This is a genomic window from Streptomyces sp. NPDC111520, assembly GCF_055635295.1.
The window spans coordinates 112,747-154,596 of sequence record NZ_JBVKBW010000002.1 but is presented as its reverse complement, the minus strand read 5'-3'; the positions used below and the strand labels follow the sequence as shown (position 1 = coordinate 154,596).

Below are 41,850 nucleotides of genomic sequence, written 5' to 3'. Positions count from 1 at the left end.
CGCCGGAACGCGGTCACGGGCGGCCAGCACGAAGCCCCAGTCCTCGTCCCCGTCGCCCGTGCCGATCCAGTAGTCGGCGGTGCGCAGCCCGGCCGCCCGTACCGTCGCGTCGACCGTCCAGAAGCCGCGCCGGGCGGCGCAGGGTGCGCCCGCGTGCACCGCGAGCCGGCCGCCCGGGGCGAGCACCCGCCGGACCAGCCCGTAGAACTCCTGCGAGTACAGCTTCGCGCTGCGCGAGACCGCCGGGTCGGGGAGGTCGGCGAGCACGACGTCGTACCCGCCGGGCGGCCGCGGGGAGTGCTCCTGCCGCAGCCAGTCGAAGACGTCCGCGGCGGTCACCCGGACCCGGGGGTCGCGGTAGGCGTGCCGGTTGAGCCGGGCCAGCGCGGGGTCGTCCCGCGCCAGGGCGACCAGTTCGGCGTCGGGGTCGACGAGGGTCACCGAGCCGACCCCGCGGTGGCGCAGCACCTCGCGGAGCGCGAGCCCGTCGCCGCCGCCGAGGATCAGCACCCGGCCGTGCGGGCCCGCCATGGCGGGGTGCACCAGCGCCTCGTGGTAGCGGTACTCGTCCCGGCCGCGCACCCGCAGCCGCCCGTCGAGGAAGAGCTGCAGCGGCGCCGAGGTGAGCACGACCTCCTGGACGGCGGTCTGCTCGGCCAGCCGTACGTCACCGCCGTACACCGCCTGCCGGGCGGCCCGCTCGAAGGGCCCGGCGGCCCAGGCCGCGCCCGCGAGCACCGCGAGGACCACGACGTTGGCCGCGAGCAGCCGGGCGCGGGCGCGGGGCGTGACGTCACTGCGGAAGAGCCAGAGCACGATGGCCCCGCCCGCCACGGCGTTGACGGCGCCGGTGACCAGCGCGCCGGTCAGCTGGCCGTAGCAGGGGAGCAGGAGGAAGGGGAAGGCGAGGCCGCCGACCAGCGCGCCCACGTAGTCCGCGGCGAAGAGGTCGGCGACGGCGCCGCCCGCGTCCTGCCGCCGGATCCGCTGGATCAGCGTCATCAGCAGCGGGATCTCGGCGCCGATGAGCACGCCGATGGCGAAGGCGAAGACCGCCATCGCGGGCCGGGACTGGCCCCACCAGGCGAAGCTGGCGTACAGCGCCATCACCGAGAGGCCGCCGACCAGCGCCAGCGCGATCTCGACGGCGGCGAAACCGATGGCCGGCGCGCAGCTGAGCCGCTTGGCCAGCAGCGAGCCGACGCCCATGGCGAAGACCATCACGGACAGCACGATCGACGCCTGGGTCACGGAGTCGCCGACCAGGTACGAGGCGAGGGCGACCAGTTCGAGCTCGTACACCAGGCCGCAGGCGGCGCAGACGAAGACCGCGGCCAGGACCAGTGCCCTGGCCGCGGCCACCGGGACGGGCAGCCGGGCCCTGCGGACGCGCGGGGCGGCCCGGGCCGTACGGGAGGTGGACTGGTCGATCATGCCTGCACGCTATGTCAGGTATATGGCGGTCCACGTCACCCGCAGGGGTGCAATTCGTGGCACTTGGCGGCGCGTTGACGCCGTTCCGGCCACGCCCGTACCACCGGGCTCACGGTTGCGTGCTGAGCGTCGAACGCGTCGCCACCAGCCGCCCTTCCTGCGGGTACGCGTGCCAGGTGCGCCACAGGACGCTGCCGCCGCGGTACTGCACCAGCATCGCGGTGAAGGCGAGCGGATCACCCGGGAAGGTCCCCGCCAGCCCGTTGGGGTGATCGGCCACCAGGGCGAGCAGCTCCTGCGCCCGCCCGGCGAAGCAGCCCCGGGAGAGCGTCTCGATCCGCGCCGCGAACTCGTAGTCCCAGCCGGCGATCCGCCGCGCCACCCCGAACGGCAGCGGCGCGCTGCTGCCCGGCATGCACGCGACGGTCTCCGAGCAGCGGCCGCGCGGCGAGTCCAGAACGACCTGGTGGGAGGCACCGAGCAGCCGCAGCTGCACCCGCACGCGGGGCGCCGCGGGCACGACGCCGCCGGCGGCGTTGCCCGGCAGCTCGCGGTCGAGCACGGCGAGCGCCGGCAGTTCGTCCATCCCCAGACACCAGGCCAGGTCGCCGGCGCGGGTGTCGGTGTAGGCGGTCTGAAGCGTGGTGAGCATGAAGTCGGCTCCGCAGGCACATCGCGAGCAAGCGAGGGGAGGTCACGGGCATGGGGGAGAGGACGCGCCGACCCGCGCCTGTGGGGGAGGACGTCCGTCTGCTCGTGCCCACGAGGGGTCGGTGAATACGCAATCATGAATGGCGCGTCGCCTTCAGCGTTTTTACCCATCTCCACCCGCTTTACATCCCCAAGGGCCCGGACGGGTTCAGGTGTTCACTACAAATGCGCCCGACGGGTGAACAACCCACCGGGCGCATATGCGATTCGGCACGGGCAATACGCAATTTCGTATCGTCAGCTTCCGCCGCCGCAGCCACCGCCCCCGCCGCACGAGCTGCCGCCCCCGCTGTCGGAGCTCCCGCCCCCGCCGCAGGAGTGGTGGCCTCCCCCGTGGTGGCCACCGCCTCCCCCGTCGGAGGAGCCCGAGTCCCCCGCCCACCAGCTCATCCCGCCGCCGCCGTCGGTGGCGACGGAACCGTGCGAGCGCCGCCGGCGGTGTCCGCGACCGCTGTTCCGCGCCACCAGGACGAGCGTCACTATCGCGGCGAAGACCAGCAGAATGATGAAGACCCCCATCGTTCCCACCCCCGTTTTCCGTACTTTCCGTTGTGCGACGGTGATGCCCCCGCCGTCCGCGACCGAAAGCAGAGTTGAGGAAGTCCAGAGGTTTCCGGGTGCGCGAGGCCCCTGGGCTGCATCGGAAGCAGAACCAGGGGCCAAGGGTGGACGGCTGGGCCGCCTAGGGGCCGTGATCTTCAACGTCAGGCGGCCCAAGGACACGATCAACGGCTCGCCGGGATCGCTCGCGGCTGTTGGGCATCAGGTGCGCGTACACGCGAAGGATCATCGCCGGGTCAGCGTGTCCCATGTACTCGCTCACGGCCTTCACGCTCTCCCCGGAGTCGAGGAGTACCGAGGCGTAGAAGTGCCGGAGGGCGTGCATGCCGTGTTCACGGGCGGAGACGTAGCGCTTCCCTTCCTCGGCCTTCGGGATCAGGCCAATCGAGGCGAGAGCCGGCTTCCAGTCGTGGGCGTTGAAGTCGCTCCGCCACACGATGCCCTTGCCGGGGTTGGTGAACAGCAGGCGGGCGGTCACCTTCGGGCCCTCCGGAGAGCCCCACGGCAAGGTCACCTCAACCGGCTTGCAGAGGTCCATGTGCGCCTTCAGGGCGTACGCCACGGAGTCGGGCAGCGGTACATCGCGCTCCTTCTCGCACTTCGGCAGGGCAAACACAGGCTTGCCCTCCACGTGCTTGATCTGCCGCACCACGTGCAGGGTCCGGCCCTCGAAGTCCAGCGCGCCCTCAGCGAGCCCGAACACTTCTCCCTGGCGTAGTCCTCACCCAGCCGCGACATCGACTACGGCGCGGTAGCGCTCCTCAAGAGCAGTCCTGACGCCTCGCACCTGATCAGGGGTCCACGGCACCACCCGGGAAGCATCAGCCCTGGGTGCCCGCACCGATTTCGCACCGCATGGGTTCCGGATCAGCAGCGTGTCGTCAACGGCCGCCGACAACACCGCCCGCACATCGGCGTAGATCGAACGTGCGTACGAGGAACTGATCCCGGGCTTCGCCTCCAACACGGACAGCGGGTGTCGGATGTGCTCCGGCCGAAACGTCCCGACCGAGCGAGGGCCGATCACCGGGTACGCGTGGAGGCGGAGACGACGGCCCAGCTCTGTCCGCGTGGTCGGGTCAGGTAGCGCTCAGGCAGGGGGCGCCTCACGCCCACTCCCCCGTGTCGTCGGTGGGCAGGTCGGCGAGGGCTTCGCGGGCGGTGTCGCGGTTGGTGCGGATGTCGCGGGCGATGCTGGCGGCGAGCCAGGACTCTCCCGGCGTGTGGCCGTGTCCGGCATAGGTCCAGTGGGCGAGCACGAGCGTGGAGCCCTCCAAGGTGTCGTTGGGATCGGGGAGGCCGCGCTGCGAACGCGCCGGCCAACCGCTGGAGGTCGTCGCAGGCCTCTTCCGCCTGGCCCACGCCTTCATAAGGCAGCAGCGCACCGGCCAGACCCAGCAAGCCGCCATGTCGGCGATCACCGTCCTGACGCCTCGCTGCCAGGCAGACGCCAGCCCCCCGGAGGAAGGTCGCTCCTGGGCGCCATGCACTTGGTCATGGCCGTGATCAACGCCCGCGAGGGAGCCCGCTCCGCCACCCACGCCCACATCGCAGAGGCCCGGCGCATCGCCGCCACGAACGGGACCGACCGCAACGACTTCGACACCGAGTTCGGCCCCACCAACGTCGAGATCCACGCCGTCAGCACCGCGGTCGACCTCGGCGACGCCGGAATGGCTCTGGACGTAGCCGAACGAGTCGACCCCTCAGGACTGTCCCCGGAGCGCCAGGCACGTTTCCTGGTTGATGTGGCGCGAGCGCACGCGCAGCGGCGACACGTCGGCGAGGCCACAGCCGCACTCCTCGAAGCCGAAACCCTGGCCCCGAACAAGTCCACTCCCACCACCTGGCCCGCGAAGCAGTCCGCGACCTCATCCAGTTCTCCGGCCACCGAGTCCCCGAACCCTTGGCAGGATTGGCCGACCGCATGGCGATCGCCTAACGCTAGGAACTCCGCGCCACGGCTGGTGATACCCGTAACGGAGAAGCAAATGATCAACTACTTGGAACGGCTGGCCTTGCTGCTGCCTCCACCCCCGGTGCAGGTTGCCGGGCCGCCGTGGGAGCGTTCGCAGTCAGAGGTGGGCTTCAGCTTTCCTTCGGACTACCGGGCGTTCGTAGACAGGTATGGCGGCGGCTACGTCGGCACCCCGCATTCGCTGAGTTCCTACGTGCATGCGCCATCCTCTGTTCCCTTTGGGCCGGGTGAGACAGCTGGTTTCAAGGGTTTCGTCGACTGGCACGTTTCTGAGTTCGCCTCAGACATGGAAGGGTGGGACGAGGAACACTGGGGCGGTGCTGCTTACAGCATGTATCCGGAGCCCGGAGGTTTGCTTACGTGGGGTGACAACGAACAAGGCGATCTGTTTTTTTGGCTGACCGAGGGGGATGACCCGGATGCATGGCCGGTCATCATGTGGGCACGCGGACCAGCTACCACCTATCGGTTCGACTTCGGCATGGTCAGGCTCCTCCATTCCATGGCCAGCGGCAACTACCCCACTCCCGGATGGATGCACGCTCCCCAGACCCGCTGGACATTGACGGCAGACTGGCTACACCGGGGCCTGAATACCTCTGCTGGCCCCGCTTAGCGGCCTGACCAGGCCGGTTACAGGTTTCTCTACCTCATCAAGGCGCTCCCGCCGCGCAGAGCGCGGCGGCGCGCGGCTCGGCGCCTCGGGCCGCCGCTCCTGTCCTCGCCCCGCTCCGGCACGGCCGCCGGCCGCCCGCCAGACGGCGAAGGGGGTGCTGACGGGGAAACCCGCCGTGGCTGGGGCCGTCGGCTCCGCGGCTTTACGCAGCCACCATGGGGCGAGCCTCGAAGATCGGGGCCCGCATCGGGCCATTGCGGGCAGGTCCACAGACCGCCCGAGTCGCCGCAAGCTTAAGGGCCCCGATCTCTCGCCCCGTGGCAGCTCCAGCCCAAAGCCGCCACGCCCACCTTGATCCGCACGAGGGAGAGCGTGGCAAACTCATCCGTGCCGGACCTGATCGGTTTCAGCACGCACAAGACAAGGGGGAGTGGGCAGTGCCGGAGACCGTGCAAGAAGCAGTGTCAACTTGGAAGAGCGTCCAAAGGTTCGTACTGAAGGAGGTGGCCGGCATTGCCGCCGCTCTGGTCCTTCCGGCCTGGTTCCTGGTGGCGTTCTCTTCCGGCTGTATCGTCCCCGGCGAAGTACCAGAAACCTCACAGGCAAGCTTCGACCCTGTCGTGCCGATCTCCTGCATGGCCCTGGGCATCGTCGGCGTGATCTCCCTTATGCTTGCCTATCGGATGTCGACAGCGAAACCACCAGTAAGGCAACAGTTGTCTGCGGCACTTAAGGCTCAGGGGTGGCTGGTTCTCCTCACTATCGCGACGTCCGTTGCCCTCCACGATCCGCACCGTCTGTACGACTGCTGACGCATGGCGAAATCAGCGGACGGTCGCGCCCATAGTTTGCATCGAGGGATCTGGCGTGCCACAGCCGTGCCACGTGAGGCGGTGTCGAACGGGGAGCCGCGGGTAACAGCAGTGCCGAACCGCCGTTGTCGCAGTTCAGCGTCTGCCCAGGTGCGACATGGTCCGCAGCCTCAGTCTTCCAAACTGGCGCTCCACGATCCGAGTGCGATGGCTGACGCGTCCATGAGCTTCCCGGAGGGGCGAGGCCATAGACGGGACGCCTAGGTATCATCCACCCCGCATGCATCTAATTGATGCAGAGTGTCATCAATGGTCACTTTGTCGCCACGGCCGCCGTGTGGCAATTTGCAGGAGATCATGCTTAGAGAACTGAGACCGCTGGAACTCGCCGAAGCCCATTGGGTCATCGGGGACCCGGCGGGGGAGCACATGAAGTTGATACCGGAAGGGCTCGCCCATTGGGCCGACGGCATCGAGCAGCAAATCATCCCTTGGCCGCGGCTTATGAACTTCGATTTGGAGACTCAGCCTGGAAAATTTGCAAGCTCAAAGGGGCTCGACCGATGGGCCCGAATCATGGCAAATCTGTCAGGAGTTGGATACATGGCCGGCGGTGGTTCCAGGGTCGGTGCGACGTTGCGTCATCCGTACGTGGACTGGACCGCCGATTTTGATCACCACTCGCGAAAGTATTCTCGCCATCACATCAACCTGGTGGCTGAGTTCCTGAGACAGGCCGTCGAACGGAAAATGGCAAGTCGTCTCGGCGACCCCGAGTGGATGTCCGCGGCTGTCGACAAGTTGAGCCAGATGCCCGCATCCGGATCTCGACGTCGATCTCGTAAGACCTTCGTCGAGGGGCTTCTCGCTGACTGCGGTTGAGTCCGACATGGAATAGTTGGAAGTTGAAGTCCGCATAGAAGCGGTCCCAGACGTGCCGGTACTCGGCCTCTGACAGTGCAGTAACGGGTTCGTCCATCACCGGTCGATCCCAAAGCGGGAGTCGCCCTGCAAAGATGGCACCATTGCGGGGCCGTCTCTGGGCCGTCCGACGGTAGCCAACGACGACAGATGACAACAGCCGCCGACGCTCCTTCCCCTGCTCAAGGGCGGTGCTCCGAACACCGTCGCAGGTGCCATCCCCCGGACGGAAGTAGAGGAAGTCCAGAGGTTCGGCGGAGGATGGCGGGCATGACCTCCTCGCGACCCCCGCTCAACCGCGCACTCGCCGAGTTCGGGACCACGATCTTCGCCGAGATGTCCGCCCTCGCCGCCCGGACCGGCGCCATCAACCTGGGTCAGGGCTTCCCGGACACCGACGGCCCCGAGGAGGTGCGCGAGGCCGCCGTGCGCGCGCTGCGCGACGGCCGCGGCAACCAGTACCCGCCCGGGCCGGGCGTGCCCGAACTGCGTCTGGCGGTCGCCGAGCACCAGCTGCGCTTCCACGGGCTCGGCTTCGACCCCGACACCGAGGTGCTGGTCACCGCGGGCGCCACCGAGGCCATCGCGGCCGCCATGCTGGGGCTGCTGGAACCCGGCGACGAGGTGATCGCCTTCGAGCCCTTCTACGACTCCTACGCCGCCTGCATCGCCATGGCCGGCGCCCGGCGCGTCCCGCTCACCCTGCGCGCGCCGTCCTTCCGCCCGGACCTGGATGCCCTGCGCGCGGCGGTCACCCCGCGGACCCGGCTGCTGCTGCTGAACAGCCCGCACAACCCGACCGGCACCGTCCTCACCCGCGAGGAGCTGGCGGCCATCGCGGAGCTGGCCGTCGAGCGCGACCTGCTCGTGGTCACCGACGAGGTGTACGAGCACCTGACGTACGGGACGGAGCACGTCCCGCTCGCGTCCTTCCCGGGGATGCGCGACCGCACGGTCACCATCTCCAGCGCGGGCAAGACCTTCTCGTTCACCGGGTGGAAGGTCGGCTGGGTGACGGCCGTCCCCGCCCTGGTCAGCGCGGTGCGCGCGGCCAAGCAGTACCTGACGTACGTGAGCGCGGGACCGTTCCAGTACGCCGTGGCCGAGGCGCTCCGGCTGCCCGACGCCTACTACCGGGACTTCCGCGAGGACCTGCGGCGCAAGCGGGACCTGCTCTCGGACGGCCTGGAGGAGGCCGGGTTCCGGGTCTTCCGCCCGGAGGGCACGTACTTCGTGACCACTGACATCCGGTCGCTCGACGAGAAGGACGGCCTGGCGTTCTGCCGGGCGCTGCCGGAGCGCTGCGGGGTCGTGGCGGTGCCCAACGTGATCTTCTACGACGACGCGGAGGAGGGCCGCAGCCTGGTGCGCTTCGCCTTCTGCAAGCGCGAGGAGGTGCTGCGGGAGAGCGTGGAGCGGCTGCGCCGGCTCTGAGGCGCGTCGGACCCCCCGCGCGGAACACGGCAGCCCGCCCGCGCACGCCCGCTCACCGGCGGTCGCGTGGCGGACGGGCTGCTCCCGTGCGGTCCGTGTGCGCCCGTGCGGGCGGGCTCAGTCCTCGCCGTCGCCGTCGTCGTCCGTGGACTCCGCGTCCTTCTCCAGTCCGAGGGCCTCGAGGATCCACTTCTCGAACTCGATGGAGGCCCGGACCCAGCTGACGGTGCTGGAGACGAAGTGCTCCAGGCCGACGCCGAGGCCGATCAGCATCTGGGCCTCACCGATCAGACGGACGGTGCCGTCGTCGTGGGTGTGGGTGTAGACCTTCGGCCACAGGGTGCGGCGGTTCCAGTCGTCGAGCGCCTCGTGCAGCTGAGGCTTGTCCTCGATGCTGTACGGACGGTCGTAGAAGGTGCGGACCGCGAAGATCTGCTGGTCCTCCTCACCCCGGAACATGAAGTAGGTGCGGAACTCCTCCCACGGCGCGGCGAGGTCGCCCTCCTCGTCGACGACGTACTTGAGCTCCATCTGCTCCAGCAGCTGCTTGACCAGATCCTGGTCAGGAATGACCACGTTCCCGGCAGAGCCGGGCTGGGGGTCCGGCTGGCCCCCGAAATTCGGAATCGAGGACGGGTCGATGCTCACCTTGGAGTTCCCTTCGTGCGGATACACCCATCCTCCCTCACGGCGGGCCGCTCCGTGCAAGCGCGGCCCGCCGTGCCCCTTTCGCGTGGGATTCCCGCGGGGGACCTCAGAGGGTCTTGCCGGTGACGGCGCCGACCAGCAGCCGGTCGCCGACCCGGTCGACCCGCACCGTGTCGCCGTCGCGGACCTCTCCGGCCAGGATCTCCCTGGCCAGCTGGTCGCCGATGGCGGTCTGCACCAGGCGGCGCAGCGGGCGGGCGCCGTACGCGGGGTCGTTGCCCTCCTCGGCGAGCCAGTCCAGCGCCTCGTCGGTGACGTCGAGGGCGATCCGCCGGTCGCGCAGCCGGACCGCGAGGCGGTCGGTCTGCAGCCGGGCGATGCGGCGCAGCTCGTCCTTGTTCAGGGCGCTGAAGACCACGATGTCGTCGAGCCGGTTGAGGAACTCGGGCTTGAAGGACGCCCGCACCGTCTCCAGCACGCTCTCCTTCTTCTCCTCGGCACTGAGCACCGGGTCGACCAGGTACTGGCTGCCGAGGTTGGAGGTGAGGACGAGGATGGCGTTGCGGAAGTCGACCGTGCGGCCCTGGCCGTCGGTGAGCCGGCCGTCGTCCAGCACCTGCAGCAGGACGTCGAAGACCTCGGGGTGCGCCTTCTCCACCTCGTCCAGCAGCACCACGGAGTACGGGCGGCGGCGCACCGCCTCGGTCAACTGGCCGCCCTCCTCGTAGCCGACGTACCCGGGCGGGGCACCGACCAGGCGGGCGACGGAGTGCTTCTCGCCGTACTCGCTCATGTCGATGCGGACCATGGCCCGCTCGTCGTCGAAGAGGAAGTCCGCCAGCGCCTTGGCCAGCTCGGTCTTGCCGACGCCGGTCGGGCCGAGGAAGAGGAAGGAACCCGTGGGGCGGTCGGGGTCGGCGATGCCGGAGCGCGAGCGGCGCACCGCGTCGGCCACCGAGCGCACGGCCTCGGTCTGGCCGATCAGGCGCTTGCCGAGCTCCTCCTCCATGCGCAGGAGCTTCTGGGTCTCGCCCTCCATCAGGCGGCCGGCCGGGATGCCCGTCCAGGCGGCGACCACGTCGGCCACGTCGTCCGGGCCGACCTCCTCCTTGACCATGGTGCCCCGCTTGGCCACCTCCTCGGCCTCGGTGGCCTCGGCGAGCTCCGCCTCCAGCTTCGGCTTCTCGCCGTACAGCAGCTTGGACGCGGCCTCGAAGTCGCCGTCTCGCTGGGCGCGCTCGATCCGGGTGGTCAGGTCGTCCAGGCGCTCCTTGAGCTCGCCGACCCGGTTCAGGCCCTCCTTCTCCTTCTGCCAGCGGGCGGTCAGGCCGCGCAGTTCCTCGTCCTTGTCGGCGAGGTCCTTGCGCAGCTTCTCCAGGCGCTGCTTGGAGGCCTCGTCGGTCTCCTTCTCCAGAGCCATCTCCTCCATGCGCAGGCGGTCGACCGAGCGCTGCAGCTCGTCGATCTCGACCGGCGAGGAGTCGATCTCCATGCGCAGCCGCGAGGCGGCCTCGTCGACCAGGTCAATGGCCTTGTCCGGCAGGAAACGGGCGGTGATGTAGCGGTCGGAGAGGGTCGCGGCCGCGACCAGGGCGGCGTCGGAGATCTGCACCTTGTGGTGCGCCTCGTAGCGTCCCTTCAGACCGCGCAGGATCGCGATGCTGTCCTCGACGCTGGGCTCGGCCACCAGCACCTGCTGGAAGCGGCGCTCCAGGGCCGGGTCCTTCTCGATCCGCTCGCGGTACTCGTCGAGCGTGGTCGCGCCGACCATGCGCAGCTCGCCGCGGGCCAGCATCGGCTTGAGCATGTTGCCGGCGTCCATGGCGGAGTCGCCCCCGGCGCCCGCGCCGACGACGGTGTGCAGCTCGTCGATGAAGGTGATGATCCGGCCGTCGCTGGCCTTGATCTCCGCCAGCACGGCCTTCAGCCGCTCCTCGAACTCACCGCGGTACTTCGCGCCCGCGACCATCGCGCCCAGGTCCAGGGCGACCAGCCGCTTGTTGCGCAGGCTCTCGGGCACGTCGCCCTTGACGATGCGCTGCGCCAGGCCCTCGACGACGGCGGTCTTGCCGACGCCGGGCTCACCGATGAGCACCGGGTTGTTCTTCGTGCGCCGCGAGAGCACCTGCACCACGCGCCGGATCTCGTTGTCCCGGCCGATCACCGGGTCGAGCTTGCCCTCGCGGGCCGCCGCGGTGAAGTCCGTGCCGTACTTCTCCAGCGCCTTGTACGTGCCCTCGGGGTCGGGTGTCGTCACGCGCTGACCTCCCCTGATCTGCTCGAAGGCGTCCTGCAGTCCACTGCCGGTCGCACCGGACCGCTCCAGCAGCTCACCGGCCGCACCGCCCTTGAGGGCGATGCCGATGAGCAGGTGTTCGGTGGACACGTACGCGTCCCCGAGTTCCTCGGCCCGCCGTGCCGCGTCGGCGATCACGGCGAGCAGTTCACGGTTCGCCTGCGGCGGCGCCACCGTACTGCCCTGCACGCTGGGCAGCCCTGCCAGCAGCCGCTCGGCGCCCGAGCGCACCGCGGCGGCGTCCGCGCCGGTGGCCGCGAGGACGTCCAGCACGCTGTCGTTCCCGGGCTGCTCCAGCAGCGCCAGCAGCAGGTGCGCGGGGGTCAGGTCCGCATGCCCGGCCGAGACCGCCACGGTGTTGGCGGCGTTCAGGGCCTCCCGGCTCTTGTTGGTCAGCTCGGCGTCCACGTCCGCGTGCTCCTCCTTGTCGGCCCACCATCGAAGCTGCTTTTTCCAGCGTAAGACAAGTTGAGTCTATTCCACTCAAGGTTGGTTTCCAAGGAGAAGGCCGGACGTGACGCGCGTCGCCCCCGGGTACGGCCCCGCCGGGCCCCCCGCTCAGCCGGGTACGGTCGGTCCATGGCCATCGACCCCCGCAGCCCCGGACCCGGCTACCTCGCCTTCTGGCGGGAGTACCTCATGAGCACCCTCACCACCCACCGCCCCGACGGCACCCCGCACGTCGTGCCGGTCGGCGTGACGTACGACCCGGAGGCCGGGCTGGCCCGGGTGATCACCAACAAGGCGAGCCGCAAGGTCGCCCACGTACTGGCGGCCGGGGCGGAGGGCGCCCGGGTCGCGGTGTGCCAGGTCGACAAGGGGCGGTGGGCGACGCTGGAGGGCGTGGCCCGGATCAACACCGACCCGGACGCCGTCGCCGACGCGGTACGGCGCTACGCCGAACGGTACGGCCGCACCCCCGCCCCCAACCCGGACCGGGTCGTCGTCGAGATCGCGCTGACCCGCGCCATGGGCCGCGCCTGACGCACCGCCCCCGCCCCGCCGCCGGCCGGACACCTCCCCGCCCGTCGCCGCCCCTGCCCGCCCGGGCCCCCGCGGCCCTGTCGATCCCGTCCCGCAAACACCCCTGCGTGCTGCATGATTGACGCTCCGGCAGATTCGGACGAGGTACGGCTACGGGGAGGTGCCCGGCTGTGGCACGGGTTGTGGGAATCGATCTGGGCACGACGTACTCCGCGGTCGCGGTGGCGGACCGGACCGGCACCGCGTCCATCGTCCGCAACCGCGAGGGCGAGAACATCACCCCGTCCGTGGTGATGTTCCAGGGCGACGTCGTCGTCGTCGGCTCGCAGGCCAAACGCTCCGCGGCCACCGCCCCGGACCACGTGGTGCAGTTCGTCAAGCGCTACATGGGCGAGCCCACCCCGGTCTACACCTCGGAGTCCGGCACCCCCTTCCGCCCCGAGGAGATCTCCGCGCTGATCCTCAAGCGGCTCAAGGAGGACGCCGAGATGATGCTCGGCGAGCCCGTCGAGCGCGCCGTGATCACCGTCCCCGCCTACTTCGACGACGCCCGCCGCAGGGCCACCCAGGACGCCGGCCGGATCGCCGGACTGGAGGTGCTGCGGATCGTCAACGAGCCGACCGCGGCCGCCCTGGCGTACGGCCTCGACCAGGACGAGGACGAGCGGGTCGGCACCGTCCTCGTCTACGACCTGGGCGGCGGCACCTTCGACGTCACCGTGATGAGGGTCGAGGACGGCGAGTACGACGTCGTCGCCACCGACGGCGACCGCAACCTCGGCGGCTTCGACTGGGACGGGGCGCTGATGGAGCACCTCAACGGCGCCTTCATGGCGGCCGGCGGCCCCGACCTCACCGACGACACCGCCACCCTCGCCGAACTGCGCGACAAGGCCGAGATCGCCAAGCGGACCCTGTCCAACGCCCCGCAGGCGGTCGTCATGCTCTCGGCCGGCGGCCGGCACGAGCAGATCCGCGTCACCCGCGAGAAGTTCGACGAGCTCACCGCCGAACTGCTGGACCGCACCCGCATCCTCACCGAGGGCGTGCTGGAGGAGTCCGGGCTGGGCTGGGGCGCCATCGACAGGGTGCTGCTCGTCGGCGGCTCCACGCGCATGCCGCAGGTACCGGCGCTGGTCGAGCGGCTGTCGGGGAAGACCGCGGAACGCGGCGTCAACCAGGACGAGGTGGTCGCCCTGGGGGCCGCGCTGATTGCCCTGGACGCCGAGGTCCGCGCCGAACAGGCCGCCGAGCGCAAGAAGTACATCGGCAGCGGCGCCCACGTGGAGTCCGCCCCGGGCGACGGCCTCGCCCGGCTCACCAAGGGCCGCGTGAAGTCCATCAAGGACGTCACCTCGCAGTCCCTCGGCATGGTCGCCGTCCGCGACGACGCCCCCCGCTCGCCGGAGTACAACGCGGTGATCATCCCGCACAACACCACGGTCCCCGCGAAGGAGAGCGACACCTTCCACACGATCCGGGAACGCCAGACCGCGCTGCGGGTGCAGGTCACCGAGGGCGAGGGCGAGGACCTGGACTACGTGAAGGTCGTCGGCGAGAGCACCCTGAAGATCCCGCCGTACCCCAAGGGCGCGCCCTTCGAGGTGTTCTACGCCTACGACGTGGACGGCATCATCCACGTCGAGGTCAAGGACCTCACCTCGGGGGAGTGGCTCGGCGAGTTCGAGGTCGAGCGCCCGGACAACCTGGGTGGCGAGGAACTGGAGGAACTCAGCGACCGCGTGGCCCGCACCGCGGCCCTCTGAACGGAGCGGGAGCCGACACGCCATGACCACGACGGACGTGCCCGACTACTACGCCGAGTTCGGCCTCGGCACCGGCGACAGCGCCGAGGAGATCGGCAGGAAGCTCGACCGCGAGCACCGCAGCTGGGCGGGGAAGGCGAGCAAGGCCCCCACCGCGGACAAGCGCCGCGAGGCCGAGGACAAGGTGCGCCGCGTACTGGAGGCCCGCAGGGCGCTCACCGACCCCTCCGCGCGCGCCCTTTACGACCAGCGGCTGGCCCGCTCGCGGAAGAAGGGACCGGAGCCCCGGGAGCCGAGGGTCCCACGGCCCGCGCCCGGCCCCGCCGTACGCGACTGGGTGGGCATCGCCGAGCGGAACATCGAGGAGGGCGACCTCCAGGCCGCCGAGTACGAGCTGCGCCAGGCCGTGCACCACGACGACCGCAACGCCTACGCCTGGCGGCTGCTGGGCGCCGTCCACCAGGACCTCGGCGCGTACCAGGACGCCCTCCAGGAGCACCGCAGGGCGCTCCAGCTGGCCCCGGACGACGCCGCGAACCACCTGATGATCGGCAACGTCCACACCGCCCTCGGCGACCACCACACGGCGCTGACCTGGTACATGAAGGCCGACGAACTCGCCCCGGGCGACCTGGCGACCGAACTCGCCGTCGGCGACGGCCTCTACGCCTCCTCGCGCTTCGACGATGCGCTGACCTGGTACGAGAAGGCCCTCGCGCACAGCCCGGGCCACACCGGGCTGCGCGACCAGATCAGCCGCATCTGGTCGCTGCGCGCCGAGGGCGCGATGGTCACGCACCCGGTCAGCCGCCGGCTGGTCGTCGCCTCGGAGGAGTGCGCCCGGCGCATCCTGCACTGCGTCGACCAGGGCCTGGCCGTACGTCCCGTCGACCCGGACCTGGTGGGGCGGCTGGAGTTCTACCGGGGCCTGGCGGCCGAGTCCCTGGGCAAGACGTGGCGGTGGCACCGGCGCATGCTCTGGATCGTGGTCCCGGCCGTCGTGCTGCTGCTCACCCCGGTCAAGGCGTACGCCGTGTTCGTGGTGGTCGCCGCCCTCGCGCTCATCGCGTGGATCGGCTTCAGGCCGCGCTGGTGGCACACCCGCGCGTCCCTCCCCCGGCACCTCCTCACCCCGCCGCCGCAGTCCTGGAGCCGCGCATGAGCACGCCGCCGCCGCTGCCACCGCAGCCTCCGCAGGTTCCGCCCGTGCCGGTGGTGCCCGTGGTGCCGCCGCCACCCCTGCCGGTGGTGCCCCCGCAGCCCCCCGCGCCGCCGCAGGTGCCGCCGGAGGGCCCCGCCCCGCAGACCGCGGAGGAGCCCGCGCCCGACCCCCTGGCCGTGGTGGCCGACGCCGTCGACGGTCTGCGCGAGGAGATGGCCGCGCTCGGCGACCAGTTCCGCCGCCGGCTGCTCAACGACCGCGAGGGACGGCGCGGTCTGGACGAACTGCGCGCCGAGCTCGACCACAGCCGCAAGGCCGCCGAGGGCCGGCTGGTGCAGCCGCTCCTCTACGACCTCGTCCTCCTGCTGGACCGCGCCGACCGTCACCCCGGCGACGACGGCGGCTTCGCCGCATCGGTCGGCGCCGAGTTGCTGACCCTCCTGGAGAAGTACGGCATGACCCGCATCCCGGTCACCGCGGGGCGCTTCGACCCCGCCCTGCAGGAGGCCGTGGGCACCGTCCCCGCGCCCAGCCCGGAACTCGCCGGCGACGTCGCCGAGGTCGTACGCCACGGCTACCGCATGGCGGACCGCGTCGTCCGCCCCCAGCAGGTCCGCGTGCACGCCGTCACCTGAACCGAGGAGCCCCGGATTGCCCAGGACCACCCAACTGCGGACCTACACCATCAAGCCGGAGATGCTCGACGCCTGGCTCCGCCTGTGGCACACGGAGATCGTGCCGCTGCGCCGCGCCCACGGCTTCGAGGTCGGCCTGGCCTGGGTGGACCGCGAGCGCGGCCAGTTCGTCTGGCTGATCGCCTACGACGGCGAGGACGGCTTCGCCGCCGCCAACGCCCGCTACTGGAACAGCCCCGAACGCGAGCGGATGCCACTGCAGCCCGAGGACTACCTCGTCGGCAGCGAGGTCCGCGACGTCGAACCCGCCTGAGCCGCCGCCCACACCGCGGCCGCCACCCACACCGGCAGCCACACGGCCGCCACCAGGGCGCCCGCCCCGGCCGCCGCACCCGCCACGCCCATCTCCCGGCGCCGGGCCCACACCGACCCGGCGCCGCCCACCACGAGCAGCGCCGCCACCACCGGGACCGGGACCAGCCCCGCGTACCGCGGCACGTCCACGTCCCCGTACGCCGCCACGCCCACGCTGACCAGGGCCAGCGCCATCAGCCCGGCGATCCACCACGGCCCCTCGCGCCGCGCGGCCAGCCGCAGCCCGGCCCACATCGCCACGGTCGCCAGGCCCACGTCCACGCCCTCCGCGCCCCAGTTCGTCCCGAGCGGCACCGCGCCGGCCACCATTCCCACGGCCAGCCCCACCACGATCCCCGCTCCGACGCCCCTGTGCGGCATACGGACCGCCTTCCCCACCACGCGCCCCACATGCCCGCCCCGCCCCCGCGGACCACCCCTTCGGCGGGGCCGCGGCCCGCGAACGGCACAGCATGATCACGGGGTCCCGCAACGACTTGGCACAACCGTTCGACGCCTGTCAAGCTCCTCCCCAGGGAGGGATCTTTGACCACGTCCACACGCGCCCGCGCCATCGCGCTCGCGTTCGCCACGACCGCCGCGGGCCTCGCCCTGCCGGCCGGCGCCGCACACGCGGCCACCACCTGCTCCACCGGGGTGTGGGTCGCGTCGTACTACGGCAACACCACCTTCAAGGGCACTCCGAAGAAGACCGCCTGCGACACCTCGATCAACGAGAACTACGGCACCGGCGACCCCGCCGGCGTCACCTTGCCGAAGGACAACTTCGGCGTCCGCTGGAACCTCACCCGGGACTTCGGCTCCGGCGGCCCCTTCACGTTCACCGCCGCCGCGCGCGACGGCATCCGCGTCTACCTCGACGGCAGCCGCAAGATCGACCTGTGGAAGGACGTCTCCACCACCCGGACCAAGACGCTCAACCTCACGATCCCCAAGGGCAGGCACAGCCTCCGCGTCGACTTCGCCGCGTTCAAGGGCAGCGCCAACGTCAAGTTCACGTACGCGCCCCGCACGTCGGCGTCGGTGGACAAGACCAAGCCGTTGACGCCGACCGGGCTGAAGGCCCCGGCCAGCGGGCACGCGTTCGTCCTCGCGTGGACCAAGGGCGCGGAGATGGACCTCGCCGGGTACCGGGTCTACCGGCGCACCGGCACCGGCGCCTGGGCCCGGATCGGCGGCACCGCGCTCGTGACCTCGACGTCCTTCCGCGACCTGCCGTCCGCCACCGGGGCGAAGTACGGGTACGCGGTCACCTCCGTCGACAAGGCCGGCAACGCCTCCGCGATGTCGTCCGCGGTGACGGTCACCTCGATCGACGAGCAGGCCCCGTCCGTGCCGACCGGCCTGAAGGCCGCGGTCACCGCCGACGGCAAGGGCTACGCCCTGACCTGGAACGCGGTATCGGACGCCAAGCAGTACCGGGTCTACCGGTCGACGTCGGCGGCGGGCCCGTGGACACAGATCGGCACGCCGACGACCGCGTCGTACACGGACACCACGGCAGCCGCCAAGACGACGTACGTCTACGCCGTCACGGCGCAGGACGCCGCGGGCAACGCTTCCGCCAGGTCGGCGAACGCGAGCGCCGCCCCGCTGGTGATCCGGCCGGACACACCCCGTGACGTGGCGGCGACGCCCCTCAAGGACCTCCTCGGCGTCGAGTTGACGTGGAGCCTCCCCAGGGCGCAGGCCGTCGGAACGTACACGGTGTACCGCTCGACCACCTCGCCGGTGAACCCGGCCACCGCGACCCCCGTCGGCTGCACGGTCCACCGCGAGGGCAACCTCGGCTCGGACCCGGCCCGGTACAGCTGTACCGACAACGGCATGTTCCTGCACCGCGGCGTGACGTACCACTACGCCGTCACCCAGACCGCCGACGGCGTCGCTTCGCTCCCCTCCAACGAGGTGACCTTCACCGTCCCCGGCGACGAGGAACCCCCGGCCGCGGTCACCGGACTCACCGCCGAGGCGACCGAGTACGGGGTGCGGCTCGACTGGAACCCCAACACCGAGCCGGACCTGGCCCGGTACATCGTCTACCGCGGTGAACTGCTCGAGGACCTGGAGGAGCCGGTCTGCTACGGCGTCGAGTCGACCGAGCTGGAACCGGACGCCACCGAGTACCTCGGCGCCCGGCTGCCCGACGGCGAAACGGCCTGCTACTTCGTCGACGTCGTGGACACGTGGGGCAACTCCCGCTTCAAGTCCACCCATGAGGCCGATGTGGTGACCTTCACCGAACTCGACCTCACCCCGTCCGTCGCCACCCCGGACGACTCGCCCGTCACCGTGCAGGCCAAGGGCACGGACGGCGGGGTCGATCTGTCGTGGGAGCCCGTGACGGCGGCCGTCGGTTACCGCGTCGAGCGCTGGAACCGGGAGGCCGGCGAGTACCAGGCGCTCACCGCGGAGGCCGTGACCGGCACCTCCTGGACCGACACCACCGCCACCCGCGGTACCACCCACTTCTACCGGGTGACCGCGCTCTACGCGGACGGCACGGAGTCGCAGCCGGGCGGCGACCACGTCATCCTGCTGCCGTAGCACCTCGACACCACCGGGCGGGCCTTGCGATTATCGCAAGGCCCGCCTACCCTTTTTCCATGGACCCGCATGTCATCGAACGTGTACGCACCGTGATGGACGCGGCCGCGATGACCAAGGCCGCGTTCGCCCGACAGGTCGGGCTCACGCCCGACAAGCTGTCGAAGTCCCTGAGCGGCGTGCGCCGCCTCACCTCGCTCGACCTGGCGCTGATCGCGGAGGCGGGCGGCACGACCGTGGACTGGCTGCTGACCGGCAACGAGCCGCTGCGCCCCGCGCTCGCGGCCCGTACCCGGGGCGACGCCGCCGCCGACCCCGCCGGGGCGCAGGAGGTCGCGGCGCGGTTCGCCGACGCCTACGAGGTGCTGGAGCTGCTGGGCCGCGCGAGGGAGCTGCCCGCCGTGCCGGAGGTGGACGCGGCGGCGGAGCGGTACGCGGCGCAGGGCGAGCGGCTGGCCGCGCAGGTGCTGGAGCGGCTGCCGGCCGCGGAACTGGCCACGGACGAGCTGATCGCGGCGATGGAGGACCTCTTCGGGGTGGACGTCGCCATCACCGGTCTTCCCCGGGGTGTGGACGGACTCGCGTGGCAGGCCGACTCCTTCCGCCTCGTCCTCCTCGCACCCACCGACCTGTGGACGCGGCAGCGCTTCACCCTGGCCCACGAGCTCTGCCACATCCTCGCCAGGGACGCCCGCAGTGTCGTGGTCGAGTCCCGTGTCGCCCCGGGCCGGCAGAAGGACCTGGCCGAGGTACGGGCCAACGTCTTCGCCTCGCACCTGCTGATGCCCGCGCGGGAGTTGACCGAGGCCGCCGCCGCGGAGGGCGAGCTGACGGACCCCTCCTTCGAGCGGCTGGTCGTCCGCTTCCGCGTGTCACCGAGCGCGCTCGCCGCGCGGCTGCACCAACTCGGCCTGGTCGACGCCGCACGCCGCAAGCAACTGCGCGCCCTCACCACGGAGTCCTGCCACCTGCTCGCGGGCGCCGGCGACGCGTACCAGAAGCAGGCCTCGCGGGCCTCGGCGGAACGCTTCCCGCCCCGTGTCGCCTCGGAGTTGTACAAGGCCTACCTGGCGGGGGAGACGACCCTGCGCCCGTTGGCCGCGCTGCTGGACACCGACGTGGAGCGGCTGCACGGACTCCTCGCGCCCGAACCGCCGCCGGGCAACGGCGTCGAGCACCAGGACGCGGAAGAAGGGGACCTGGTCTTCCAGCCATGACCACGTGGTGGTTCCCCGACAACACCGTGCTGTGCAACTTCGCCGCCGTCGACCGGCTGCTCCTGCTGGAGAAGGTGCTGGACGGCCGCGGACGCTGGACCCAGGCCGTGGCCTGGGAGGCCGCCCGCTCCGCGCGCTTCCTGCCGCGGCTGGCCGGGCTGGCGGAGGCCGGGTGGCTCGGCGAGCCCGTGGAGATCACCGAGGGCGCCGAACTGCGGGAGGTGGACCGGCTGCGCCGGGCGGTCTTCGGCGGCTCGTCCCACTTGCCGACCAAGCACCTCGGCGAGGCCGAGACCTGTGTGCTGATCACCCGGCGGCGCGAGTTCCGGGGCTCGGTCTGGATCACCGACGACCGCTCGGCCCGCGACTTCGCGCGGCGGCGCGGGATCACCACCAAGGAGACCTTCGACCTGATGCGTCAGGCCTGCGCCGAGAGGCTCGTCCCCGCGGCGGAGGGCCACCGGCTGCTGGAGGCGATGGTCGCCTCCGGGCGCCGTCTGCACCGCGTCTCGCGGGGTCCCGAGGACCTGACGGGGACCTAGACCCGGCTCATTCCGGCCGCTTGGGCCGCCACACCACCAGCGCGGAGGTCTGCTGGACGTCCTGGTAGGGCACCAGGTCACGCCGGTAGGAGGCGTGGACGGCGGCCTCGCGCTGCTGCATGGCCGCCGCCGCGCCCTCGAGGGCCGCGGAGAGCTCGGCGACCCGCGACTGCAGGGCCGCCACCTGGTTCTCCAGTTCGATGATGCGCTTGATGCCCGCCAGGTTGATGCCCTCGTCCTGGGAGAGCCGCTGAACCTCGCGCAGGAGTTCGATGTCACGAGCCGAATAACGACGGCCGCGCCCGGCCGTGCGGTCGGGCGAGACCAGGCCGAGGCGGTCGTACTGGCGCAGCGTCTGGGGGTGCAGCCCGGAGAGCTGGGCCGCCACCGAGATGACGTAGACGGGTGATTCGTCGGTCAGCTCGTACGGGTTGCGGCCCCGTCCGCCACGCATGCCGCCGCTCGTGTTCATCGGCTCAGACTCCCTTCGCGGCCTTGAACAGCTCTTCCCGCGGGTCGGTGTCCGCGGTCGCCTCCCGGTACGCCTCCAAGGCGTCCAGCGCCTTGCCCTCGGTGGCCTCCGGGACGGCGACCTCGATCGAGACCAGCAGGTCCCCGCGGGTGCCGTCCTTGCGGACCGCGCCCTTGCCGCGGGCCCGCAGCGTGCGCCCGTTGGGCGTGCCCGGGGGCAGCTTCAGGGTCACGGGGGGACCGCCGAGCGTCGGGACCTTGATCTCCCCGCCCAGCGCCGCCTCCACGAAGGTGACGGGCACGGTGACGGTGAGGTTGTCGGCCTTGCGCCCGAACACCGGGTGCGCGTCGACGTGCACGGTGACGTACAGGTCGCCGCCCGGGCCGCCGCGCTCGCCCGGCGCGCCCTTGCCGCGCAGCCGGATGCGCTGCCCGTCGGTGACGCCGGCCGGGATGCGCACCTGCATGGTGCGCGCCGACCGGGCCCGGCCGCTGCCGCCGCAGACCTCGCAGGGGTCCTGCGCGATCAGGCCGCGGCCCTTGCAGTCCGTGCACGGGTCGGTGAGCGAGAAGCTGCCGCTGCCGCCGCGCGAGACCTGGCCGGTGCCGACGCAGGTCGGGCACACCCGCGGCGTGCCGTTCTTGTCACCGGTGCCGGAGCAGGCCTTGCAGGGGGCCTGGCTGGTCATCTTGAGCGGCACCGTGGCGCCGTCGACGGCCTCGGTGAACTTGAGCGTCACCTCGGTCTCGATGTCCTGGCCGCGCCGCGGCTGCGTACGGGTCGTGCCTCCCGCACCGCGGTTGAACAGCCCGCCGAACACGTCGCCGAGGCCGCCGCCGAAGCCGCCGCCCTGGGGGGCGGTGCCGCCGGGGCCACCGCCGAAGAGGTCACCGAGGTCGAAGCCGAACCCGCCCGCGCCGGCCGGGCCGGGACGGAAGCCGCCGTTGCCGAAGAGGGCGCGGCCCTCGTCGTACTCCTTGCGGCGCTTGGGGTCCGACAGGACGTCATTGGCCTCGGAGATCTCCTTGAAGCGCTCCTCGGCCTTGGCGTCGCCCTTGTTGGCGTCCGGGTGGAACTCGCGGGCGAGCTTCCGGTACGCCTTCTTGATCTCCGCCTCGGTGGCGTCCTTCGGGACGCCGAGGACCTTGTAGAGGTCCTTCTCGAACAGGTCCCTGCTGATGCTCATCCCCGGCGTCCCTCCTTCCGTCCGCCACCCACGTCAGCCCTGCTCCGGGCCACCGTTCTCCTCGTCCGCCGTGTCGTCGTTCTTCTGCGTGCCCTGCGAGCCCGGCTGGGGCTCGGCGACGGCCACCCGCGCGGGGCGGATGGTGCGTTCACCGATGCGATACCCGGGCTGCAGGATCTGCACGCAGGTCGTCTGAGTGACGTCCGGCGAGTAACTGTGCATCAGGGCCTCGTGCACCAGCGGGTCGAAGGGCTCGCCCTCCTTGCCGAACTGCTGCAGGCCCATCTTGGCCGCGACCGTCTCCAGGGACTCGCCGACCGACTTGAACCCGCCGACCAGCTCCTTGTGGTCCCGGGCCCGGCCGATGTCGTCGAGCACCGGGAGCAGCTCGGTGAGCAGGTTCGCGATCGCGATCTCGCGGACCGCGATCCGGTCCCGCTCCACCCGGCGGCGGTAGTTCTGGTACTCCGCCTGGAGCCGCTGGAGGTCCGCCGTGCGCTCACCGAGCGCCGTACGCACCTGGTCCAGCTGCGCCTGCAGAGCGACGCCTGTGTTCGCGTCCCCGGCCGGGGCCGCCGGGCCCGCCTGGTCGGCGGACCCGGCGCCGGGCCCCGCCTCGCCGGGGGACTCCCCCGGCGAGGTGGAACCGGCCTCGGCAGAGGGGACGACAGGCTCCTCTTCGAAGCCCGGGGTCTCCTCCGTCACGCGGCACCGTCCTTCTTGTCCTCGTCGACGATCTCGGCGTCGACGACGTCGTCGTCGGCCTGGGCCCCGCCCGCGGCACCGGCGGCACCGGCCGCGCCGCCCTCGGCCTGGGCGTTGGCGTACAGCGCCTGGCCCAGCTTCTGCGAGGTGGCGGCGACCTTCTCGGTGGCCTCGCGGATGGCGGCGGAGTCCTCGCCCTTCAGCTTCTCCTTGAGGTCCTCGACAGCCGCCTCGACCTCGGTCTTGACGTCACCGGGGACCTTGTCCTCGTTGTCCTTGAGGAACTTCTCGGTCTGGTAGACGAGCCCCTCGGCCTGGTTGCGGGTCTCGGCGGACTCGCGGCGCTTGTGGTCCTCGTCCGCGTACTGCTCGGCCTCGCGCATCATGCGGTCGATGTCGTCCTTCGGCAGCGCGGAGCCACCGGTGACGGTCATGCGCTGCTCCTTGCCGGTACCGAGGTCCTTGGCGGAGACGTGCATGATGCCGTTGGCGTCGATGTCGAAGGCGACCTCGATCTGCGGGATGCCGCGCGGGGCCGGCGGCAGGCCGGTCAGCTCGAACATGCCGAGCTTCTTGTTGTACGCCGCGATCTCGCGCTCACCCTGGTAGACCTGGATCTGCACCGACGGCTGGTTGTCCTCGGCCGTGGTGAAGATCTCCGAACGCTTGGTCGGGATCGTGGTGTTGCGCTCGATCAGCTTGGTCATGATGCCGCCCTTGGTCTCGATGCCGAGGGACAGCGGGGTGACGTCGAGGAGCAGGACGTCCTTGACCTCGCCCTTGAGGACACCGGCCTGGAGCGCGGCGCCGATGGCGACGACCTCGTCCGGGTTGACGCCCTTGTTGGCGTCCTGACCGCCGGTCAGCTCCTTGACGAGCTCGGCGACGGCCGGCATGCGGGTCGAGCCGCCGACGAGGACGACGTGGTCGATCTCGGAGAGCTGGATGCCCGCGTCCTTGATCACGTTGTGGAACGGGATCTTGCAGCGCTCCAGCAGGTCCGAGGAGAGCTGCTGGAACTGGGCGCGGGTGAGCTTCTCGTCCAGGTGCAGCGGGCCCTCGGCGGACGCCGTGATGTAGGGCAGGTTGATCGAGGTCTCGGTGGACGAGGACAGCTCGATCTTCGCCTTCTCGGCGGCCTCGCGCAGACGCTGCAGCGCCATCTTGTCCTTGGACAGGTCCACGCCGTGACCCGAGGCGAACTGCTTCACCAGGTAGTCGACGATGCGCTGGTCCCAGTCGTCACCACCGAGGTGGTTGTCGCCGTTGGTGGCCTTCACCTCGACGACGCCGTCGCCGATCTCCAGCAGCGAGACGTCGAAGGTGCCGCCACCGAGGTCGAAGACGAGGATGGTCTGGTCGTCCTTGTCCAGGCCGTACGCCAGGGCGGCGGCCGTGGGCTCGTTGACGATGCGCAGGACGTTCAGGCCCGCGATCTCGCCGGCCTCCTTGGTGGCCTGGCGCTCCGAGTCGTTGAAGTACGCCGGGACGGTGATGACCGCGTCGGTCACCTTCTCGCCCAGGTAGGCCTCGGCGTCACGCTTCAGCTTCTGCAGGATGAAGGCGCTCATCTGCTGCGGGTTGAAGTCCTTGCCGTCCAGGTTGATCTTCCAGTCGGTGCCCATGTGGCGCTTGACCGACCGGACGGTCCTGTCGACGTTGGTGACGGCCTGGCGCTTGGCGACCTCGCCGACGAGCACCTCGCCGTTCTTGGCGAAGGCGACGACGGACGGCGTGGTCCTGGCACCCTCGGCGTTGGTGATGACGGTGGGCTCGCCGCCTTCGAGAACGCTGACGACGGAGTTAGTCGTGCCCAGGTCGATGCCGACCGCACGTGCCATGGTGGATTCCTCCAGCTGCCTACTTGAGTGGAACTGGCTCAAGGGTGCCGCACAGCTCCCACTCTGTCAACAGACCTGAGTCGTGGCGACTCAACTTATGCGCCAGCCCTCCGCGCACGGGCGGCCACGGCGAGCGACCGCGGCGGCTCCCGGGCGTCCCGCGGCCTCCGGGGGCCGCGGGACGCCCGGGGAAGGCACCCCTCAGCGACACAGATCACCGGCGGCGCGGCTGCGCACGTACGCCGATACTGGGTAGTCTCAGGAGAACCGAATAAGTTACTGCTTAGTATTCAGCCGGGCATCAGCCCCGAGCCTCCGCTCTCGCAGGTCCGAGGAGCCCCGAAATGCAACTCGCCGCGATCATCGTGTCGCTGGTACTCGCCGTGGTCGGCGTTGCGCTGTTCAGCCGCGCCATCGCCCAGATCTACCGGTTCGTACGACTCGGCCAGGACGTCCCCGCGGGCACCCGCACGGACGACTGGCGCGCACGCACCGTCACGGTCGTCCGGGAGTTCCTCGGCCACACCCGCATGAACCGCTGGGGCGTGGTCGGCGTCGCCCACTGGTTCGTCGCCATCGGCTTCTTCTCGCTCGTGCTCACCCTGGTGAACGCCTTCGGCCAGCTGTTCGTCGCCGACTGGGCGCTGCCGGTCATCGGCCACTGGCTGCCGTACGAGGTGTTCGTCGAGTTCATCGGCCTGATGACCACGCTCGGCATCCTCACCCTGATCACGATCCGCCAGCTGTCCCGGCCGGGCCGGGCCGGCCGCAAGTCCCGCTTCGCGGGCTCCAACACCGGCCAGGCCTACTTCGTCGAGTCCGTCATCCTCATCATCGGCCTCGCCATCATGACGCTGCGCGGCCTGGAGGGCGCCCTCGCGGAGGTGCACGGCTACGAGGCCGCCTACTTCGCCTCGTACCCGCTGGTCGCGGCCTTCAGGGGGCTGGGCGTCGGCACGCTGCAGAACCTGGTCTACCTGACCGCGATGATCAAGATCGGGACCTCGTTCATCTGGATGATCACGGTCGGCCTCAGGACCGACATGGGCGTCGCCTGGCACCGCTTCCTGGCCTTCCCGAACATCTGGTTCAAGCGGAACGCCGACGGCGCCGTGGCGCTCGGCGCCCTGCTGCCGATGGCCTCCGGCGGCAAGCCGATCGACTTCGAGGACCCGGGCGAGGACGACGTCTTCGGCGTCAGCCAGGTGGAGCAGTTCTCCTGGAAGGGCATCCTCGACTTCTCCACCTGCACCGAGTGCGGCCGCTGCCAGTCGCAGTGCCCCGCCTGGAACACCGGCAAGCCGCTCTCCCCCAAGCTGCTGATCATGTCGCTGCGCGACCACGCGCACGCCAAGGCGCCCTACCTGCTGGCCGGCGGCGGCAAGACCATGGAGGGCGAGGAGAAGGCCTCCGAGGAGCAGCTCGCAGCCGTCCCCGCGGCGGCCCTCGCCGAGGCCGAGCGCCCGCTGGTCGGCACCGCCGAGGAGAACGGCGTCATCGACCCGGACGTCCTGTGGTCCTGCACCACCTGCGGCGCCTGCGTCGAGCAGTGCCCGGTGGACATCGAGCACATCGACCACATCGTCGACATGCGCCGCTACCAGGTGATGATCGAGTCCGCGTTCCCGTCCGAGGCGGGCACGATGCTCAAGAACCTGGAGAAGAAGGGCAACCCCTGGGGCCTGCCCAAGAAGCAGCGCCTGGCGTGGGTCAAGGAGGTCGACTTCGAGGTCCCCGTCGTGGGCGAGGACATCGAGGACCTCACCGAGGTCGAGTACCTCTACTGGGTCGGCTGCGCCGGTTCCCTGGAGGACCGCGCCAAGAAGACCACCAAGGCCTTCGCCGAACTGCTGAACATCGCGGGCGTCAAGTTCGCGATCATGGGCGGCGAGGAGAACTGCACCGGTGACTCCGCCCGCCGCCTGGGCAACGAGTTCCTGTTCCAGCAGCTCGGCGCCGAGAACGTCGCCATGCTGAACATGGCCTTCGGCGAGGACGACGAGGACGAGTCGACCCGCAGGCCCAAGGCGCAGAAGAAGATCGTCGCCACCTGCCCGCACTGCTTCAACACCCTGGCGAACGAGTACCCGCAGCTCGGCGGCGAGTACGAGGTCATCCACCACACCCAGCTGCTGCAGCACCTGGTCGACGAGGGCAAGCTCGTCCCCGTCACCCCGGTCGAGGGCATCATCACCTACCACGACCCCTGCTACCTGGGCCGCCACAACAAGGTCTACACGCCGCCGCGCGAGATCATCGCCAAGGTGCCGGGTCTGCGGAACGAGGAGATGCACCGCCACAAGGAGCGCGGCTTCTGCTGCGGCGCCGGCGGCGCGCGCATGTGGATGGAGGAGCGGATCGGCAAGCGCATCAACAACGAGCGCGTGGACGAGGCGCTGTCCCTGAACCCGGACATCGTCTCCACCGCCTGCCCGTTCTGCCTGGTGATGCTCTCCGACTCCGTCAACGGCAGGAAGAACGAGGGCAAGGCCAAGGAGACGCTGCAGGTCGTCGACGTCTCCCAGCTGCTGCTGGACTCGGTCAAGACCCCGCTCGACCCCGACGGCGAGCCGGAGGCGGCCGGCGAGCCGCAGCCGGAGCCCGCGAAGTAGCCCGCCCGGTACGGTCCGGGTGCCCTGCCCGGACCGGCCGCGGACGGACGCCCGAACACCGGTGGGCGCGTACGGATCCCGTACGCGCCCACCGGCGTTCCGTGCGGCTCCCGGCGCCCTCAGCCGCCGATGCCGGACTGCCGCAGCAGCGCCGCGAAGGAGACGGGGTCGAACAGCTTCTGCAGGTCCGCCTGGGACACCGCCGTGCCGTCGATCTTCACGTACGGCGTGCCCGTGGCGCCGCTCTTGACGAAGGCATCCTCGGAGGCGGTCACGAAGTCCGCGTACGACTGCTTCCGCACCGCCGAGTCGAAGGCCGCCCCGCGCAGGCCCTTCACCTTGCCGGCGAGTTCCAGCAGGTACGCGTCCGTGAACCCGTCCACCTGCTCCTGCGGCTGGTTGGCGTAGAGCAGCTCGTGGTAGGTCGCGAAGGCGCCCGGGCCCGCCTCCACGGACGCGCGCAGGGCGCCCGCGGCCCGCTTCGAACCGCTGCCCTTGAGGTTCCCGTCCAGGAACGAGGCCAGGGTGTACTGCACCTTCACGTCACCGGACTTCGCCAGCGCCGCCAGCTGCGGCCCGGCGGCCGCCTCGAACGCCTTGCAGATCGGGCAGCGCGGGTCCTCGTAGACGTGGACGGTCTTCGGCGCCGCCGGGTCGCCCACCGTGATCGTCGTCCCGTCCGCCTCCAGACGCGCGGGCAGCGCCGCCAGCACCGCGGGGTCCGGCTGGACCGGCACGTCGCCCACGGCGGCGGAGGACGCGGCGGGCGAGCTCGCGGCGGCCGGCGCGTCCGGGGAACCGGAGTCGGTGGTCAGCAGCCCGCACCCGGTCACCGCGAGGCTCAGCAACCCCGCGGCGGCCGCGGCCGCCGCCGCACGCGCTGAGGTGCGCGCGGTCCCGCGCGCGGCATTCCGTACGGCCCTGACAACCATCGGCACTTCCCGTCCCTTCGGATCCGTTCCGCCCCGAACGGTAGGGCTTCGCGGGCCCCCGTGCCCAACCGCGCGCCCGGCCCGGGGTCCGGCCGCGTACCCTGCCCCGCACCACCGGTGAGGACACGGGCAGCGGCCGCGACGGCAGCCTCCGGTTCGGCGCCGAGCGCGGCAACGGAACGCCCGCGGCCCGCCTCCCCACCAGGGCGACCGGCCGCCCGCGCGGGTGTGGAATCTGTCACAGCTTGGCAGCAAACCCCCTCCGGGGGCGGGGGGCACCGTCCTCCGCCCCCGGGACCGGGTACGTTCGAACCGTGGCTGGATTCAGGAACGGACGCGGACGGGACGGGGACGTGCAGCACCCGCATCAGCAGTACGGCGGCTACCCGCAGCAGAACACCTCGCCGGGCGGGCAGCAGCCCCAGCACGGCTTCGCGCCGGCCGCCGAGGGTGAGCCCGAGTACTTCGGCTCCGCGGCGTCGACGCCGACGTACGACGACAACCCCGGGCACACCCGCGCCTTCTCCATCGGCGACGCGCCCGACACCTACGACCCCTACGAGCAGCAGTCCCCGCAGCCGGACCAGGTGTCCACCTACCGCGCGGGCCACACCACGGCGCCCCCGGCCGGCCCCCGGCTCGGCTGGAAGCAGCTGCTGAGCGGTGTCGTCATGCGCCCGTCCGCCACCTTCTGGCAGATGCGCGACTACCAGGTGTGGGTCCCCGCCCTCATCGTCACCTTCCTCTACGGGCTGCTCGCCGTCTTCGGCTTCGACACCGCCCGTGAGGACGTGCTCGACGCCACCCTCTCCAACAGCGTCCCCTGGGTGGTGTGCACGGCCATCGCCGTCATCCTGTGCGGCCTGATGCTCGGTGCCGTCACCAACGCCCTCGCCCGCCAGCTCGGCGGCGACGGCGCCTGGGCGCCCACCGTCGGCATGGCGATGCTCATCACCTCGCTGACGGACGCCCCCCGACTGGCCTTCGCCGTCTTCCTGGGCAGCGCCAACAGCTTCGTCCAGTTCCTCGGCTGGGCCACCTGGATCGGCTGCGCCGCCCTGCTGACCTCCATGGTCTCCAAGTCCCACGACCTTCCGTGGCCCAAGGCCCTGGGCGCGGCGTCGATCCAGCTGATCGCGCTGCTGGTGCTCTTCAAGCTGCCGGTGATCTGAGGCCCGCGGCACGCACGCGTAAGGGGCGCCCCTCCTGAAGGGGCGCCCCTTACATATGTGGTGCGGTGCCCGCGGCCGGCTGCGGCGTCAGCCGCGTGCCATGACTCAGAGCGCGTCCTTGGACGGCGTGACGGGCTCCCCCGCCTTGCGCACCGGCGGCAGCACGCTCCAGGGGAAGTTGATCCACTCGTCAGTGCGCTTCCAGACGTAGTCGCACTTCACGAGCGACTGCGACTTCTCGTAGATCACCGCGCTGCGCACCTCCGCGACGTGGTCGGCGCAGAAGTCCCGGACGAGCTTGAGCGTCTTGCCCGTGTCGGCGACGTCGTCCGCGATCAGGACCTTCTTGTCGGAGAAGTCGATCACATTCGGCACCGGGGCAAGCATCACCGGCATCTCGAGCGTAGTCCCCACACCGGTGTAGAACTCGACGTTCACCAGGTGGATGTTCTTGCAGTCCAGTGCGTACGCCAGCCCGCCCGCCACGAACACCCCGCCGCGGGCGATGGACAGCACCACGTCCGGCTCGAAGCCGTCGTCGGCGACCGCCTGGGCCAGGTCCCGCACCGCCTGCCCGAAGGCCTCGTACGTCAGGTTCTCCCGCGCCGGCCCGGCCATGCGCTCAGACCTGCGTCCGGTGGAAGTTGAGGTAGGAACGCGACGGCGTCGGCCCCCGCTGTCCCTGGTACCGCGAGCCGTACTTGTCCGAGCCGTACGGGAACTCCGCCGCCGAGGTCAGGCGGAACAGGCAGAGCTGCCCGATCTTCATGCCCGGCCAGAGCTTGATCGGCAACGTGGCGACGTTCGACAGCTCCAGCGTCACGTGGCCGGAGAAACCGGGGTCGATGAAGCCCGCGGTCGAGTGCGTCAGCAGCCCCAGCCGGCCGAGGCTCGACTTGCCCTCCAGGCGCGAGGCGATGTCGTCCGGCAGGGAGATCACCTCGTACGTCGAGGCCAGCACGAACTCCCCGGGGTGCAGGATGAACGCGTCGTCCCCCTCCGGCTCCACCAGCCGCGTCAGGTCCGGCTGCTCGACGGCCGGGTCGATGTGCGGGTAGCGGTGGTTCTCGAACACCCGGAAGAAGCGGTCCAGCCGGACGTCGATGCTCGACGGCTGCACCATCGACGGGTCGTACGGGTCGATGCCGACCCGCCCGTTGTCGATCTCGGTCCGGATGTCCTTGTCAGAGAGAAGCACGCAAGCAGGTTACGCGGGGACGGGGCTCCGGGCCGAATCGAGCCGACCCGGCCCGGAGTCCCCACGTCACGTCCGACCTGCGCGTCCGGACCTGCGCGACCGCTACTTGCCGATGTCGGCCGCCACGGGGACGGCGCTCCGCAGCCGCGCACACCGTGGACACCTGATCAACCGCCCGGGGCCGAGCCTTCCGGCGCCCAGGTTCTGCATCGGAAACGTAGCGGTGCTGAATACGTGCCCTTCGGCACAACGAACGACGGTGCGATCCATCGCTGCCCTTCTCCCCGGTACCTCAACGACGAAAGCCACATTAGGGGATGAACCCACCCCCACCTCACGCGGCACTCCGCCCACTCCGGCACCTCGGGCAGTCCTCACCGTACGCCCCCCGCACCTCCCCGCGCACACCTTTCCGGAGCCAACACGAAGGCCCCGGAGGTATGCGTCCGGGGCCGGGCATGGGGTACAGTGTGCGAGGTCAGATACCTCAACAGGTGTCTTACGCGGGTGTAGTTTAATGGTAGAACATGAGCTTCCCAAGCTCAGAGCGCGGGTTCGATTCCCGTCACCCGCTCCAGCAGAAAGCCCCAGGCGAGCAGCCCGGGGCTTCTTTGTTGTCTAGACCGGATCAAGCGTCTCGTGCCAGATCCGTGCCAGATGCTGTGTCATCTGCTGCCGCACGCCGCTCGCGGACCAGGCGATCCAGGCCGGCGTAGGCCCAGTGGGTGAGGACGAGGGTGGTGGCTTCCGGGGAGTCGTCGGGGTCGGGCAGTCCCAGGGCTTGGCGTTGTTGGGCGGCGCGGTAGTCGGCTCGGACCTGGCGCAGTGCGCCGAGGGTGGTGGAGTAGCGGCGGGATTTGGTGGAGAAGTGGCCGCGGAAGCCGAGCATGTGGGCCCAGTCGAGGAGCTTGCGGTCCGGGTAGGGCTGGTGGAGGTCGAAGCAGGCTTCAATGAGCCGCCGCGGGTGCGGGGGGACGCCGAGGAGTTCGAGGGCTTCGCGGTTGCCGACGCGGCGGTCGACGGTGCCGGTGGTTTCGGCGGCTTTGGCGGCGTACTTGGCCACGTAGGAAGCGACGGCCTGTTCGGTCAGTTCCCCGTCCGTGTCGGCGTCGGTGGACCGGATGGGCTGGACGTCGAGTTGGGCGCCCCAGGTCAGGGAGCGGGCCGGGTAGTCGCCGGCGGCGGAGACGGGGACGGGTGCCGTCGCGCAGGCGGGTGCCGGTGGTGATGGCGACGACGGGGAACGCTCCTGCCTCCGTCCCGCTCGGCGCGCCGTCCGCCGCCGCGCGCCAGCAAGGGTAGGCGGAGGGCATGAGGTCAGAACCGCGGTGGCTGGGGCGGGTGGCTCCACGGCTTTACGCAGCCACCTTGGGGCGAGCCTCCAAGATCGGGGGCCCACTTCGGGCTATTGCGGGCAGACAAGGTGCTACCCGAATCGCGGCAAGCTTACGGGCCCCCGATCTCTCGCCCCAAGGCAGCTCCAGCCCAAAGCCGTTCCACCACCCGCAAGAGCGGTGCGAGGATCTACTCGGCCCAGCCCAGAAAGGGATCGCGCGTGCCATCGATCGAGCAGCGTCTAGAAACAGTGATGGCGGCACCCATCGACGCCCTCATCGACCCCGGACATAAATTGCGGCCCTCACCGGAATCACTGTGTCACTGGCGCCTGCCCGAGGGTGATCGGCGGGCGCTGTCGGAACGAGGTCTCCCCGACGACCAGCTCATGACGCCTTGTTTCCAGTCCGGCACCGCACCGACCCTCGTGCCGAACGTGGCCGGCGAGCTGGAACGACGGCTGATCACGCCAGCCGACCGGCTATTCGACCTGGGGCGATGGGGCAGCCATGATCTGACCCCGAAGATGGGCGCGGTCCAAGGCGACGGCAGGGTGCTCGCCATCCGACCGGCGCCAGTCACCGCCGCTGACTTGCACCCCGATTTGCGCGATCACTATCGCAACCTCTACCAGCCAGCCGTCGACTTCATCAATTCCTCCATCACCCAGCTCATCAACATCAGCTGGCGGTGGAGAGCCGCCCTCCCCATCCTCGTCGAACTATCTGCTCCATCCGACCCCTGCTCCGAGGAAGAGATCGGTGCACACTTCGCCCGGCGTGAAGAGTGCGAGCAAATCGTGCTTGAGGGAATCGAGCGCATCGACCCAGCGATCGCCGCTGCCGACCGTTGCACTCTCTGGGGAGAATTGGTCACCGACCCCGGCAGCTAAGCCCGCGGCTGTACAGCAGCGATGTACAGCAACCACCGCGACCGCAACCGACCATCATCATCCCCAGACGACCAGCTGACGTACCCGGCAGACCTCAGCAACCGTCGCGCCCATAGTTCGCATTGAGGGGACCCGGCGTGCCACAGCCGTGCCAGATGAGGCGGTGCCGAACGGGGAGCCACGGGGAACAGCGGTGACGAGGCTGCGTCGCCGCAGCTCAGCGTCCGCCCAGGTGAGGCAGGGTCCGCAGCCTCAGTCTTCCAAACTGGTGCTCCAGAGGGAGCAGGGGGTTCAGTAGGGTGCGCAAGGTGCGAAGCATTAGGCCAGGGGATCACTGCCCGGTTTGCGGGTTCGACCTTGGGTACGCGCCCTGGGGCGGCAGCGGGGACGTCGCGTCCTTCGACATCTGTGGGTGTTGCGGGATCGAGTTTGGGTACGAGGACGCGACAGACGCGGGCGTGATCAAGGCCCGCAACGACTGGATTGCCCAGGGGTACCCCTGGAAGGGCAACGTTAAAGACAAGCCGGCCGACTGGGATCCGGAGGCACAACTGCGCGAGTCGCTGCCGGTCACGTGGCCCATGGGTGACCATGGCGTTCCATCCGCGCGGGATCCGAAGTCGTCCCACTGAGTGTCTAACTGCGCTACAACGACCCCGCACCAGGGCGCCCAACCACGGACGCTCGCGGACGGTCCGCCCAGGTCACGAGTGGTTCGGCCGCCGGTCACAAGGGCGCGCGCATTGCTTCGGGACGAAGCGGCCGCTCCGTTAAGGTGCTCGATGCGGCAGGATGTCGCCTCATGCATCACGGTGACCACGAAGACGACTTGCTGTCGGCGCTTCGGGACGCGCAATCCACCTCCTGGGCAGTGAGAGCTGCCGCAGGTCGCCGTCTCGCAGCCTGGCCAGAGCACGCCGAGGTGACCCCAGCCCTCCATCGACTGTTGCTTGATGAGCACGACACTGGTGTCACACAGGAGACTGCCGAAGCCCTATTGGCGCGGCGGGACCTTCCCGGTCTGCGGACCGTACTGCGTGCGCTCTCGCAGGCACAGGTCGGGGACACCGCGGACCAGCTTGATGCCGAGGTCAGCTGTGACCCGCGCTGGACCACTGACGACGGAGCTACACAGCTGATCGCCCAGCTGTCCACGTTGGCACGCGATGAGGACCCAGGAGTCCGCGACGAAGCCCTCCATATTTTGGGATCCACAACGACTCAGAACGACGACGCTCATCCCGATTGAGGCCCCTCGTGAGCCACACCCGCAGCGTGCCAGATGCGTGCCAGATCGGACGGTGAACCCCGGTCAACACCGGGCATCTCATGGCCATCGGGCATGGGTGACAGCGGACGATCTACCCAGGTCACGGCTGCAGGCGGGCGCCAACGAGCGGTGATTCCCAAGCTCAGAGCGCGGGTTCGATTCCCGTCACCCGCTCGAAAGTCGAGGGGCCAGGTCAGGGCTGCACTCCCCAACCTGGTCCACGGCGTGTGCGTTGGCGCTTTAGAAAATACCCTTGTAACCCTGCCAGCCGGTGGCGATCTTCACCCGTGCGGCGAAGGACCCGGTGCCGTTGCCGGTCTGCCGGTAGAGGTTCCCGGCGGTGTCCCGAGCGATCAGGTCGGCCTTTCCGTCACTGTTGATGTCCCCGACGCCGACGACCGCGTTGTACGAGGCCCCCCAGCCGGTGGCGATCTTCACGCGCGTGGCGAAGGTGCCATTGCCCTTGCCGAAGTACCGGTACAGGTTGTTCGACTTGTCCTGCGCGACGAGATCGCCGATCCCGTCACCATTCAGGTCCCCGGCCCCGACGACCTTCTTGTAGGTCTTCCAGTTGTCGACCAGCTTCACGCGCGCCGCCAGCTTGCCACCGCTCGCCCCCTTGTACAGGTACACCGCTCCGGTGGAGGCGTTGCGGGCGATCAGATCGGGGCGGCCGTCCTTGGTGACGTCACCGGGGGAGGTGAGGACGTCGTACTGGTTCCAGCCGGTGCCCACCGTGGTGTACGGGGACGTCGGCTTGAGCGCCGCCCCACAGGCCGGCCTGTACAGGCGGAGGGTGCCGGTGCCGCTGCTCAGCCGGATCAGGACGTCGTTGCAGCGGTCACCGCTGAGGTCCCCGACGGGCACGGCGCGGGTGCCCGTCGCCCAGCCGCTGCCGCTGACCTTCCCCGAGAACGTGCCCTGGCCCGTGCCCTGCTGGAACGTCAGCGCGCCGGAGGAGTTGAGGGTGAGCAGGTCGCCGATGCCGTCGGGCAGCGCCGAGTCGCCGACGTGGTCCCGCCATACCGCTGTGCCACCCGTCAACCGGACCGTGCCGGACTGGACCAACGCCGCTCCCTTCCCGTCCGCCGGCTGAGCCGTCAGCGTCCAGGTGTACGAGCCACTGGGAAGCAGTCCGCCTGTCGTGCCACGGCCGTCCCACGTCGTCGCGATCGAATGCTCGGCCGGTCCGCCACTGCGCGTGGCCACCACGCGGCCCGTGGCCTTGTGGCGTATCTCCACCCTCCAGGAAGCCGTCGGCTCGGAGAGCCACCATTCACCGCGCCAGGCGACCGGGGTCACGTCCGTCTCCACCCGCGTGGTGACGTTCCGGTAGGGAGAGACCAGGGCCGCCTCGGGCCGCCCGGTGTGCAGGACGTGGACAGCCTGGTCCAGCGTGGAGTACGCGAGGTCACCGCTGCGAGGGTCGAGCGCCACGAGCCCCGCGGCGTCGGTTGACCACCGCTGGACGGCCGTCCCGGTCTGCAGGCCGTAGACAGCCAGCCCCTGCCCGCCCCGGACGGCGACGACACCGTCGCCGAGGTAGGCCTGCGCGGTGGAGGGAAGCGGAATGTTCTTCCTGGACTGGAGGTCGTAGACGCCGCCCGCGGCGTACGGAGCGGTGCTCACGTTGCACGTCCAGTACAGCCACCGGCCGACGGCCTGCAGGTCGACCATGGAGGAGCACCCGGCGTTCACCGTGAAGGACGTCAGCGAGGCCCCGGTGCGCGCGTCCTTGGCCGTGACCTTGCCGCCCGGAGCCGAGGACCACAGGGTGGTCCCCCAGATCGCACCCCTGTGGTCCGGCTCCGTGTGCACGACCTTGCCGGAGTCGATGTCCACGACCCGGAGTTCCTGGCTGCCGCCGGCAGGTCTCCCTTCGACCAGCACCAGGTTCTCGGATGCCCCCACGATCCTCATCTGGTCCGGGGAATCGTCGAAGGAATCCTGGAGGCCCGTTTCGATCGGCGTTCCGGGGAACGTCCCGCCCTTGCCCACGACGAACAGCTTGGGCTGCCAGCCGCTGTCCACGCTCACTGTCCCGCGGTACACGGTCCGGCCGTCCCCGGTGGGATACAGCTCGGGGCACAGCCCCCCGGCGACGCTGCACTTGGTGTACGGGGCCGGCAGGCCGCCCATCCGCACGCGCGCGCCGTATCCGGGTGCGGTTTCGGTGAGAGGGCGGTCGTACACGGAGGTGGCCCCGTCGCCGAACTCCAACGTTCTGACGATGCCGTGATCCAGCGTCAGCCGCTGGAGCGCCATCGGGACCGGCGGGATGCCGAGCACACGAGCCGCGTGCGGTACGCCGTCCGCCCCGGCGGTGATGTCCTGGTAGCCGTAGTCCTCCGCGGACTGGCCGCCGACGAGTTGAACGCCGCCGTCCGGCCGGACGGCAACACGGTCCGCCACCGCACGGGCGAGAAGCGTCCGCTCGCCGGAACCGTCGAAGGGGACGGCCACGACCTTCCAGATGGACGCTCCGGACGCCTTCTGACCGAGCGAAGCGTCATAGCGGGCCACGATCAGCGAGTCGCCGACGACGCCGAGAACCTTCGAGTCCTTGAGACCGACCTGAACCTCGCGTACGGGGGTGTCGAACCGGCCCTGCTCATAGATCCGCACGCCATCGGCCTGGGGGGTGACCAGGTGAAGGGCGGTCACCACGGAATTCCCGTAGACCGTGCCGTACGGCAGAAACGTGGCTTCCGCGGTGCGGAGATCGATCCAGGCGTACGGGTCGACGTCCTGTCCGGGGACGTTCAGAAGTGAGAGGAACCCATGGACGCCGGCCCGCCCGACAACGGTGATGGAGGCACCCTCCGGAAGGCCTGTCACACGGCGGTCCACCGTGGTCCCGTTCTCATCGCTCAGCAGATGAAACTCGGTCCAGTTCCCGTCGGCAGCGGCTCCGCCCTTGGTCACCACCGTGGTCCCGATCGACCTGCTGTACACCTGACCTGCGGGGACTGTGACCGTCGTGGTCTCGTCGGTGACCATGTTCCGCAGCAGTACGTCACCCGTGCCACGGCTGGGCGGCAGCGCCACGACGTCCGATGCCGCTCCGTAGTACTCCACGGGGTCGTACAGATGCGTGCCTTCAAGCTCTCGGGTCGAGCCGTCCGCGCCCGTCCACTCCAATCCGGAGGGACCGCTCGTGGTGGTGGCGGGGTGCAGGAACCCGGAAGGCCCGACGCTCACCACGGAGCCGGAGCCCGGTATGACGCGCATGGTCGCCGGAATCGTGGCCGCAGTGAACGTTCCCGCATCGGCCGACGCGACCCAGGAGGCAGGACCGACAGCCAGCGACAGCGACACGACCGTCGTGACGGCACTGCGGAGGAGGACACGTCTGGCCACTTGATTCCACCCCTACGCGAACGGACCTGGAAACAGGCGGGGGAATCGGCTCGGTCCTCAGCACTCGCAGCAAGCAAGCCGGTCAATCCCGGCGTCCCCCGCCCCCCACACCCGAGTGATCGGATCCTAACAACAGGCTCACAGGTCTCGGAACGGGACTGCCCCAAACAGGAACAGGCAGCGTGTCGAGAGCCGCAGCAACCTCCCGCCGCCGCTCCGACGTCGAGTGCCGGCGGAGCAGCGCAGCCCGCTCGGAGGACTGGCCCCCGAACCATCGTGTCCTTGAGCGTGGCGCCCTATTGAGTGGCGAGGGTGTGGCCGGTGTGTCGCAGATCGAAGAAGCCGAAGTTCACCGGCCACGCCGATGACGCGAAACGCGTACGTCGAATCCACCGGTCACGCCCGGTCAGAACTGCGGTGGCCGGGGCGGTGCAGCCGGAGTTGCGCAAGTGCACTGCTGCCGAAGTCTGTTCGCTTACGGGCTTGCCGGCACGTGTCTCGGTCGTAGGATTCTTCCATGCGACCTGGTGATGCCGCTGGAGGCCCTGCCCGGACTCGCGTGCACTGGGACCCGTCGAAGTTTCCGAAGAGCGGCCGCGACGACGAGGGGTGGTTCTGGAAGAACCCCGTCGCCGTGCTGGTGATCGGCTTGCTGATCTTGGCTGCGGGAACGTTGTTCATGGCTGCCCTGGCGCCCATCGCTGTCGAACTCCGAGACGGGATCCACACCACTGGTACCGCGCACAGGGGCGGGACGGACGATGACGCCGAGTGGTGGGTCACTTTCGAGGTCGCCGAGAAGACCGAGACGCACCGCCTCTTGCCGGAGGACCTCGGCCAGAAATCGCTTGACGACGGCGATCGGATCGAGATCGTTTACAACCCGGCCAACCCGTCGCACGTTGCGCGAGAAGGTGATGTCGGTCTCCGCGGCCTGTTCCTACCCTCAGGAACGCTGCTGCTCGGGCTGATCTTCTTGGTGGCCTCTGGCGTCGTCTGGTTACGCCGTCGCCACCCCGTACAGCCACGGGGTGTGGCAACGACCACACCCACAGATGACCGGGACCAGTTCCAGCCGTCCGGCTGAGGTGCGCCGCGATGCGGACGGTGTCAGTCGCGCCGGGTGCGGGGGGCGTAGGGGCGGCCGTTCGGCCAGGTGAGCCGCTGCGGCAGGGCGCCGCGTTCCCAGAACTCGTCGAGCTGGGTGAAGTACGCGTCCAACTGTTTCTTGAGCAACCCCAGCCGCTCGGAGCCGAGTTCGGCCATGGGATCACGGTCGAGGACCAGCCCGGCAACATGCCGGGCGGTCGACCCCTCATAGGTGTGGCAGGCGGGGCACCAGATGTACGTGAAGAGCGATGCCGTCGCCGGGGCTGTGAAAAGCTGGTAGTAGCGGCGGATTCCCAAGTGCCCGCAGACCGGGCACCGCCGCTCGGCGAGCGGCAGGTGCGCCTGTTCGCGCAACGCGTCGGCCTCCGCTGTCACGAACCGCCGGACCATTGCCGCTCTTCTCCTCCCCACCCTGGTGGCCCCTCCCTGTGCACCGCGAGACGGCTGGGAGCGTAGAGGATCCAGGCGAACAGAGAACCGGCGACTGTGCTCCATCCCCTGCCCAACCGGGTGGCGTCATCCGTGGCCCACGGTCGCGGCAGGGACCAACGTGCCGTCATTCGTATGCAAGGGGGCAAGCCGTGCTCTTCCAGGGAGCGCTTAGTGCGGTCTTCACCGCGGGGGGCATCCTTTTGGCCGCCGACTACAGAGGCGCAGCTGACGGGTTCCTCGACTTCATGAGCAGTCTCGTCATGGGCCGGCCCAACGACGTGCTGACGCATCGCTTTGCACGTACCTTCGGGGCCTTCGTTGCAGTCGCGGGAGTGACAGGTCTCTGCATCGTGATCACGGACGCCCTCCAGTGACGGCTCCCGCCCACTTGCCGCGAGATGCCCGACACGTCGCCGTTGCCCCGGCGGCTGACCCTAGGGTGCCCCTGTGAATGTGGACGATCTCCGCTGGCAGTTGGACAACCTCGGCGGCGTCCTGCCGCGGATCGTGGACGAGATCCTCGAACGCGGCGGCCTGGAGGTCCTGGTGCATGCGGCACGGGAACGTGAGGACTGGTTCTGCGCCGCGGGCGCGGTGCGAGGGCTGTATGCGGTGGGGGAGTTCGGGCGGGCCTGGACGGTGGTGGAGCCGTTCGCGGCCACCGGTTGGCAGCCGGCGATGCGGGCGGGCGCCGACGTCCTGTTGCGGTGGGGCCGCGTCGACCAGGCGTTGGAGCTGACGCACCCCGAGGGGCCGCAGGAGAACGCGGTCGACGCGTGGCGGGACTACGCCGAGGTGCTGGTCCGTGCCGGGCGGGTGGACGACGCGCTCGGCGTACTCGGCCCGCACCTGCGCGGCGGGCGCCTGCTGAGGGCCCTGGTGGAGATGACCGAGGGCCAGGGATGCGACGAGCGGGTGTTGGAGCTGCTGGCCCCGATCGCCGAGGAGTTCCGGCGCGACCCGAAGCAGCGCGACGACCTGTGGGGTGCCCTCCCCGCACAGGCCCGGGTCCTGGAGCGGTCCGGCCGGGCGGACCAGGCGATCCGGCTGCTCGGCGCGGACATGGCCGCACGCCGGTACGGGCCGCAGAACAACGTCACGTTCTATGCCGAACTGCTCGCCCGACACGGCCGGGTCGCGGAACTTCGCCACCTTGCCGACACCCAGGCGTACGCCGCCGTGAGCCCGTACGTGACGGCCCTGGAGGACCTGGGCCGAGCCGGGGAAGCGGAGGCGTACCTGCGCGAGTTCATCGCCGCCAAGCGTCCGGGCCGGCACGAGAGCACGCTGATGGGACTGCTCATTCGTCAGGGCCGGGTGGACGATGCGATCAAGGCGGTGGAGCACACGTTCGACGACCTCTACGACGGGAACCTCCTCCAGTCGACCCTGATCGTGCTCGCCGACCGGGGCCTGCACGACAGGGCAATTGGACTCACGGAAGGGCGCAGCCCCGAATTCCTGGCGGAGAACGACGAGTTCTGGCTCCGGTCCAACCGGTGGTGGCTGATGGGAGAGTCAGGACGCGCCAGGGAGGCGATCGCGGAGATCCAGGCATCGCCGGCCGACAGGGTCGAGGACCGCGAGCAGACCATCGCCTGGCTGCTCGCCCAGGACGGCCGCGTCGAGGAGGCCATCGCCCTCCTGCGCCCGTTGCCCGGCGAACGGGCCGCGACCGACCTGGCGGACCTGCTGGTCCGGCAGGGCCGCCTCACCGAGGCCATTGCCGTCATCCCCGGCGTGGCCGCCCAACGGGAGGAGAAACGACGCCTCCGGGCGGAGGGGTAGCAGGCCGCTTCCCGGCGCCGGCTACGGGTGCGACGAATGACGGACGGCCCGGACCTCGGGCGGGGCGCCTGAGTCGGCGGTCGGGATGTGCGCGGTGGGGGTGCCTCTCGGTGAGAGGCACCCCCACGGGCTTGACCGGTGCCTACGGGCCGGGTGTGGGCCGGAGGCGGCGTTCGGCTAGGAGATGTTGTTGAACTTGGTGCCTTCGCCCGTGTAGAGGTCGGTCGTCAGGCGGGTGAAGGGGGCCGTCGTCGAACCGGTCGAGTGGTAGACGTACGAGCCCTTCGGGCCGTAGGCGACCAGGTCGGGGCGGCCGTCGGCGGTGACGTCGCCGGCGCCCACGAGGTGGGAGAAGGCGTTCCAGCCGGAACCGATCCTGACGCGTGCGGCGAAGTTGCCCTTGCCGTTGCCCTGGTAGAGCCAGAGGACGCCCGAGGTGTCACGGGCGACGAGGTCGCCGGCCGCCGTGCCCGCGATGTTGCCGACAGCGGTGAGCTGGTTGTAGATCTGCCACCCCTTGCCCACCTTGACGCGGCCGGCGAAGGGGGCGGTCGAACTGCCGGTGCCCTTGTAGAACCACAGGACGCCGGAGGTGTCGGCGGCGACGAGGTCGGCCCGGCCGTCGCCGTCGAGGTCGCTGCCACCGGTGAGCTGGTTGTAGATCTGCCAGCCCGGGCCGACCTTGACGCGGGTCGCGAAGGTGCCGTCGCCCCTGCCCAGGTACATCCAGAGGACGCCCGAGGCGTCACGGGCGACGAGGTCGCCGGTCGGGGTGTCGGCGAGGTTCCCGGCGGCCTCGATCTGGTTGTAGACCTGCCAGCCGTTGCCGATCTTCGACCGCTGGGCCGTGGTCACCTGGCTGCCCGACGGCCAGTCGAGGAGGTCGTCCCGCCACAGCGCACCCGA

The 41,850-nt window shown here is 70.3% G+C and carries 35 protein-coding genes, 1 tRNA gene and 3 pseudogenes (1 of these 39 only partly in view); 20 read left to right on the top strand and 19 right to left on the bottom strand.

Annotated features, from left to right (window positions below):
* The 5 genes and pseudogenes from ACZ7MY_RS04715 to ACZ7MY_RS04695 form a co-directional block, all read right to left on the bottom strand.
* Positions 1-1,434: polyamine aminopropyltransferase (locus ACZ7MY_RS04715; protein WP_499599590.1), on the bottom strand; the 1,434-nt coding region annotated here is incomplete at its 3' end.
* A 109-nt stretch (positions 1,435-1,543) separates the two neighbouring features.
* Positions 1,544-2,086, bottom strand: a complete 543-nt coding sequence (locus ACZ7MY_RS04710; protein WP_499599588.1) for a DUF2617 family protein — start codon at positions 2,084-2,086, stop codon at positions 1,544-1,546.
* Between the two features lie 296 nt (positions 2,087-2,382).
* Positions 2,383-2,664, bottom strand: coding sequence for a hypothetical protein (locus ACZ7MY_RS04705; RefSeq protein WP_499599586.1), 282 nt, complete (start codon positions 2,662-2,664; stop codon positions 2,383-2,385).
* A 163-nt stretch (positions 2,665-2,827) separates the two neighbouring features.
* Positions 2,828-3,415 (bottom strand): annotated as a pseudogene (locus ACZ7MY_RS04700) (site-specific integrase); the annotation flags it as partial.
* A 397-nt stretch (positions 3,416-3,812) separates the two neighbouring features.
* Positions 3,813-4,019 (bottom strand): annotated as a pseudogene (locus ACZ7MY_RS04695) (replication initiation protein); the annotation flags it as partial.
* 183 nt (positions 4,020-4,202) lie between these two features.
* Between ACZ7MY_RS04695 and ACZ7MY_RS04690 the strand changes: the two are divergent.
* The 4 genes from ACZ7MY_RS04690 to ACZ7MY_RS04675 all read left to right on the top strand — a co-directional run bounded on the left by ACZ7MY_RS04690 (position 4,203) and on the right by ACZ7MY_RS04675 (position 8,467).
* Entirely contained in the window at positions 4,203-5,300 is a 1,098-nt protein-coding gene (locus ACZ7MY_RS04690) for an SMI1/KNR4 family protein (RefSeq protein WP_499599584.1), read from the top strand.
* A 437-nt stretch (positions 5,301-5,737) separates the two neighbouring features.
* Positions 5,738-6,112 (top strand): hypothetical protein, encoded by a 375-nt coding sequence (locus tag ACZ7MY_RS04685; protein WP_499599582.1) that lies wholly within the window; start codon positions 5,738-5,740, stop codon positions 6,110-6,112.
* Positions 6,113-6,469: 357 nt separating this feature from the next.
* The gene (locus ACZ7MY_RS04680; protein ID WP_499599580.1) at positions 6,470-6,994 is read left to right on the top strand and encodes a hypothetical protein; all 525 of its coding nucleotides are present in this window, start codon (positions 6,470-6,472) and stop codon (positions 6,992-6,994) included.
* Positions 6,995-7,303: 309 nt separating this feature from the next.
* Positions 7,304-8,467, top strand: a complete 1,164-nt coding sequence (locus ACZ7MY_RS04675; RefSeq protein ID WP_499599578.1) for a pyridoxal phosphate-dependent aminotransferase — start codon at positions 7,304-7,306, stop codon at positions 8,465-8,467.
* A gap of 117 nt (positions 8,468-8,584) precedes the next feature.
* Here ACZ7MY_RS04675 and ACZ7MY_RS04670 read toward each other — a convergent pair whose 3' ends face one another.
* Both ACZ7MY_RS04670 and clpB read right to left on the bottom strand, forming a co-directional pair.
* Positions 8,585-9,115 carry a type III secretion system chaperone family protein gene (locus tag ACZ7MY_RS04670; protein ID WP_089222722.1) on the bottom strand — a complete coding sequence of 177 codons (531 nt, stop codon included), beginning with the start codon at positions 9,113-9,115 and terminating at the stop codon, positions 8,585-8,587.
* 106 nt (positions 9,116-9,221) lie between these two features.
* Positions 9,222-11,819, bottom strand: a complete 2,598-nt coding sequence (gene clpB / locus ACZ7MY_RS04665) for an ATP-dependent chaperone ClpB (RefSeq protein ID WP_499599576.1) — start codon at positions 11,817-11,819, stop codon at positions 9,222-9,224.
* A 171-nt stretch (positions 11,820-11,990) separates the two neighbouring features.
* Here clpB and ACZ7MY_RS04660 point away from each other — a divergent pair, with 171 nt between their 5' ends.
* The 5 genes from ACZ7MY_RS04660 to ACZ7MY_RS04640 all read left to right on the top strand — a co-directional run bounded on the left by ACZ7MY_RS04660 (position 11,991) and on the right by ACZ7MY_RS04640 (position 16,271).
* Positions 11,991-12,395, top strand: coding sequence for a pyridoxamine 5'-phosphate oxidase family protein (locus ACZ7MY_RS04660; protein WP_499599574.1), 405 nt, complete (start codon positions 11,991-11,993; stop codon positions 12,393-12,395).
* Positions 12,396-12,565: 170 nt separating this feature from the next.
* Positions 12,566-14,161: an Hsp70 family protein gene (locus tag ACZ7MY_RS04655; protein WP_499599571.1), complete on the top strand. Its 1,596-nt coding sequence runs from the start codon at positions 12,566-12,568 to the stop codon at positions 14,159-14,161.
* A 22-nt stretch (positions 14,162-14,183) separates the two neighbouring features.
* Positions 14,184-15,323, top strand: a complete 1,140-nt coding sequence (locus tag ACZ7MY_RS04650; protein WP_499599570.1) for a tetratricopeptide repeat protein — start codon at positions 14,184-14,186, stop codon at positions 15,321-15,323.
* Positions 15,320-15,958 carry a nucleotide exchange factor GrpE gene (grpE, locus tag ACZ7MY_RS04645; protein ID WP_499599568.1) on the top strand — a complete coding sequence of 213 codons (639 nt, stop codon included), beginning with the start codon at positions 15,320-15,322 and terminating at the stop codon, positions 15,956-15,958. Before ACZ7MY_RS04650 ends, grpE (ACZ7MY_RS04645) begins: the two co-directional genes overlap by 4 nt.
* A gap of 16 nt (positions 15,959-15,974) precedes the next feature.
* Positions 15,975-16,271: an NIPSNAP family protein gene (locus ACZ7MY_RS04640; RefSeq protein ID WP_499599566.1), complete on the top strand. Its 297-nt coding sequence runs from the start codon at positions 15,975-15,977 to the stop codon at positions 16,269-16,271.
* On the opposite strand, the gene ACZ7MY_RS04635 is transcribed toward ACZ7MY_RS04640, so the two are convergent.
* Positions 16,229-16,693: a hypothetical protein gene (locus tag ACZ7MY_RS04635; protein WP_499599565.1), complete on the bottom strand. Its 465-nt coding sequence runs from the start codon at positions 16,691-16,693 to the stop codon at positions 16,229-16,231. The genes ACZ7MY_RS04640 and ACZ7MY_RS04635 overlap by 43 nt on opposite strands.
* A 165-nt stretch (positions 16,694-16,858) precedes the next feature.
* Here ACZ7MY_RS04635 and ACZ7MY_RS04630 point away from each other — a divergent pair, with 165 nt between their 5' ends.
* The 3 genes from ACZ7MY_RS04630 to ACZ7MY_RS04620 are packed head-to-tail and all read left to right on the top strand — an operon-like array spanning position 16,859 to position 20,639.
* Positions 16,859-18,880, top strand: a complete 2,022-nt coding sequence (locus ACZ7MY_RS04630; protein ID WP_499599563.1) for a PA14 domain-containing protein — start codon at positions 16,859-16,861, stop codon at positions 18,878-18,880.
* Between the two features lie 59 nt (positions 18,881-18,939).
* Entirely contained in the window at positions 18,940-20,097 is a 1,158-nt protein-coding gene (locus ACZ7MY_RS04625) for an ImmA/IrrE family metallo-endopeptidase (RefSeq protein WP_499599561.1), read from the top strand.
* On the top strand, positions 20,094-20,639 hold the full coding sequence (locus ACZ7MY_RS04620; protein ID WP_499599559.1) for a PIN domain-containing protein: 546 nt from the start codon (positions 20,094-20,096) through the stop codon (positions 20,637-20,639). Before ACZ7MY_RS04625 ends, ACZ7MY_RS04620 begins: the two co-directional genes overlap by 4 nt.
* 7 nt (positions 20,640-20,646) lie before the next feature.
* Here ACZ7MY_RS04620 and ACZ7MY_RS04615 read toward each other — a convergent pair whose 3' ends face one another.
* Genes ACZ7MY_RS04615 through dnaK form a run of 4 tightly spaced genes read right to left on the bottom strand, consistent with a single transcriptional unit; the run spans position 20,647 to position 24,843 of the window.
* Positions 20,647-21,111, bottom strand: coding sequence for a heat shock protein transcriptional repressor HspR (locus ACZ7MY_RS04615; protein WP_361789985.1), 465 nt, complete (start codon positions 21,109-21,111; stop codon positions 20,647-20,649).
* 4 nt (positions 21,112-21,115) lie between these two features.
* Positions 21,116-22,297, bottom strand: coding sequence for a molecular chaperone DnaJ (gene dnaJ, locus ACZ7MY_RS04610; RefSeq protein ID WP_499599557.1), 1,182 nt, complete (start codon positions 22,295-22,297; stop codon positions 21,116-21,118).
* A gap of 33 nt (positions 22,298-22,330) precedes the next feature.
* Complete coding sequence (gene grpE, locus ACZ7MY_RS04605; RefSeq protein ID WP_499599555.1) at positions 22,331-23,002, bottom strand: nucleotide exchange factor GrpE; 672 nt, start codon at positions 23,000-23,002, stop codon at positions 22,331-22,333.
* Positions 22,999-24,843 (bottom strand): molecular chaperone DnaK, encoded by a 1,845-nt coding sequence (gene dnaK / locus ACZ7MY_RS04600; RefSeq protein ID WP_499599553.1) that lies wholly within the window; start codon positions 24,841-24,843, stop codon positions 22,999-23,001. The genes grpE (ACZ7MY_RS04605) and dnaK overlap by 4 nt, the downstream gene beginning before the upstream one ends.
* A 344-nt stretch (positions 24,844-25,187) precedes the next feature.
* On the opposite strand from dnaK, the gene ACZ7MY_RS04595 reads away from it, so the two are divergent.
* Entirely contained in the window at positions 25,188-27,455 is a 2,268-nt protein-coding gene (locus ACZ7MY_RS04595; protein WP_499599551.1) for a (Fe-S)-binding protein, read from the top strand.
* Between the two features lie 119 nt (positions 27,456-27,574).
* Here ACZ7MY_RS04595 and ACZ7MY_RS04590 read toward each other — a convergent pair whose 3' ends face one another.
* Entirely contained in the window at positions 27,575-28,387 is an 813-nt protein-coding gene (locus ACZ7MY_RS04590; protein ID WP_499600261.1) for a thioredoxin domain-containing protein, read from the bottom strand.
* Positions 28,388-28,740: 353 nt separating this feature from the next.
* Between ACZ7MY_RS04590 and ACZ7MY_RS04585 the strand changes: the two genes are divergently transcribed.
* A complete protein-coding gene (locus ACZ7MY_RS04585) occupies positions 28,741-29,559 on the top strand; it encodes a Yip1 family protein (protein ID WP_499600260.1) in 819 nt (272 codons plus the stop codon).
* Between the two features lie 105 nt (positions 29,560-29,664).
* On the opposite strand, the gene ACZ7MY_RS04580 is transcribed toward ACZ7MY_RS04585, so the two are convergent.
* Positions 29,665-30,177 carry a phosphoribosyltransferase gene (locus tag ACZ7MY_RS04580; RefSeq protein WP_499599549.1) on the bottom strand — a complete coding sequence of 171 codons (513 nt, stop codon included), beginning with the start codon at positions 30,175-30,177 and terminating at the stop codon, positions 29,665-29,667.
* A gap of 4 nt (positions 30,178-30,181) precedes the next feature.
* Positions 30,182-30,757, bottom strand: coding sequence for a dCTP deaminase (gene dcd, locus ACZ7MY_RS04575; protein WP_499599546.1), 576 nt, complete (start codon positions 30,755-30,757; stop codon positions 30,182-30,184).
* Between the two features lie 503 nt (positions 30,758-31,260).
* Here dcd and ACZ7MY_RS04570 point away from each other — a divergent pair.
* Positions 31,261-31,334, top strand: a tRNA-Gly gene (locus ACZ7MY_RS04570).
* A 51-nt stretch (positions 31,335-31,385) separates the two neighbouring features.
* On the opposite strand, the pseudogene ACZ7MY_RS04565 reads toward ACZ7MY_RS04570, so the two are convergent.
* Positions 31,386-31,997 (bottom strand): annotated as a pseudogene (locus tag ACZ7MY_RS04565) (replication initiator); the annotation flags it as partial.
* 315 nt (positions 31,998-32,312) lie between these two features.
* Here ACZ7MY_RS04565 and ACZ7MY_RS04560 point away from each other — a divergent pair.
* Together ACZ7MY_RS04560 and ACZ7MY_RS04555 are read left to right on the top strand one after the other, a co-directional pair.
* Positions 32,313-32,984, top strand: a complete 672-nt coding sequence (locus ACZ7MY_RS04560) for an SUKH-4 family immunity protein (RefSeq protein ID WP_499599543.1) — start codon at positions 32,313-32,315, stop codon at positions 32,982-32,984.
* Between the two features lie 458 nt (positions 32,985-33,442).
* A complete protein-coding gene (locus ACZ7MY_RS04555) occupies positions 33,443-33,616 on the top strand; it encodes a hypothetical protein (RefSeq protein WP_499599542.1) in 174 nt (57 codons plus the stop codon).
* Between the two features lie 878 nt (positions 33,617-34,494).
* Here the strand turns inward: ACZ7MY_RS04555 and ACZ7MY_RS04550 are convergent.
* Entirely contained in the window at positions 34,495-37,485 is a 2,991-nt protein-coding gene (locus ACZ7MY_RS04550) for an FG-GAP-like repeat-containing protein (protein WP_499599540.1), read from the bottom strand.
* Between the two features lie 646 nt (positions 37,486-38,131).
* On the opposite strand from ACZ7MY_RS04550, the gene ACZ7MY_RS04545 reads away from it, so the two are divergent.
* Positions 38,132-38,701, top strand: coding sequence for a DUF3592 domain-containing protein (locus ACZ7MY_RS04545; RefSeq protein WP_499599538.1), 570 nt, complete (start codon positions 38,132-38,134; stop codon positions 38,699-38,701).
* 23 nt (positions 38,702-38,724) lie between these two features.
* On the opposite strand, the gene ACZ7MY_RS04540 is transcribed toward ACZ7MY_RS04545, so the two are convergent.
* A complete protein-coding gene (locus tag ACZ7MY_RS04540) occupies positions 38,725-39,099 on the bottom strand; it encodes a hypothetical protein (protein WP_499599537.1) in 375 nt (124 codons plus the stop codon).
* A 206-nt stretch (positions 39,100-39,305) separates the two neighbouring features.
* Between ACZ7MY_RS04540 and ACZ7MY_RS04535 the strand changes: the two genes are divergently transcribed.
* The gene (locus ACZ7MY_RS04535; RefSeq protein ID WP_499599536.1) at positions 39,306-39,530 is read left to right on the top strand and encodes a hypothetical protein; all 225 of its coding nucleotides are present in this window, start codon (positions 39,306-39,308) and stop codon (positions 39,528-39,530) included.
* Positions 39,531-39,603: 73 nt separating this feature from the next.
* Positions 39,604-40,944, top strand: a complete 1,341-nt coding sequence (locus ACZ7MY_RS04530) for a tetratricopeptide repeat protein (protein WP_499599534.1) — start codon at positions 39,604-39,606, stop codon at positions 40,942-40,944.
* A gap of 177 nt (positions 40,945-41,121) precedes the next feature.
* Here the strand turns inward: ACZ7MY_RS04530 and ACZ7MY_RS04525 are convergent, their stop codons facing one another.
* Positions 41,122-41,850: the 3' portion of an FG-GAP repeat domain-containing protein gene (locus ACZ7MY_RS04525; RefSeq protein ID WP_499599532.1), read on the bottom strand. It continues 1,515 nt past the right edge of the window; 729 of the gene's 2,244 nt are visible here — the last part of the coding sequence; the start codon falls outside the window, past its right edge; it ends in the stop codon at positions 41,122-41,124.

Coding starts and splice junctions, on each gene's coding strand:
- ACZ7MY_RS04710 (WP_499599588.1), bottom strand. CDS start 2,086: ATGCTCACCACGCTTCAGACCGCCTACACCGACACCCGCGCCGGCGAC.
- ACZ7MY_RS04705 (WP_499599586.1), bottom strand. CDS start 2,664: ATGGGGGTCTTCATCATTCTGCTGGTCTTCGCCGCGATAGTGACGCTC.
- ACZ7MY_RS04690 (WP_499599584.1), top strand. CDS start 4,203: ATGGCCGTGATCAACGCCCGCGAGGGAGCCCGCTCCGCCACCCACGCC.
- ACZ7MY_RS04680 (WP_499599580.1), top strand. CDS start 6,470: ATGCTTAGAGAACTGAGACCGCTGGAACTCGCCGAAGCCCATTGGGTC.
- ACZ7MY_RS04675 (WP_499599578.1), top strand. CDS start 7,304: ATGACCTCCTCGCGACCCCCGCTCAACCGCGCACTCGCCGAGTTCGGG.
- ACZ7MY_RS04660 (WP_499599574.1), top strand. CDS start 11,991: ATGGCCATCGACCCCCGCAGCCCCGGACCCGGCTACCTCGCCTTCTGG.
- ACZ7MY_RS04650 (WP_499599570.1), top strand. CDS start 14,184: ATGACCACGACGGACGTGCCCGACTACTACGCCGAGTTCGGCCTCGGC.
- grpE (WP_499599568.1), top strand. CDS start 15,320: ATGAGCACGCCGCCGCCGCTGCCACCGCAGCCTCCGCAGGTTCCGCCC.
- ACZ7MY_RS04635 (WP_499599565.1), bottom strand. CDS start 16,693: ATGCCGCACAGGGGCGTCGGAGCGGGGATCGTGGTGGGGCTGGCCGTG.
- ACZ7MY_RS04625 (WP_499599561.1), top strand. CDS start 18,940: ATGGACCCGCATGTCATCGAACGTGTACGCACCGTGATGGACGCGGCC.
- ACZ7MY_RS04620 (WP_499599559.1), top strand. CDS start 20,094: ATGACCACGTGGTGGTTCCCCGACAACACCGTGCTGTGCAACTTCGCC.
- ACZ7MY_RS04615 (WP_361789985.1), bottom strand. CDS start 21,111: ATGAACACGAGCGGCGGCATGCGTGGCGGACGGGGCCGCAACCCGTAC.
- dnaJ (WP_499599557.1), bottom strand. CDS start 22,297: ATGAGCATCAGCAGGGACCTGTTCGAGAAGGACCTCTACAAGGTCCTC.
- dnaK (WP_499599553.1), bottom strand. CDS start 24,843: ATGGCACGTGCGGTCGGCATCGACCTGGGCACGACTAACTCCGTCGTC.
- ACZ7MY_RS04595 (WP_499599551.1), top strand. CDS start 25,188: ATGCAACTCGCCGCGATCATCGTGTCGCTGGTACTCGCCGTGGTCGGC.
- ACZ7MY_RS04590 (WP_499600261.1), bottom strand. CDS start 28,387: ATGGTTGTCAGGGCCGTACGGAATGCCGCGCGCGGGACCGCGCGCACC.
- ACZ7MY_RS04580 (WP_499599549.1), bottom strand. CDS start 30,177: ATGGCCGGGCCGGCGCGGGAGAACCTGACGTACGAGGCCTTCGGGCAG.
- ACZ7MY_RS04550 (WP_499599540.1), bottom strand. CDS start 37,485: ATGCGCGTCATACCGGGCTCCGGCTCCGTGGTGAGCGTCGGGCCTTCC.
- ACZ7MY_RS04545 (WP_499599538.1), top strand. CDS start 38,132: ATGCGACCTGGTGATGCCGCTGGAGGCCCTGCCCGGACTCGCGTGCAC.